Source organism: Streptomyces sulfonofaciens, assembly GCF_014656295.1.
In the GTDB taxonomy this organism is placed as follows: domain Bacteria; phylum Actinomycetota; class Actinomycetes; order Streptomycetales; family Streptomycetaceae; genus Streptomyces; species Streptomyces sulfonofaciens.
The window spans coordinates 173,015-229,635 of record NZ_BNCD01000011.1 but is presented as its reverse complement, the minus strand read 5'-3'; the positions used below and the strand labels follow the sequence as shown (position 1 = coordinate 229,635).

Annotated in this window: 51 protein-coding genes, 1 tRNA gene and 1 pseudogene (1 of these 53 cut by a window edge); 25 read left to right on the top strand and 28 right to left on the bottom strand. The window is 72.3% G+C overall.

Annotation, left to right across the window (positions count from 1 at the left end):
- Positions 1-338 precede the first annotated feature (338 nt).
- Genes IE313_RS19505 through IE313_RS19495 form a run of 3 tightly spaced genes read left to right on the top strand, consistent with a single transcriptional unit; the run spans position 339 to position 3,160 of the window.
- Positions 339-1,337, top strand: a complete 999-nt coding sequence (locus IE313_RS19505) for an ABC transporter substrate-binding protein (RefSeq protein WP_373317024.1) — start codon at positions 339-341, stop codon at positions 1,335-1,337.
- 54 nt (positions 1,338-1,391) lie between these two features.
- Positions 1,392-2,363: an amino acid ABC transporter permease gene (locus IE313_RS19500; protein ID WP_189933904.1), complete on the top strand. Its 972-nt coding sequence runs from the start codon at positions 1,392-1,394 to the stop codon at positions 2,361-2,363.
- On the top strand, positions 2,360-3,160 hold the full coding sequence (locus IE313_RS19495) for an amino acid ABC transporter ATP-binding protein (RefSeq protein WP_308439193.1): 801 nt from the start codon (positions 2,360-2,362) through the stop codon (positions 3,158-3,160). Before IE313_RS19500 ends, IE313_RS19495 begins: the two co-directional genes overlap by 4 nt.
- A gap of 313 nt (positions 3,161-3,473) precedes the next feature.
- Here the strand turns inward: IE313_RS19495 and IE313_RS19490 are convergent, their stop codons facing one another.
- Positions 3,474-4,235 (bottom strand): class I SAM-dependent methyltransferase, encoded by a 762-nt coding sequence (locus tag IE313_RS19490; RefSeq protein ID WP_189933903.1) that lies wholly within the window; start codon positions 4,233-4,235, stop codon positions 3,474-3,476.
- Between the two features lie 95 nt (positions 4,236-4,330).
- Between IE313_RS19490 and IE313_RS19485 the strand changes: the two genes are divergently transcribed.
- A complete protein-coding gene (locus tag IE313_RS19485; RefSeq protein ID WP_189933901.1) occupies positions 4,331-4,969 on the top strand; it encodes a CGNR zinc finger domain-containing protein in 639 nt (212 codons plus the stop codon).
- Here the strand turns inward: IE313_RS19485 and sodX are convergent.
- Positions 4,864-5,304 carry a nickel-type superoxide dismutase maturation protease gene (gene sodX, locus IE313_RS19480; RefSeq protein ID WP_189933899.1) on the bottom strand — a complete coding sequence of 147 codons (441 nt, stop codon included), beginning with the start codon at positions 5,302-5,304 and terminating at the stop codon, positions 4,864-4,866. The genes IE313_RS19485 and sodX overlap by 106 nt on opposite strands.
- 153 nt (positions 5,305-5,457) lie before the next feature.
- Here sodX and sodN point away from each other — a divergent pair, with 153 nt between their 5' ends.
- Positions 5,458-5,853: a superoxide dismutase, Ni gene (gene sodN / locus IE313_RS19475; protein ID WP_189933897.1), complete on the top strand. Its 396-nt coding sequence runs from the start codon at positions 5,458-5,460 to the stop codon at positions 5,851-5,853.
- Positions 5,854-6,735: 882 nt separating this feature from the next.
- The gene (locus IE313_RS19470) at positions 6,736-7,983 is read left to right on the top strand and encodes an MFS transporter (RefSeq protein ID WP_189933895.1); all 1,248 of its coding nucleotides are present in this window, start codon (positions 6,736-6,738) and stop codon (positions 7,981-7,983) included.
- A gap of 182 nt (positions 7,984-8,165) precedes the next feature.
- Here IE313_RS19470 and IE313_RS19465 read toward each other — a convergent pair whose 3' ends face one another.
- From IE313_RS19465 to IE313_RS19455, 3 genes are all read right to left on the bottom strand, one after another.
- Positions 8,166-8,498 carry a DUF952 domain-containing protein gene (locus IE313_RS19465; protein ID WP_189933892.1) on the bottom strand — a complete coding sequence of 111 codons (333 nt, stop codon included), beginning with the start codon at positions 8,496-8,498 and terminating at the stop codon, positions 8,166-8,168.
- A 352-nt stretch (positions 8,499-8,850) separates the two neighbouring features.
- Complete coding sequence (locus IE313_RS19460; protein ID WP_189933890.1) at positions 8,851-10,014, bottom strand: polyprenyl synthetase family protein; 1,164 nt, start codon at positions 10,012-10,014, stop codon at positions 8,851-8,853.
- Positions 10,014-11,420: a family 2B encapsulin nanocompartment shell protein gene (locus IE313_RS19455; protein ID WP_189933888.1), complete on the bottom strand. Its 1,407-nt coding sequence runs from the start codon at positions 11,418-11,420 to the stop codon at positions 10,014-10,016. The genes IE313_RS19460 and IE313_RS19455 overlap by 1 nt, the downstream gene beginning before the upstream one ends.
- Before the next feature lie 460 nt (positions 11,421-11,880).
- On the opposite strand from IE313_RS19455, the gene IE313_RS19450 reads away from it, so the two are divergent.
- Entirely contained in the window at positions 11,881-12,111 is a 231-nt protein-coding gene (locus tag IE313_RS19450) for a hypothetical protein (protein ID WP_189933886.1), read from the top strand.
- A complete protein-coding gene (locus tag IE313_RS19445) occupies positions 12,108-13,049 on the top strand; it encodes a 1-aminocyclopropane-1-carboxylate deaminase/D-cysteine desulfhydrase (RefSeq protein ID WP_189933884.1) in 942 nt (313 codons plus the stop codon). The genes IE313_RS19450 and IE313_RS19445 overlap by 4 nt, the downstream gene beginning before the upstream one ends.
- Here IE313_RS19445 and IE313_RS19440 read toward each other — a convergent pair.
- Positions 13,031-14,626, bottom strand: a complete 1,596-nt coding sequence (locus tag IE313_RS19440) for a Na+/H+ antiporter (protein WP_189933882.1) — start codon at positions 14,624-14,626, stop codon at positions 13,031-13,033. The two genes, IE313_RS19445 and IE313_RS19440, sit on opposite strands and share 19 nt — an antisense overlap.
- Before the next feature lie 173 nt (positions 14,627-14,799).
- Between IE313_RS19440 and IE313_RS19435 the strand changes: the two genes are divergently transcribed.
- From IE313_RS19435 to IE313_RS19425, 3 genes are all read left to right on the top strand, one after another.
- Positions 14,800-15,060, top strand: a complete 261-nt coding sequence (locus IE313_RS19435) for a UBP-type zinc finger domain-containing protein (protein ID WP_189933880.1) — start codon at positions 14,800-14,802, stop codon at positions 15,058-15,060.
- Positions 15,061-15,322: 262 nt separating this feature from the next.
- Entirely contained in the window at positions 15,323-15,736 is a 414-nt protein-coding gene (locus tag IE313_RS19430) for an ATP-binding protein (protein ID WP_189933878.1), read from the top strand.
- A gap of 320 nt (positions 15,737-16,056) precedes the next feature.
- Positions 16,057-17,061 carry an RNA polymerase sigma factor SigF gene (locus IE313_RS19425; protein ID WP_444546253.1) on the top strand — a complete coding sequence of 335 codons (1,005 nt, stop codon included), beginning with the start codon at positions 16,057-16,059 and terminating at the stop codon, positions 17,059-17,061.
- A gap of 266 nt (positions 17,062-17,327) precedes the next feature.
- Here the strand turns inward: IE313_RS19425 and IE313_RS19420 are convergent, their stop codons facing one another.
- On the bottom strand, positions 17,328-17,768 hold the full coding sequence (locus IE313_RS19420) for a hypothetical protein (RefSeq protein WP_189933874.1): 441 nt from the start codon (positions 17,766-17,768) through the stop codon (positions 17,328-17,330).
- A gap of 123 nt (positions 17,769-17,891) precedes the next feature.
- Here IE313_RS19420 and IE313_RS19415 point away from each other — a divergent pair, with 123 nt between their 5' ends.
- Positions 17,892-18,860, top strand: a complete 969-nt coding sequence (locus tag IE313_RS19415; RefSeq protein ID WP_189933872.1) for a diacylglycerol/lipid kinase family protein — start codon at positions 17,892-17,894, stop codon at positions 18,858-18,860.
- Between the two features lie 316 nt (positions 18,861-19,176).
- The gene (locus tag IE313_RS19410; RefSeq protein WP_040248489.1) at positions 19,177-19,434 is read left to right on the top strand and encodes a WhiB family transcriptional regulator; all 258 of its coding nucleotides are present in this window, start codon (positions 19,177-19,179) and stop codon (positions 19,432-19,434) included.
- Between the two features lie 306 nt (positions 19,435-19,740).
- Here the strand turns inward: IE313_RS19410 and IE313_RS19405 are convergent, their stop codons facing one another.
- Both IE313_RS19405 and IE313_RS35315 read right to left on the bottom strand, forming a co-directional pair.
- Positions 19,741-21,234, bottom strand: coding sequence for a sensor histidine kinase (locus IE313_RS19405; protein ID WP_189933870.1), 1,494 nt, complete (start codon positions 21,232-21,234; stop codon positions 19,741-19,743).
- A 544-nt stretch (positions 21,235-21,778) separates the two neighbouring features.
- Positions 21,779-21,925 (bottom strand): annotated as a pseudogene (locus IE313_RS35315) (SIS domain-containing protein); the annotation flags it as partial.
- Between the two features lie 101 nt (positions 21,926-22,026).
- Here IE313_RS35315 and nagB point away from each other — a divergent pair.
- Complete coding sequence (gene nagB / locus IE313_RS19400; protein WP_189934040.1) at positions 22,027-22,812, top strand: glucosamine-6-phosphate deaminase; 786 nt, start codon at positions 22,027-22,029, stop codon at positions 22,810-22,812.
- 165 nt (positions 22,813-22,977) lie between these two features.
- Here the strand turns inward: nagB and IE313_RS19395 are convergent, their stop codons facing one another.
- Entirely contained in the window at positions 22,978-24,456 is a 1,479-nt protein-coding gene (locus IE313_RS19395; RefSeq protein WP_229924770.1) for an FAD-dependent oxidoreductase, read from the bottom strand.
- 508 nt (positions 24,457-24,964) lie between these two features.
- Between IE313_RS19395 and IE313_RS19390 the strand changes: the two genes are divergently transcribed.
- Positions 24,965-25,606 (top strand): TetR/AcrR family transcriptional regulator, encoded by a 642-nt coding sequence (locus IE313_RS19390; protein ID WP_189933867.1) that lies wholly within the window; start codon positions 24,965-24,967, stop codon positions 25,604-25,606.
- A gap of 113 nt (positions 25,607-25,719) precedes the next feature.
- Here IE313_RS19390 and IE313_RS19385 read toward each other — a convergent pair whose 3' ends face one another.
- From IE313_RS19385 to IE313_RS19370, 4 genes are all read right to left on the bottom strand, one after another.
- A complete protein-coding gene (locus IE313_RS19385) occupies positions 25,720-27,228 on the bottom strand; it encodes a glycoside hydrolase family 3 protein (RefSeq protein WP_189933866.1) in 1,509 nt (502 codons plus the stop codon).
- A gap of 151 nt (positions 27,229-27,379) precedes the next feature.
- On the bottom strand, positions 27,380-28,261 hold the full coding sequence (locus tag IE313_RS19380; RefSeq protein ID WP_189934038.1) for a carbohydrate ABC transporter permease: 882 nt from the start codon (positions 28,259-28,261) through the stop codon (positions 27,380-27,382).
- Between the two features lie 32 nt (positions 28,262-28,293).
- On the bottom strand, positions 28,294-29,316 hold the full coding sequence (locus IE313_RS19375; RefSeq protein WP_189933865.1) for a carbohydrate ABC transporter permease: 1,023 nt from the start codon (positions 29,314-29,316) through the stop codon (positions 28,294-28,296).
- A gap of 145 nt (positions 29,317-29,461) precedes the next feature.
- Complete coding sequence (locus IE313_RS19370) at positions 29,462-30,736, bottom strand: extracellular solute-binding protein (protein ID WP_189933864.1); 1,275 nt, start codon at positions 30,734-30,736, stop codon at positions 29,462-29,464.
- Between the two features lie 363 nt (positions 30,737-31,099).
- On the opposite strand from IE313_RS19370, the gene IE313_RS19365 reads away from it, so the two are divergent.
- The 3 genes from IE313_RS19365 to mctP all read left to right on the top strand — a co-directional run bounded on the left by IE313_RS19365 (position 31,100) and on the right by mctP (position 34,070).
- A complete protein-coding gene (locus IE313_RS19365) occupies positions 31,100-31,864 on the top strand; it encodes a GntR family transcriptional regulator (protein WP_189933863.1) in 765 nt (254 codons plus the stop codon).
- Positions 31,865-32,130: 266 nt separating this feature from the next.
- Entirely contained in the window at positions 32,131-32,430 is a 300-nt protein-coding gene (locus IE313_RS19360; protein ID WP_189933862.1) for a DUF3311 domain-containing protein, read from the top strand.
- Positions 32,430-34,070 (top strand): monocarboxylate uptake permease MctP, encoded by a 1,641-nt coding sequence (gene mctP / locus IE313_RS19355; RefSeq protein WP_189933861.1) that lies wholly within the window; start codon positions 32,430-32,432, stop codon positions 34,068-34,070. Before IE313_RS19360 ends, mctP begins: the two co-directional genes overlap by 1 nt.
- 232 nt (positions 34,071-34,302) lie before the next feature.
- On the opposite strand, the gene IE313_RS19350 is transcribed toward mctP, so the two are convergent.
- The 10 genes from IE313_RS19350 to IE313_RS19305 all read right to left on the bottom strand — a co-directional run bounded on the left by IE313_RS19350 (position 34,303) and on the right by IE313_RS19305 (position 46,066).
- On the bottom strand, positions 34,303-35,667 hold the full coding sequence (locus tag IE313_RS19350; RefSeq protein WP_189933859.1) for a bifunctional albaflavenone monooxygenase/terpene synthase: 1,365 nt from the start codon (positions 35,665-35,667) through the stop codon (positions 34,303-34,305).
- Positions 35,664-36,767: a terpene synthase family protein gene (locus tag IE313_RS19345; RefSeq protein WP_189933857.1), complete on the bottom strand. Its 1,104-nt coding sequence runs from the start codon at positions 36,765-36,767 to the stop codon at positions 35,664-35,666. Before IE313_RS19345 ends, IE313_RS19350 begins: the two co-directional genes overlap by 4 nt.
- A 508-nt stretch (positions 36,768-37,275) precedes the next feature.
- Entirely contained in the window at positions 37,276-37,944 is a 669-nt protein-coding gene (def, locus tag IE313_RS19340; protein WP_189933854.1) for a peptide deformylase, read from the bottom strand.
- Positions 37,945-38,062: 118 nt separating this feature from the next.
- Positions 38,063-39,043, bottom strand: a complete 981-nt coding sequence (locus IE313_RS19335; RefSeq protein ID WP_189933853.1) for a tetratricopeptide repeat protein — start codon at positions 39,041-39,043, stop codon at positions 38,063-38,065.
- A gap of 277 nt (positions 39,044-39,320) precedes the next feature.
- Positions 39,321-40,718, bottom strand: coding sequence for an HD domain-containing protein (locus IE313_RS19330; protein WP_189934036.1), 1,398 nt, complete (start codon positions 40,716-40,718; stop codon positions 39,321-39,323).
- A gap of 235 nt (positions 40,719-40,953) precedes the next feature.
- On the bottom strand, positions 40,954-42,501 hold the full coding sequence (locus IE313_RS19325) for an HD-GYP domain-containing protein (RefSeq protein ID WP_189933851.1): 1,548 nt from the start codon (positions 42,499-42,501) through the stop codon (positions 40,954-40,956).
- Positions 42,502-43,026: 525 nt separating this feature from the next.
- Positions 43,027-43,329: a mycothiol system anti-sigma-R factor gene (gene rsrA, locus IE313_RS19320; protein ID WP_189933849.1), complete on the bottom strand. Its 303-nt coding sequence runs from the start codon at positions 43,327-43,329 to the stop codon at positions 43,027-43,029.
- Positions 43,326-43,991 (bottom strand): sigma-70 family RNA polymerase sigma factor, encoded by a 666-nt coding sequence (locus tag IE313_RS19315; protein ID WP_189934034.1) that lies wholly within the window; start codon positions 43,989-43,991, stop codon positions 43,326-43,328. Before IE313_RS19315 ends, rsrA begins: the two co-directional genes overlap by 4 nt.
- Before the next feature lie 367 nt (positions 43,992-44,358).
- Positions 44,359-44,994, bottom strand: a complete 636-nt coding sequence (locus IE313_RS19310; RefSeq protein ID WP_189933847.1) for an alpha/beta hydrolase family protein — start codon at positions 44,992-44,994, stop codon at positions 44,359-44,361.
- 268 nt (positions 44,995-45,262) lie between these two features.
- Entirely contained in the window at positions 45,263-46,066 is an 804-nt protein-coding gene (locus IE313_RS19305) for a M50 family metallopeptidase (RefSeq protein WP_189933845.1), read from the bottom strand.
- A gap of 92 nt (positions 46,067-46,158) precedes the next feature.
- Between IE313_RS19305 and IE313_RS19300 the strand changes: the two genes are divergently transcribed.
- The 4 genes from IE313_RS19300 (at position 46,159) to IE313_RS19285 (ending at position 50,488) form a co-directional block, all read left to right on the top strand.
- On the top strand, positions 46,159-46,974 hold the full coding sequence (locus IE313_RS19300; RefSeq protein ID WP_189933844.1) for an SOS response-associated peptidase: 816 nt from the start codon (positions 46,159-46,161) through the stop codon (positions 46,972-46,974).
- 486 nt (positions 46,975-47,460) lie between these two features.
- Positions 47,461-48,837: a 3-phosphoshikimate 1-carboxyvinyltransferase gene (gene aroA, locus IE313_RS19295; protein ID WP_189933842.1), complete on the top strand. Its 1,377-nt coding sequence runs from the start codon at positions 47,461-47,463 to the stop codon at positions 48,835-48,837.
- Between the two features lie 16 nt (positions 48,838-48,853).
- On the top strand, positions 48,854-49,882 hold the full coding sequence (rsgA, locus tag IE313_RS19290; RefSeq protein WP_189933840.1) for a ribosome small subunit-dependent GTPase A: 1,029 nt from the start codon (positions 48,854-48,856) through the stop codon (positions 49,880-49,882).
- 282 nt (positions 49,883-50,164) lie between these two features.
- Complete coding sequence (locus tag IE313_RS19285; protein WP_189933838.1) at positions 50,165-50,488, top strand: DMT family transporter; 324 nt, start codon at positions 50,165-50,167, stop codon at positions 50,486-50,488.
- Between the two features lie 200 nt (positions 50,489-50,688).
- Here the strand turns inward: IE313_RS19285 and IE313_RS19280 are convergent, their stop codons facing one another.
- Complete coding sequence (locus IE313_RS19280; RefSeq protein ID WP_189933836.1) at positions 50,689-51,309, bottom strand: TetR/AcrR family transcriptional regulator; 621 nt, start codon at positions 51,307-51,309, stop codon at positions 50,689-50,691.
- Between the two features lie 153 nt (positions 51,310-51,462).
- Between IE313_RS19280 and hisN the strand changes: the two genes are divergently transcribed.
- Both hisN and IE313_RS19270 read left to right on the top strand, forming a co-directional pair.
- On the top strand, positions 51,463-52,263 hold the full coding sequence (gene hisN / locus IE313_RS19275) for a histidinol-phosphatase (RefSeq protein ID WP_189933834.1): 801 nt from the start codon (positions 51,463-51,465) through the stop codon (positions 52,261-52,263).
- Between the two features lie 291 nt (positions 52,264-52,554).
- Positions 52,555-52,956 carry a CBS domain-containing protein gene (locus IE313_RS19270; RefSeq protein ID WP_189933832.1) on the top strand — a complete coding sequence of 134 codons (402 nt, stop codon included), beginning with the start codon at positions 52,555-52,557 and terminating at the stop codon, positions 52,954-52,956.
- A 98-nt stretch (positions 52,957-53,054) separates the two neighbouring features.
- Here IE313_RS19270 and IE313_RS19265 read toward each other — a convergent pair whose 3' ends face one another.
- On the bottom strand, positions 53,055-54,509 hold the full coding sequence (locus tag IE313_RS19265) for a catalase (RefSeq protein WP_189933830.1): 1,455 nt from the start codon (positions 54,507-54,509) through the stop codon (positions 53,055-53,057).
- A gap of 144 nt (positions 54,510-54,653) precedes the next feature.
- Here IE313_RS19265 and IE313_RS19260 point away from each other — a divergent pair, with 144 nt between their 5' ends.
- Entirely contained in the window at positions 54,654-55,070 is a 417-nt protein-coding gene (locus IE313_RS19260; RefSeq protein WP_189933828.1) for a Fur family transcriptional regulator, read from the top strand.
- Between the two features lie 223 nt (positions 55,071-55,293).
- On the opposite strand, the gene IE313_RS19255 is transcribed toward IE313_RS19260, so the two are convergent.
- A tRNA-Met gene (locus IE313_RS19255) sits at positions 55,294-55,367 on the bottom strand.
- Between the two features lie 142 nt (positions 55,368-55,509).
- Positions 55,510-56,621, bottom strand: partial view of a tetratricopeptide repeat protein gene (locus tag IE313_RS19250; protein WP_189933826.1) — the 3' portion only. The gene runs 826 nt beyond the window's last position; 1,112 of the gene's 1,938 nt are visible here — the last part of the coding sequence; its start codon lies beyond the right edge, outside the window; it ends in the stop codon at positions 55,510-55,512.

The window sequence follows — 56,621 nt, the reverse complement described above, 5'->3', positions numbered from 1 at the left end:
GACGGGGCCCGTCGGCGACGAGTCCCCACCAGAGGGGTGAGATGGCTCATAGCCGATTTATACAGAAAGGCTCGATCGGTACCCCGGACCGTCCGCCCGCGACCCGTGCTGCGGCGGAGATTCTCCGGCTCGAAGGTGTCGGCCCCGTAAAAGGTCAGGCCCTGGTGGGCCACCTGCCGGGGGTTCTGGGGATCACCCGTTATGCGATTTTGACATGGTCGGCCCACAGAACGCTCCCGTCCGAATGGCAAGATGCCGTAATCACACGTGGTCGCGACACTCGATGGTGTGTGCAGTCGACCATCGGTAGTACCCATGACACGCCGGAGGACACCACCATGACCGCCAGCACCACCCGTCGTACGGCCTGCGCGGACGCCGCAAGGTCCGGCATGTCCCTGGGCCGCGCGAAGTCCAGGCTGGTAGCGGTCGGCGCACTCGCGGTCGCCGGCGCCCTGCTGGTCACCGGCTGCGGCGACCAGACGAAGGACAAGGACAAGAGCGCCGGCGGCGGCACCAGCGCGGCGGGCGCACCGCTCGCGGACAAGCTGCCGAAGGAGATCCGCGACAAGGGCGTCATCAAGGTGGGTTCCGACATCGCCTACGCCCCGGTCGAGTTCAAGGACAAGGACGGCAACACCGCCGGCATCGACCCGGACCTGGCGGCGGCCCTCGGCAGCGTCCTCGGAGTGAAGTTCGAGTTCGAGAACGGCACCTTCGACACCCTGCTCACGGGCCTGCGCTCCAAGCGGTACGACATCGCGATGTCGGCCATGACCGACACCAAGGACCGTCAGGACGGTGTCGACGCCGACACCGGCAAGAAGGTCGGCGAGGGTGTCGACTTCGTGGACTACTTCAGCGCGGGTGTGTCGATATACACCCCGAAGGGCAAGACCCAGGGCATCAGGACCTGGACCGACCTGTGCGGCAAGAAGGTCACGGTGGAGCGCGGCACGGTCTCCGACGACCTGGCCAAGGCCCAGGCGAAGAAGTGCCCGGCCGGCAAGAAGCTCACCATCGAGGCCTTCGACAACGACCAGCAGGCCCAGACCCGGCTGCGCTCCGGCGGCGCGGACGCCGGCTCGTCGGACTTCCCGGTCGCCGCGTACGCGGTCAAGACCTCCGGCGGCGGCAAGGACTTCGAAATGGTCGGCGAGCAGGTGCAGGCCGCCCCGTACGGTATCGCCGTGGCCAAGTCGAACACGCAACTGCGCGACGCGCTGAAGGCCGCTCTGGACCGGCTCATCAAGGACGGCACCTACAGCAAGATCATCTCCCGTTGGGGCGTGAAGGCCGGCGCCATCGAGCAGGCCACGATCAACGGCGGCAAGTGACCATCCGGCGTCCAGCGCCGCGCAGCCTCCGGTCAGGAGTGAAAGGCAACCCCCGTGTCAGATGACATCGACAGGACGGGCGGCGCCCCCGAGGACGCGTCGCCCGCCAAGGCGCCCGCGGCACCGGCGGGCCAGGCCGGGCCCCAGGCCATCAGAGCCGTCCCGGTCCGCCACTACGGACGTTACGTCGCGGCCGTCGTCGCCATCGCCGTGCTGGTGGCGATCGTCTACGCGTTCGCCCAGGGGAAGATCAACTGGGGGGCGGTGCCGGACTACTTCTTCGACCACCGCATCCTCAAGGGCGCCGGCCAGACGCTGCTGCTGACCCTGCTGTCGATGCTGATCGGCGTGGTGGGCGGAGTCGTCCTCGCGATCATGCGGCTCTCGCGCAACCCGGTGACCTCGTCCATCGCGTGGTTCTACATCTGGTTCTTCCGGGGCACGCCGGTCCTCGTCCAGTTGTTCGTCTGGTTCAACCTGGGGCTGGTCTTCGAGTACATCAACCTCGGGCCGATCTACAAGAACTACTGGTCCGACTTCATGACGCCGTTCCTGACGGCGCTGCTGGGCCTCGGTCTCAACGAGGCCGCGTACATGGCCGAGATCTGCCGGGCCGGGCTGCTCTCCGTCGACGAGGGCCAGACGGAGGCCGCGCACGCGCTGGGCATGAGCCACGGCAAGACCCTGCGCCGCATCGTGATCCCGCAGGCCATGCGGGTGATCGTGCCGCCCACGGGCAACGAGGTCATCAACATGCTCAAGACGACCTCACTGGTCTCCGCGGTGCAGTACTACGAACTGCTGCGGTATGCGCAGGACATCGGCCAGACCTCCGGCGCCCCGGTCGAGATGCTCTTCCTCGCCGCCGCCTGGTACCTGGTGATGACGTCGGTCCTCAGCATCGGCCAGTACTACATCGAGCGCTACTACGCACGCGGTTCCAGCCGGAGCCTGCCGCCCACACCCTGGCAGCGGCTGCGCGCGAACCTGCTGTCGCTGGGCCGGCCGAAGGGAGCCCTGGGATGACCACCCCGACGAAGCAGGACGGTGGGCGGGCCACGGCCAGCGCGATGGTCAAGGCGGAGGACGTCCACAAGTCCTTCGGCAGCCTTCAGGTGCTCAAGGGCATCGACCTGGAGGTGGCCTCCGGTGAGGTGTTCTGCCTGATCGGTCCCTCGGGCTCCGGCAAGTCGACCTTCCTGCGCTGCATCAACCACCTGGAGAAGATCAACGCCGGACGGCTCTACGTCGACGGCGACCTGGTCGGCTACCGGCAGCAGGGCGACCGGCTCCACGAGCTGCGGGACCACGAGGTGGCCCGTAAGCGCCGCGACATCGGCATGGTCTTCCAGCGCTTCAACCTCTTCCCGCACATGACCGCCGTCGAGAACATCATGGAGGCGCCGGTCCAGGTCAAGGGCATGAACAAGGGCGCGGCGCGGGAACGTGCCGCACAACTGCTGGAGCGCGTGGGCCTCGCCGACAAGGCCGGCAGCTACCCCTCCCAGCTCTCCGGAGGACAGCAGCAGCGGGTGGCGATCGCCCGGGCCCTGGCCATGGACCCCAAGCTGATGCTCTTCGACGAGCCGACCTCGGCCCTCGACCCCGAGCTGGTCGGCGATGTGCTCGACGTGATGCGGGACCTCGCCGAGACCGGGATGACGATGATCGTCGTCACCCATGAGATGGGGTTCGCCCGGGAGGTCGGCGACTCGCTGGTGTTCATGGACGGCGGTGTCGTCGTCGAGTCCGGTCGCCCCCGGGATGTGCTGACCGATCCCCAGCACGAGCGGACCCAGTCGTTCCTGTCGAAGGTGCTGTAGAGGGGCGGGCCGGCCGTCCGGGCCGGCCGGCGTCCTCTTCGACGGGCTCCCGGCTCCCCGCCGCGGTCGGCCGTCCGGCTCGTCGTGGGCCGCACGCGGTTCTCCGCGCGCCTTGCGGGTGCGGGTGGGCGCCGTCCGGTCGGCGGCGTCCGGCAGAGGGCGTCTTCTGCCGGCACCGCCCGGCAGGGGGCGTCCCGGTCGGCACCGACCGGCCGGGGCCCGCGCCCGCGGGCCCCACCGCAGCCCGCGCGCGGAGGCGACCGGACCATGGCGTGCGGTGCCCGCTGCTGGTGGCGGGGCCCGCGCGACCGTCCTACCGCAGCGCCAGCACCAGCGCGTCGGACGGCGAGCTCCAGACCGTACGCGCCTCCGCGAAGCCGCTCTCGCGCAGGACGCGTTGGTGCCACTCGGCGGGCATGGTCTCGCCGTCCGCGTGCTCGCCGTAGATCTCGAAGCGCCGGGCCGTCGGCTCCGCCAGTACCGGGTCCTCGGCGGCGAGGTCCCACCAGTCGGCCCAGTCGAGCGCGCCCGCCTCCTTGGCCCTGTCCATGGCGGCATGGCGGTGGGCACGCTCCGCCGCGTTGATCCGGGGCGTGGTGGGATCGGGCATGTGGTCGGCGTTCATGAAGACGCCGCCCTCGCGGACCAGGCCGCCGAGCCGGCCGTAGAGCGCGGCGAGGGGGCCGCTGTGCATCCAGTGCAGGGCGGTGGCGGTGAGGACGGCGTCGTAGGAGGCAGCCGGCAACCGGTCGGCCCAGGCGGGGTCCTTGAGGTCGGCGGTGACGAAGGAGACCCGCTCGTCACCCGCGAAGGTGCCCCGGGCGATCGTCAGCAGCGCGGGGTCGAGGTCGACGCCCACACTGGTGGCCGCCGGAAGCCGGTCGAGCAGCCGGGTCGTGATGCTGCCGGTGCCGCACGCCAGGTCGAGCACCCGGGGCGCGGGGCCCACCAGGGCCTCGACCATGTCGAGCATCACCCGGAACCGCTCCTCGCGGTCCGGCATGTACCACTCCTGCTGCCTGTCCCAGCTCCGCTGCCATGCCTGCCAGTCGGGCCGGGTCGTCATATCCGCCATGGGGTGCCCTCCACCTGCCGTGTAATACCCTCGAAGGATCGGCAGCCGTTACTCGTACCCTGTGGACCATAATCGGCACTCGGTAAGGATTACAAGTGGAACTGGCCTATTACTCGGATTATGCCGTGCGGCTGGTCAACAGCGAGGAGCCGAAGCGCGGCAAGGACAGGCTGACCTCGGTCGACGCGGTACGGGAGCTGTTCGGCGAGAACCAGTCGGCGGCCCGGCGCGCCACCGACGCCGATGTGACGCGCTTCCGCTCGGTACGGGCCCGGCTGCGCGGCGTCTTCGAGGCGGCGGACGACGGTGACGCCCGGCTCGCCGTCGACCTGCTGAACTCGCTGCTGATGGAGTTCCCGGTCAGCCCGCAGATCTCCGGCCACGACCTCCTCGACGAGGAGGGGCATCCGCGCTGGCACATGCACCTGGCCGACCATCCGTCGAACGCGACCGCGGGCTACGCCGCGATCGCCGCCATGGGGCTCGCCTTCCACCTCACCGAGCACGGCGCCGACCGGCTCGGCCTCTGCCAGGCCGCACCGTGCCGCAACGCCTACCTGGACACCTCGACGAACCGGTCGCGGCGGTACTGCTCGGACCGCTGCGCGACACGTGCGAACGTCGCGGCCTACCGTGCGCGCAAGCGCCAGGAGGCCAGCCGGGCGGGCCGCCCGGAGAGCACGGGACGCACCGCGGACAGCGCCCAGGTGACCGTTCCGACCAGGGGCCACTGACCGCGGTTCCTGATGCGCGGCCGGTAGCGTGCGAGCACCCGGCCGAGGATCAGCTCGTCGGGGACCGCGCCGTACACCGTGCTGTCCGCACCGGCCCCGGGATTGTCCGCGAGCACCCACCAGCCACTCCCGCGGCGCTGCACGGCACGCTTGACGATCAGCAGGTTCTGCTGGAGCGGATGCCGCAGCACCACGACGTGGCCGGGCCCCACCCGTGCGCCGTACCGGACGAGCACCTGGTCCCCCTGGTACAGCGTCGGCACCATCGAAGGCCCCTCCACCTCGGCGAGCCCGAACAGCGCCCGGACCTCTCGCCCCTCCGCTGTCTCCGGCATCAGCAAACCTCCCGGTCCGATCCACGGCCATGCTCCACCTGCCCCAGTTTCGCCCCGGACTTTTGTCCTAAGCCCCTGGGGGCACTCGCGAAAACAGGTCTCCTACGGAGTAATGTCCCACCTGAGAAGACGATCACGAGGAAGGACAGCTATATGCTCTCCCGCCTGTTTGCGCCCAAGGTCAGGGTCAGCGCCCACTGTGACCTGCCCTGCGGCGTCTACGACCCTGCCCAGGCCCGCATCGAGGCGGAGTCGGTGAAGGCCATCCAGGAGAAGATGGCCGGCAACGACGACCCGCACTTCCAGGCGCGCGCCACCGTCATCAAGGAGCAGCGCGCGGAGCTGGCCAAGCACCACGTCTCGGTGCTGTGGAGCGACTACTTCAAGCCGCCGCACTTCGAGAAGTACCCGGAGCTGCACCAGCTCGTCAACGACACCCTGAAGGCCCTTTCCACCGCCAAGGGCTCCACCGACCCGGCGACGGGTCAGAAGGCCCTCGACCACATCGCCCAGATCGACAAGATCTTCTGGGAGACCAAGAAGGCCTGATCCTGAATCATGCCCTCTGACCTGCGATTGACTTGGTTGCAGCGTCTCCCTGGTCCGCACCCGGCCCGCAGGCCGCCGAACACGGCGTCCGCAGCGGACCGGGTGCGGTCCGCTGTACGGGCCCCTCTCTCACGGGCCCCTCTCCACGGGCCCCCGGCCTGAGGGCCCCCGCCCCATGGGCCCCATCCGCTCCGCATGCGCTGTACGCGGGCCGAGGACCGTGCCCCCGCCCGTCTCAGGAGCGCGTCCGGCGGGCGTCGGGCGAACGCGTCCGCGGCTCATCCGCTGAGCGCCGATGGCCCGTCCGGCCAGGAGCACGCGCAGGGTGCCCGCGGACCCGCCCTCCCCGGACACCCGCGGCCCCTCTGCCCTCCCCTCGCCTATCCGGCCGTCAGGCGGCTGCACGCAGATGCGCTCCCCTCTGGAATATCTCAGTCCGGTTCATGCTTTTTTCCGGTTTGCCGAGAAAGTCGATTTCCGACGCATCTGACGCCCCTTTTCAGCCAATGCTCGCGTGTGGCATGAAATTCTTCGATTGAGATGGCAGCCATTGCCGTGCTACTTGTAGACGTCATGCACGCGTGCGTGGATTTCGTCCACAAGTGAGCGCCGTCCCGGGGCACCGGCGAGGGCGGCCGGACAGGAAGTCCATGCAGCACGTCTCGTGAATCATCGGGCCTCAACCCCTCGGGAAGGTGCCGGAATGACCGAAGTGCGGGCCGGATCCAGGATGTCCACGGCAAACATGCCACATCCGGCGAGGACGGATACCGCGCGGTGTCCGGCGGAATCCCCGGCGAAGCCGCCTCCCGACGCGGGGAATCGTGCGGGCTCGCATTTTCTCGGCGGGCCGCGTCTGCTCCCGCATCCGGGCACGTCGAGATGAAACTGCCGGGCGTTCTGGAAATCTATGCCGCGCCTGCGTACCGGGTGCACGCGGCGATGCTCGTCGCCGCCGGTACGGCGTCGTCGTGCGGTGTGCCGCTGCTGCCCCTCCATGTGACGACGGCGGCGGGCGGCACGCTGTCCGAGGCGGGATACATCACCACGACCTCGTTGCTCGGTTCCCTCGTCGGACTCGTCATGGGCCGTGTGTCGGACCGCCGAAGCTCGAATATCGGGATCATTCGCACCACCGCACTTCTGCTCAGCACCGGGTGGCTGGCGGTGGGCTGGACCCGCAGCGTGACGCAGGTGCTCCTGGTCGCCGCCTGCTTCCTGTCGCTCTCGACCGTCCTCAACTCCCAGGTGTTCGCCGCCATAGCGGCGTCTCCGGAATCGGTGGGGAGGGGGCGCGCCAAGGTGACGAGCGCTCTTCGGTCCTGCTTTTCCGTGGGCTTCATGATCGGCCCTCTGCTGGGGTCGATGCTCGCCGGGATCGGCGGTATCAAGGCGGCTTTCTCTTTCTCCGGATTACTTTATCTGAGCATAGCTTTCATCGCGAAGAGCGCCGCACCTGCGAGTTCCGAGGAGGAGAGCCGGAAAGAGGGTCCGGCCGGTGCCGCGGAGCCGGGCGGGCTTGTTCGGTTGGCCTTCTTCTGCGCCCTCCTGAGCATGGTGCTGATGGGCGATTTCCTGAAGACCTCCTACCTCCCCATCTACATCATCGACAACCTCGGCTGTTCACTGCTCGCCAGTGGATTCCTGTTCGGGCTGTGCGCAGGGCTCGAACTGGTCGCCTTCCCTATGCTGGGGGCGCTGTCCGCGCGGTTCGGCGCCGAGTGGATCATCACGATCGCGGTCGGGGTGGCCGCCGTGTGCTACGGCCTGCTTGCGGGCATCCACCACCTCGCCGCCGTCTACGCGATCCAGCTCTCCCACGTCTGGGTGTTCGCCGCCCTGCACGGGGTCGGTCCCACCTACGGCCAGCGCCTCCTCGGCCCTCGTGTCGGCACCGCCACGGCGAGCTTCTTCGTCGCGGTCGCCGCCGCCAAGGGCCTCAGCGGCGTGGTGGCAGGGGTGTTCGCCGGCTCCCTCGGCCTTCCGGGCCTGTTCTGGGTTCCGGCCGCGACATGCGCCGTCGCGTTCGCCGTGATGGCGTTGACGGTCTCCCGGGGCGGCGGGGGCTCCCGCACGGCCGGGCGACGGGCAACGGCCGCACGGCATCGGCCCGCGTCCCCCGCGCCCTGAAGAGCTGTCGTCCACCGGTCCAGTACGGGCGCGTGCGGCCGGCGGGTGCGCAGTGGCTGCCCGGTCGGCCCCAGGGCCGGCCGCCGGCCTTTCGGTACCGCCCGGGCGCGGAGGCGGAGGGGCGCCGGGGCCGAACGCGGATGCGCCCGGCCCCGGCGTGCCGGGGCCCAGGACGTCCCAGCTCACTCCCCAGGGCGCCAGGGCTCCACCTCGACGACCGCGTCGACCGGCAGCGGACCGTAGATGTGCGGAAACACCTCACCGCCCGGCTCCAGGGCCTCGTGCCGTACCGGAGCCGAGAGCCGGTCCCCGTCTATCACCAGGACCACCAGATCGCCCGGATCCGGGTGGTCGCCGTACACGACCCGGGCCACGCCCGGCAGTTGGTGCCGCAGCGAACAGTGGATGAAACCCTGCTCCTGCAGGGTGCGTCCGCGGGTGGACATCTCGTAGGCACCCCGCTCGCGTGCCGCTTCCCACAAGGACCGCTCGGTGATGTGCAGCAGTTCTGTCATGGCTCCACGCTAGAGCCTGCCTGCCCGGTCGCCCCGGGGCGCACGCCCGCGCGCGGTGGCACCCTCATGCCCACCCGGTCCATGTCCGCCGGGCTCGCCGCGGTGTCCGGTCCGCTCCGTCCGTGGTCGTCTCCGCGCCCGGGCATCCGCAACGCGCGGTGGGCCCCGTGCCGGGGCGGCTCGGCCCTCCGTGCCGAGCGCGGGCCCGGGCCCGCGGGGGGCCCGGCGGCCTCCCGCGCGGCGGCCCCGTCCGGGTGCCGCCGGGCAGGGGGAGCCCACGGCACCGCGGCACGGTCGGCCCGCCCTCGTCACGCCCACGCCCACGCCATGCCGAGCCGCGGTCGCAGTCGCGTCAGGCGCTGCGCCGGGTGACGAACTCGGCCAGGGCCAGCAGCCCGCCCGCCGCCGCGGGTTCGGGAACCGCGCGGGACAGGTGCTGTACGGCGCGTGCCATCCGGTCGGCGGCGTGCGCCTGTGCCCAGTCGCGGCCGCCGGCCCGCTCCACGGCCTGCACCGTGCGCTCCAGGTCCGCCGTCGCATGGATGGCGGGCACCCGGTACAGCTCGGCCAGCTCGGCGGACGCGGGGGTGCCCGAGGTGAGTGCGGCCACCACCGGCAGGGACTTCTTACGGGCCATCAGGTCGGCGCCGGCCGGCTTGCCGGTGCGCCGCGGGTCCCCCCAGATGCCGATCACATCGTCGATGAGCTGGAAAGCCAGCCCGGCCTCGCGCCCGAAGGCGTCGAGGGCGGCCACGTCCTCGTCCGCCGCGCCCGCGTAGAGCCCGCCCAGGGCGCAGGCGCAGCCCAACAGGGCCCCTGTCTTGGCCTCGGCCATGGCAAGGCACTCCTCCAGGGTGACGTCCTCGGGCCCGCGCCGCTCCATGGCGGTGTCCGCCTGCTGGCCCTCGCAGAGTTCCACGACACAGGTGGCGAGCCGGGCGGCGGCGACGGGCGCCGCCGGGTGCGGGTCCTCGGCGAGCAGCCGCTGCGCGAGGGCCTGCAGGGCGTCGCCCGCGAGGATGGCGTCGGGCGTGCCGAAGACGGTCCAGGCCGTGGGGCGGTGCCTGCGGGTGGTGTCGCGGTCCATGACGTCGTCGTGCAGGAGGGTGAAGTTGTGGACCAGCTCCACGGCCGCCGCGGCACGGGCCGCCGCGGCGGTGCGCCCGCCGAGGGCGCGCACCGCGGCGAACACCAGCGCGGGCCTGATGGCCTTGCCCGAGGAGCTGTTGCGCACCGCAGGGCCAAGGGGCCCTGCGGGGTCCGCCGGCTGCGCGGGGGGCGCCGCCGGCGGGCTCACCCCGGGGGCGCTCTGGTCGGGCTCCGGGAAGGAGGTGCCCTCCCATCCGAAGTGGTGGAGGGCGATCCTGCGCATGGCCGCGGGCAGTGACCCGATGGCGCGGTGCAGCTCCGGATCGACCGCCGCCCGGGCGGCCACCAGGAGCTCCTCGGCGTCCTGCGCGTCGGCCGGGGCCCCCGCCCTCGCGGGCGGGGACATGGCACCGGAGGTGTGGGCCATCACTGCCAGCGGCCGATCTCGACGTTCTCCAGGACTCCCAGGGCGTCCGGGACCAGGACCGCGGCCGAGTAGTAGGTGGTCACCAGATAGGAGATGATCGCCTGCTCGCTGATCCCCATGAAGCGGACCGACAGGCTCGGCTCGATCTCGTCGGGCAGGCCGGTCTGGTGCAGGCCGATGACGCCCTGCTCCTTCTCCCCGGTACGCATGCAGATGATGGAGGTGGTCCTGGCGTCGCTGACGGGGATCTTGTTGCACGGGAAGAGCGGGACCCCGCGCCAGGTGGGGATGCGGTGGCCGCCCATGTCGATGGTCTCGGGGACGAGGCCGCGCTTGTTGCACTCGCGGCCGAAGGCGGCGATGGCGCGGGGGTGCGCGAGGAAGAGCTTGGAGCCGCGCCTGCGGCTGAGGAGTTCGTCCATGTCGTCGGGGGTGGGCGCCCCGTCGTGCGGCTGGATGCGCTGCGCGTACTCGCAGTTGTGGAGGAGGCCGAACTCCTTGTTGTTGATGAGTTCGTGCTCCTGGCGCTCCTTCAGGGCCTCGACCGTGAGGCGCAACTGCTGCTCGGTCTGGTTCATCGGCTGGTTGTAGAGATCGGCCACGCGGGTGTGGACGCGCAGTACGGTCTGGGCGACGCTCAGCTCGTACTCGCGGGGTGCGGCCTCGTAGTCGACGAAGGTGGCGGGCAGCTCCGCCTCGCCCACATGGCCCGCGGAGAGGTCGATGGCCTTCTCGCCGTACTTGTTGGCGGACCGCGGGGGCGCGGCGTGGAGCTGCTCCAGGTGCGCCGCCAGCGAGGGGGCGCGCTCGGCCACCTGGTCGAGATCGGTGCGGGGCAGTTCGAGGACCGTGCAGGCGGTGACCGCGCGCGCCGTGTACTCCCAGATGGCGTCCGGATCGGTCAGGGTCTGGTCGCCGAAGTAGGCGCCGTCGGCGAGGACGCCGAGGACGGCGTCGGTCCCGTACGGACCCGGGCCGACCTTCTCGATCCTGCCGTGCGCGAGCAGGAAGACCGTGTCGACACGGCTGCCGAAGGAGGCCAGCACGTCGCCTGCGGCCACCTCGCGCTGCCGGCAGCGCCGGGCCAGCTCGCCGAGCACGTCCTCGTCCGTGAAACTCCGGAGCGCGGGCAGCTCGCCCAGCTCGGCGGGGATGACCTGGACCTGGTCGCCCGTCTTTACAAAGGTGACCCGGCCGTCCCCCACCGCGTACGTGAGCCGGCGGTTCACCCGGTACGTGCCGCCCTGCACGTTCACCCACGGCAGCGCCTGGAGGAGCCAGCGCGAGCTGATCTCCTGCATCTGAGGCGCCGACTTGGTGGTGGTGGCCAGATTCCGCGCCGCGGAGGTGCCGAGGCTCTGCTGCGGCTGCGGCTCCTGGGCACGGGTCTCTTCGCCTACCGACATAAAAATGTCCTCCTGATCATGCATTGATCTGCACGGGCCAGCCTGGCAGCGCGAAGTGGCCGGGACCATTACACAAACGAGCGGGATTGAATCACCGTAAACGGGGCAACGGACGCCGGTTTCCGGCAGTTACCCGGCGCGCGCACCTATTCCATGCGCCGTACAGGGCACTCATGCCACCGGGGCACGCGACCCGAGCGCACCACCTGACCAGCGACAATCCATCCGGTCACGCTCCGGGTACACAACGGCCTCACCCGGTCGGGCGCACGACAGGAACCAAGGAAATCGTTCGATCGTTTCTCTTTATGACAGTCGTACGACCCGCCGACCTGGAATTCCCGGATTCCCTGCACCGTCCGACGCCCACCCTCACCCGGTCCCGGAGCCGCGTGCCGCGCAGGGCTTCGCAGGTCTCCCGGTTTTCCGCACGCTCCTCACCCACCGACAGGAGAACCCCATGGCAGGCTTCCTGGACCGCGCGAGGGAACAGGCCCAGCGCGGCATCAGTCAGGGCAAGCAGCGCCTCGACGAGGTGCAGGCGCAGCGCGCCGGAAACGACCTCCTGAAGAAGCTCGGCGCCGCCTACTACGCGGAACACCGCGGCACCGGCTCGCACGAGGCCACCCAGCACGCCCTCCAGGCGCTGGAGGCCCACATCGCGGCGAACGGCGACGCCTTCCTTCGGTGACGATCCCCCACCCGAGGCTGCCGTCACCGCTCGTGCCGGTCGACGACGACCGCTTCACCCGCCGCGGCGTCCGCCTCCTCCTCAAGCGCGACGACCTGATCCACCCCGACCTGGTCGGCAACAAATGGCGGAAGCTGGCGCCGAACCTGGCGGCGGCCGCGGGCCGGACCCTGGCCACCTTCGGCGGCGCCTACTCGAACCACCTGCGCGCCACCGCAGCGGCGGGCCGGCTGCTCGGCCTGCCCACCCTCGGGTTCGTACGGGGCCAGGAGCTGGCCGGCCGGCCCCTCAACCCGTCGCTGGCGCGGTGCGCGGCCGACGGCATGCGGCTCCGCTTCGTCGACCGGACGACCTACCGGCACAAGAGGCGGCCCGAAGTGCTGGACGGCCTGCTGGCGGAGGCCGGCGCCCGGGACGCGTACGTCCTGCCCGAGGGCGGCAGCAACGCACACGCCGTGCGCGGCTGCGCGGCACTCGGCCGGGAACTGCGCGGACGCGCCGACGTGGCGGCGGTCGCCTGCGGGACCGGCGGCACCCTCGCGGGCCTCGCCGCTGGCCTGGGCGGGCGCCAGCGCGCCCTCGGGGTGCCGATACTCAAGGGCGGGTTCCTGGGCGAGGAGATACGGGCCCTCCAGGAGGCCGCCTTCGGCGGGCCGCGCGGCACCTGGTGGCTCGACGAGCGGTTCCACTTCGGCGGCTACGCCCGTACGGACCCGGAACTCGACGCGTTCGCCGAGGACTTCGAGGCCCGGCACGCCCGGCATGGCCTGGGCATAGAGCGCCTCTACGTCGCCAAGATGCTCTACGCGCTCACGACCCTCGCGCAGGAGGGCGCCTTCGCTCCCGGCACCACCGTCGCCGCCGTCGTCACAGGCGCCCCCTTCCCGGCACCGGCCGACGGCACCACGGGTGCGGACGCTCAGGTGGTCTCGCGGTAGGCCGCCGCCTCCTCCAGGTCCAGCCTGCGCAGCAGGGTCCGCAGCATCTCGTCGTCGATGTAGCGGCCGTCCCGCAACCGGACGAAGACCGATCGCTCGGTCTCGATCATCTTCCGGGCCAGCCGCCGGTAGGTGTCGTCGGCGTTCTCCCCGGTGACCGGGTTGACCGCGCCGAGCCGCTCCCACACGGCGTTGCGCCGCCGCTCCATCACCGCGCGCAACCGGTCGGCCAGCGGCCCGGGAAGGGCGTTGCGCTCGTCGGAGAGCAGCTCGTCGAGCCGCTGCTCGGCCGCCCGGGACGCCTGCGCCTGGGCCTGCGCCTCCGCGAGCGTCTGCTCGTGCTCGTCCCGGCCGGGCATCCGCAGCAGCCGGATCAGCTTCGGAAGCGAAAGCCCTTGGAGGACGAGCGTGCCGATGACCGTCGTGAAGGTCAGGAACAGCACGAGGTTGCGGGCCGGGAAGGGCCGTCCGTCGTGCAGGGCCTCGGGGATGGAGAAGGCGATCGCCATGGAGACCACCCCGCGCATCCCGGCCCAGCCGATCACGGCGGGCCCGCGCCAGGTCGGGTTCGACTCCCGTGCCCTGATGTGCGGGAACAGCAGGCGCGGCAGGAAGGTGGCCGGGTATACCCAGGCGAACCGCGCCGCGACGACCACCAGGAACACGCCGACCGCGTACCAGGCGGCGCGCTCGCCCGAGTACGGGCCGAGGCCGCGCAGCACCACGGGGAGCTGGAGCCCGATGAGCGCGAAGACGGCGGTCTCCAGGATGAACGCGACCATCCGCCAGACCGCCTCCTCCTGGAGCCTGGTCGCGAAGTCGACCTGCCAGGCGCGGTGCCCCAGGTACAGCGCGACGACCACCACCGCGAGCACACCGGAGGCGCCCAGTTGCTCGGCGACGCCGTAGGCGACGAACGGGATGAGCAGGGAGAGGGTGTTCTGCAGCAGGGCCTCCCGCAGATGGGTGCGCAGCCAGTGCAGCGGCACCATCAGCAGCAGGCCGATGCCGATGCCGCCCACCGCGGCCAGTACGAACTCGCGCAGCCCGCCGGACCAGCTCGCACCCTCGCCGACGGCCGCGGCGACGGCCACCTTGTAGGCGGTGATCGCGGTCGCGTCGTTCACCAGGGACTCGCCCTGGAGGATGGTGATGATCCTGGACGGCAGCCCGATGCGCCGGGCGACCGCGGTGGCGGCCACCGCGTCCGGTGGCGCCACCACGGCGCCCAGCACCAGGGCGGACGTCAGCGGCAGGTCGGGCACCACCAGATAGGCGACCCAGCCGACGGCGAGCGTCGCGAACAGCACGTACCCGACCGACAGCAGCATGATGGGCCGGAGCTGGGCCCGCAGGTCCAGGTACGAGCTGTCGGTCGCGGCGGTGTAGAGCAGCGGCGGCAGGAGCAGCGGCAGCACGATGTGCGGATCGAGGGTGTAGGTGGGCACGCCCGGCACGTAGGAGACGGCGAGGCCGACGGCGACGAGCAGCAGCGGCGCGGGCACCGGCAGCCGGCGGGCCGCACCGGCGACCGCCGCACCGCCCGCGACCAGCAACAGCAGAGGCAGTGCGTCCATCGGCTCCGCCGTCTCCTTCCGCGCGGCACGCGTCGGCGCCCCTACGAACCGTAACGACCCGTGCGCCGCCGGGTGCGTGTCCGGCGCCGGTTTCCGATCTACGCGGCAGGCCCAGGTCAGGCATCGTAACCTGGCTATTCTGAGGACCATCGGGTGCAACGGAGAGATAACCGATGAAAGAGTGCTCGCACCTCGCGGCGCTGCCGGTGTCCGAGCCGGCGCCGCAGAGCGAAACCTGCCTGGAGTGCCAGGCCGCCGGTACCCACCCGGTGCAACTGAGGCTGTGCCTGGAGTGCGGTCACGTCGGATGCTGCGACTCGTCACCCCTGCAGCACGGCACCGAGCACTTCAAGGAGAGCGGCCATCCCCTGATGCGCAGCTACGAACCGGGCGAGGCCTGGCGCTGGTGCTTCGTGGACAACGTCCTTGTATGACCACGTCTCAGAGGGGGCGCGGCGTGACGATTCGACCGCCCGGCGCATGGGTACGTCAACCCGGCGCGCGCTCTTCTCAATTGGGCCCCGCACACCCCTAGCCACAGAGCGTACCCGTAGGTTTACTATGAGTGACAGAGAGGGGCTGGGGTCCCGGGACATGGAACCCAGGCGCGCGATAGCGTCACCGCTGAACCACGTATCGCGTTGCCCGGGGAGCAGTCCCCGGGCCGAAAGAGCTTGTACCACCTTGGAGGTGAGGGTGTCCGAGATCGCAGGCGAGCCCGGGACCCAGGACTTCGTCGAAGTCCGGCTCCCCGCTGCGGGTGCCTACCTGTCGGTGCTGCGGACGGCCACGGCCGGTCTCGCGGCGCGTTTGGACTTCACCCTCGACGAGATCGAGGATCTGCGCATCGCCGTGGACGAGGCCTGCGCGATCCTGCTGCAGCAGGCCGTGCCCGGTTCCGTGCTCAGCTGCGTCTTCCGGCTCATCGACGACTCCCTGGAGGTGACGGTGTCGGCCCCGACCACCGACGGTCGCGCTCCGGAGCGCGACACCTTCGCCTGGACGGTGCTCTCGGCCCTCGCCGGAAAGGTCGACTCCTCGGTCGCCAAGGACAACACCGTGTCGATCAGCCTCTACAAACAGCGCGGCGCGGGACCCGGGCCGGCGTGAGGGACGGGAACGGGCCGGTGCGGGACGAAGGGCGAGGCAAGAACATCACACGGAATCCCTCCGTCGAGGGCACGGACGGCACCGGCGGAAGGACCGCCGCCGGGCACGGCGGTGCCGCCGGACGGCGCGGCCCGGCCCGTGCGGGCGGCGCCGCCCGGGCCGGCGGCCACGAGGCGGAGGGCACACCGGGCGGTATCCCGGAGCAGCAGGCGCGGCCGCACCCCCAGGACGTCCCCGTGGCCGTCCGCGGGCAGAGTGAACCGAGCGGCAGGGACGAGCGCGATGCACCGGCCGGACGAGGCGGCGACCTCGGGGCACCTCTGGGGGCTCCCCCAGAGGTGGCCGGGGGAGGCAGCCGAGGGAGGGCGGGACGGATGAGCGAGCACGGGCGAGGCACCCGGCAGGACACAGGCGCCACGCGGGACACGGAGCGGACCCACCAGGTGCGCGAAGCCGAGGAGCAACAGACGGCCGAACAGCCGGGCCGGGCCCAGCCCGCGCCCGGCCCGGCCGGGCCTGACGGTGCCCACGAGGCGCCACCCGCGCACACCCGTCCCACGCCGCACCACCCGCAGGACCGCAGCGGCGCCCGGGCGATGTTCGTCGAGCTGCGCTCCCTTCCCGCCGGGACCCCCGAGTACGCGGAGCTGCGCAACCAACTGGTGCGGATGCACCTTCCGCTGGTCGAGCACCTGGCCCGGCGCTTCCGCAACCGCGGCGAGCCTCTGGACGACCTCACCCAGGTCGCCACCATCGGCCTGATCAAGTCCGTGGACCGCTTCGACCCGGACCGCGGCGTGGAGTTCTCCACGTACGCCACGCCCACGGTCGTCGGCGAGATCAAGCGCCACTTCCGGGACAAGGGCTGGGCGGTACGGGTGCCGCGCCGCCTCCAGGAGCTGCGGCTCGCGCTGACCACGGCCACGGCGGAGCTCTCGCAGTTGCACGGCCGCTCCCCCACCGTGCACGAACTCGCCGAGAAGCTGAGCATCTCCGAGGAGGAGGTCCTGGAGGGCCTGGAGTCGGCGAACGCCTACTCCACACTCTCGCTGGACGTCCCCGACACCGACGACGAGTCGCCGGCCGTGGCCGACACCCTGGGCGCCGAGGACGAGGCGCTGGAGGGCGTCGAGTACCGCGAGTCCCTCAAGCCGCTGCTGGAGGACCTGCCGCCCCGGGAGAAGCGCATCCTGCTCCTGCGGTTCTTCGGCAACATGACCCAGTCCCAGATCGCCCAGGAGGTCGGCATCTCCCAGATGCACGTCTCCCGGCTGCTCGCCAGGACCCTCGCCCAGCTCCGCGAGAAACTGCTGGTGGAGGAGTAGGCCGGACCTTCGGGTCCGGCTCCCCCCACCGCGGTGCGGTGGTCCGCCCGCTCCCCGGCCCGCGCGGCCGCCACCGGTCCCCGACCTCCTCGACCTCACGGACCGGACACGTCGCGGCTGCCGGCGGGCTTCCCCGGGCGCCTGATCCGGTGCGGGGCCCGTCCCGCTAGGGTGCGGGGAACCGCGCCGAGGCCCCACCGGCCGGTACCGGGTGCGGCCCGCGGGGTCGGGGCCTGCCGCCCGGAGCAGGCTTTGGACGAAAGACCCTAGGAGGCGTCCCCCGGCCCCCGGATGCCCAGGGCCCTGGTCGTCGCCGGATTCACCAGCAGCGCGAGTGCCACCACCGCGACCACCCCGAGCACGATCCCGCCCGGGATCAGCAGGCTGTCGGCCTTGAGGAGGTTCCAGGCCACCGGCAGCGCCAGGATCTGGGTGATGACGGCGGGCCCGCGGCTCCACCGGCGGCGCTTCAGCAGCCCCCGTGCGGCGAACAGCGGCAGCAGCGCGAGCACGGCCAGGGTGATGCCGGCGGTCACCGCCTGCTGGCGGCCGTCCGGCTCGCCCGCCACGCCCATCACCAGCAGGTACACGCCCGCCGCCACCAGCGCGAGGCCTTCAAGGCCGGCCAGCGCGGCGGCCGCGGTCAGCCGCCCGGGACGGGGCTCTTCCTCGGGTGCCTGCGGGGCGGGGCTCTGCTCAGGGGTCACTCCAGCAGGGTAGCGCCGGCCGCCGCGCGCACCCTTGGGGGGCGGTGGCGCGCCCCCCGTACCGGCCGCGCCGCCGCCGCCTCGGACTGGGCCGGGTTCGGCACGGTGGGTACCCTGCTGCGCATGCGTGCTCTTCTCGTGGTCAATCCGGCGGCAACCACCACGAGTGCGCGCACACGTGACGTGCTCACGCACGCACTGGCGAGCGAGATGAAACTCGAAGCCATCACCACCGAGTACCGCGGACACGCCAGGGACCTCGCGCGACGGGCCGCGGAACGGAGGGACGTCGAGCTGGTGGTCGCCCTCGGCGGCGACGGCACCGTCAACGAGGTCGTCAACGGGCTGCTGCGGCACGGCCCCGATCCGGACCGGCTGCCGCGCCTCGCGGTGGTGCCCGGCGGCTCCACCAACGTCTTCGCCCGCGCCCTCGGCCTGCCCAACGACGCAGTGGAAGCGACCGGCGCCCTGCTGGACGCGCTGCGCCGGGGCAGCGAGCGCACCGTGGGCCTGGGCCTCGCGGCCGGTACCCCGGGCACCGCGGACGAGGCCGCCCCGTCCCGCTGGTTCACCTTCTGCGCGGGCCTCGGCTTCGACGCGGGAGTGGTCGGCCGGGTCGAACAGCAGCGGGAGCGCGGCAAGCGCTCGACACACGCCCTGTACATCCGCCAGCTACTGCGGCACTTCGTGGAGGACCCCAACCGCAGACACGGCACGATCACGCTGCGGCGGCCCGATGCCGAGCCCGTGCGCGACCTCGTGCTGTCCATAGTCTGCAACACCGCACCCTGGACCTACCTGGGCAATCGCCCGGTGTACGCGTCCCCGCGCGCTTCCTTCGACACCGGTCTCGACGTGCTCGGACTGAGCCGTCTGACACCCGCCGCGGTCACCCGGTACGGCACCCAGCTACTCACCTCGTCGCCCGAACGGGGGCCCCACGGCAAGCACGCGGTGTCGCTGCACGACCTGACGGACTTCACCTTGCATTCGAAGGCGCCACTCCCCCTTCAGATGGACGGAGACCACCTGGGACTGCGTACGAGCGTGACGTTCACAGGCGTACGCCGTGCACTGCGTGTGATTGTGTGAGTCGAAGGGCTCAAAGTCCTTTCACTCGAACGTTTAGCCCATCTTCCACCCCATGGAAGTACGGCTGTGACCGAGTCGACACCGAGGAATCAAAAAAAACTTTCCGGAAGGGGTTGTATCCGAAGCCGAGGTTTGCGAATCTCTACATGGCGCTCGGGAGGCCCGCACCAACGGCCCCGGAGAGCGCCGGATCCCTCCTCACATCTCAGGACCACGCCGGGGAACCGGGAGGTGGCCCTTCCTTTGGCGAGGGATTCGTGAAAGCGTTCACATTCACAAGCCCCGCACGTTATGAAGACCAAGAGAGGTAGCAGCCATGGACTGGCGTCACAACGCCGTTTGCCGCGAGGAAGACCCCGAGCTGTTCTTCCCCATCGGCAACACCGGTCCTGCGCTGCTGCAGATCGAGGAAGCCAAGGCCGTCTGCCGTCGCTGCCCTGTTGTCGAGCAGTGTCTGCAGTGGGCGCTTGAGTCCGGACAGGACTCGGGCGTCTGGGGTGGCCTCAGCGAGGACGAGCGCCGCGCAATGAAGCGCCGCGCCGCTCGCAACCGGGCACGTCAGGCCAGCGCCTGACCGCCCACACCCCCGCACGAGCCTGAGCCCGGCGGCGCATGTGCCCCCCGCGGCACAACTTGCCACGAGCGAGTACGCATCCCCCGCCCCCGAGCAGCAGCGCGCAGTACCACCGAAGACATGATCAGGAAAGCCCCGGACCCACAGGTCCGGGGCTTTCCTGTCGTCACCGGCCTCGTCGTCACCCGCCTCTCACCCCTCGCCCCCGCGGTCGATCTTCGCAAGCATGTTCGACATGGTGTCCGTGCGGAGCCATCTGCCGGCGGAGGGTGGTGCGCCCCCGCCGGGGCCCGCGGCGCCACCCGCTCAACGGGACGGCAGCGGCGGCTTCTCTGCCCGTACCGGGATGTCCAACAGCACCTGTGTACCGCGCTCCGGTGCCGGAACCATGTCGAAGGTGCCGTTCAACTCGCCCTCCACCAGGGTGCGGACGATCTGCAGGCCGAGGTTGCCCGCCCGCTTGGGATCGAAGCCGTCCGGGAGCCCGACGCCGTCGTCCTGCACCGTGACCAGCAGCCGGGCCTCCTTCGGCGAGCCCCCGCGGACGGCGGAGACCTCGACGGTGCCGTGCTCGCCGGTGCGGAACCCGTGCTCCAGGGCGTTCTGGAGGAGCTCGGTGAGGACCATGGACAGCGGCGTGGCGATCTCCGCTTCGAGCACGCCGAAGCGTCCGGCCCGCCGTCCGGTGACCTTGCCGGGCGCTATCTCGGCGACCATGGCCAGCACCCGGTCGGCGATCTCGTCGAACTCCACGCGTTCGTCCAGGGTCTGAGACAGCGTCTCGTGCACGATGGCGATGGAGCCGACTCGCCGTACGGCCTCCTCCAGGGCCTCGCGCCCGGTGTGCGAGTCGATCCGGCGGGCCTGGAGCCGCAGGAGCGCCGCCACGGTCTGGAGGTTGTTCTTCACCCGGTGGTGGATCTCCCGGATGGTGGCGTCCTTGGTGATCAGCTCGCGCTCGCGGCGGCGCAGCTCCGTCACGTCGCGCAGCAGCACCAGGGAGCCGATCCGGGGGCCCTTGGGCTTCAGCGGGATGGCGCGGCCCTGGATCACGCACTCCTCCCCCTCCACCTCGAACTCCCGCGGTGCCCATCCGCTGGCGACCTTGGCCAGCGCCTCGTCGACCGGGCCGTGCGACGGGGCGAGTTCGGCGGTGGTCCTGCCGAGGTGGTGGCCGACGAGATCGACGGCGAGGCCGAGGCGGTGGTAGGCGGAGAGGGCGTTCGGCGAGGCGTACTGCACGAAGCCGTCGGCGTCCAGCCGGATCAGGCCGTCGCCGACCCGCGGCGAGGCGTCCATGTCGACCTGCTGGTCGGGGAACGGGAAGGCACCCGCCGCGATCATCTGGGCAAGGTCGGACGCGCTCTGCAGATAGGTGAGTTCCAGGCGGGAGGGGGTGCGCACGGTCAGCAGGTTGGTGTTGCGGGCGATCACGCCGAGCACCCTCCCCTCCCTGCTGACCGGGATCGACTCGACCCTGACCGGCACCTCCTCGCGCCATTCGGGATCTCCCTCGCGCACGATGCGGGCCTCGTCGTGGGCGACGTCCAGCATGGGCCGGCGGCCGCGCGGCACCAGGTGGCCGACCATGTCGTCCTGGTAGGAGGTGGGGCCGGTGTTGGGCCGCATCTGCGCGACGGACACGTAGCGCGTGCCGTCCCGGGTGGGCACCCACAGCACGAGGTCGGCGAAGGAGAGGTCGGAGAGCAACTGCCATTCCGAGACCAGCAGGTGCAGCCACTCCAGGTCCTTCTCGGACAGGGCGGTGTGCTGGCGTACGAGGTCGTTCATGGAAGGCACGTCTGCGAGCGTACCCGGCGGCCTGCGGGCGCCGACGGCCTCCTTGGGCCCGCCGTCCGGCCGCGGTCACGGCACCCGCGGGCCGCGGCGCCTGAGAGGGACCCTCAACCCTCCCGGCACCGCAGCCGGATCGGCTGCCGGGTGTGCGGTCCCGGCTGCCGAAGGGGAGGAGCCGGCGCAGTCAGGGCAGAGAGCGCCGGTTCCTCGGTCCGTCCTTCCGTGCGGGAGGGACGGGGGCTTCAGCAGCATTGTGGACTAGACCATTCTCCCGTGTCTATGCGTTCGGAGATGTTTGTTGTTGTTGCTTTGGGACACCGGCGTCCGCGCCGGACGGCGGTGTCCGCGCCGGCCCGCCGGGGCTGCCCCGTGGGCTGCCGGTAGCGGCCCGCGGCGGCCAGGACGGCGGCCCTCTGCCCTCCCGCTCCCGGCAGCACCCCCGGCCCTCCCCTGCCCGGCCGCCGACCGCCCCGCCGGGGGCGGCATACAGGCCCCGGCCCCCGGCGAGCCCGGCCCGTCGGAACGGGGGCGGAAGCCGAGCCCGCGGTCAGCGCCTCTCCGCCGCCTTCGCCAGGGCGCGTGGCGCGTCCGGGTCCCGGCCGCGGGCGAGGGCGACCTCGTGGGCGAGCCGCTGGAGCGGGATGGTCTCCAGGATCGGCTGGACCTCCTCCGCCGATCGGACTCCCGCGGGCGGGGCGGCGCGGCACGGGAACGCTCTGCTAGATTGGTCTAGTCCACATGCGTGTCCATGCGCACACGCCCCGAGTCGAGACCCACCAGATCGGCAGGACCAGCGTGGAAGTTGTCATCGTCCCGGACGCCAGGGCGGGCGGCGAGCTCATCGCCGAGGCCATGGCACAACTGCTGCGACGCAAGCCCGACGCCGTCCTCGGCGTCGCCACCGGCTCGACCCCGCTGCCCGTCTACGAGGCGCTGGCGGCCAAGGTCCGCTCCGGTGGCGTGGACGCCTCCCGGGCGCGGATCGCCCAGCTCGACGAGTACGTGGGCCTGCCCGCGGACCACCCCGAGTCCTACCGCTCGGTGCTCGGCCGCCAGGTGCTCCAGCCGCTGGGGCTCGGTCCCGGTGCCTTCATGGGCCCCGACGGCCGTGCCGCCGACATCCCCGCCGCGTGCGCGGCCTACGAGGAGACGCTGGAGAAGGCGGGCGGGGTCGACCTCCAGTTGCTCGGCATCGGCACGGACGGGCACATCGGCTTCAACGAGCCGTGCTCGTCGCTCGCCTCGCGGACCCGGATCAAGACGCTGACCGAGCAGACCCGCGTCGACAACGCCCGGTTCTTCGACGGCGACATCGAGCAGGTGCCGCACCACGTGATCACCCAGGGCATCGGCACGATCCTGGCGGCGCGGCACGTGGTGCTGCTGGCCACGGGTGCCGGGAAGGCGGACGCCGTGGCGGCCAGCGTGGAGGGTCCGGTGGCCGCGGTGTGCCCGGCCTCGGCGCTCCAGTTGCATCCGCACGCCACCGTGGTGGTGGACGAGGCGGCCGCGGCCGAGCTGAAGCTCGCGGACTACTTCCGGCACACGTTCGCCGCGAAGCCCGACTGGCAGGGGATCTGACCGCTCCGGCGAACGCCGTGCACGCTCCGGACCACCGCCCCGGTCGGTGATCCGGAGCAGTGATCCGGATCAGCGATCCGAGTCGGTGATCCGAGTCGGTGATCCGAGTCGGTATCCCCGGGCGCGCACGGTCGCAGACGGTTGCTCGGGACGGCGTCCGCACGCTCAGGGGGCCGTCGTCAGGTGCTCGCGGATCGCGGGGAGCAGCGTCCGGCGGCAGCCCCCGGCGTCGTCCGCCGCCCAGCAGACATAGCCGTCGGGCCTGATCAGCAGGGCCGCGGCGGCCGGGCCTTCCGCACAGGACGCACGCACCAGGTCGATCGCGGCCGGGGTCCCGAAGCCGGCCGGGACCACGCCGGCCAGGTCCAGCAGGACGGCGCGTCCCGCCGTGCTCAGCGCGGACAGCCGGGTGGGCCCGGAGCGCGTGACCAGGTCGAGGTCCGGCACCCGGTGCCCGGTGAGCGGATGCTCACCGGAGAGTTCGTAGCGCAGCGACAGGCCGGACATCAGGCCTGCCAGGTGCCGGTTGGCGTCCGGCAGGCGCAGCAGGTCCGTGACGATGTCGCGCAGCGCGGCCACGTCCTCGGTCGGCTCCGGGTCGGCGAGGACGCGCTGCGCCGAGGTGTGGTGCAGCACCTGGGCCGCGACCGGGTGCCGCTCGGTGTGGTAGCTGTCCAGGAGGCCGGCCGGCGCCCGGCCCCGGACGGCCGCGGCCAGCTTCCAGCCGAGGTTGAACGCGTCCTGCACGCCCAGGTTGAGACCCTGGCCGCCGAGCGGCGGGTGGATGTGCGCAGCGTCCCCCGCGAACAGCACGCACCCTTCCCGGTACCGCTTGAGCTGCCGGGTGGCGTCGCTGAACCGCGAGGCGCTGTCCACCCGGTCCAGGACGGTCTCCTCGCCGTAGACCGCCCGCAGTGCGGCGGCGACCTCCTCGTGCGTGACCGGGGCGTCCCGGGCGGCGTCGGCGCCGTCCGAGCGCCCGAAGGTGAGCCGGTGGCGCTCGTCGCCGACCGGGACCAGCATCGCCCAGTAACCGCCGGCACGGCGCGTGAGGCCGCTGGCGTGCCCGATGCTCCGCGGCACCAGCGGCGAGGCGCCGGCCAGCCGGACGTCCGCCAGCGTCGCCACGTAGCTGCCGTCCCTGCCCGGGAACGGCAGACCCAGCAGTTTGCGCACCGTGCTGTGCCCGCCGTCGCACGCCACCAGGTAGCGCGCGCGCACCCGGTGGCCGTCCGCGGTCACCGTCACACCGCCGTCCGGCCCCGCGGTGTCGACCGCGGTGACCGCGGCGCCGCGCAGGATGCGCGCCCCGAGGGCCAGGGCGCGCTCCGCGAGCACCTCCTCTACCCGCCACTGCGCAATCGCGATCGGGAACGGGTGGCGGGTCCGCCAGGGCGTGCAGTCCAGTGGCACGGGCAGCATCCCGAAGTGGCCGCCGACCGGCTCGCGCGGCACGGACCGGCGCAGGACCGGTGCCAGCAGGCCGCGCGCCTCCAGGAGCTCCGCGGTACGGGACTGGATCCCGCCGCCCTTCACCTGCTCGACGGGCCGCTCCAGGCGCTCCAGGACCAGGGTCCGCACTCCGGCCAGGGCCAGTTCGCAGGCCAGAGTGAGCCCGGTCGGCCCAGCGCCCGCGATGACCACCTCGACCGTCTCGGCCTCCGCCGGTGCCGGCGGCCGCGCCGCGTCCCGGGCGCTCCGGGTGGCCTCGGGACCGGCCCCGCCGCCCCCCGGGCCGGTACCGGCCCTCCCCGGGCCCCCGCGACCGGCCCCGGGTCCGGAACCGTCACCGGCCCGGGAATCGGCCCCGGCCCCGGCCACGACACCGGCGCCGCCTCCGGTCCCAGACCCCCCACGGGCCCCGCCTCCGGCACCGGCACCGGCACCGGCACCGGCCTCCGCGCCGGTACCCGGCACCGCGTCCGTGCCGGCTCTCCGACCGGCTCCCGGGCCGGCTCCCTGTCCGGCTCCCGGGCCGCCCGGGCCGGCTCCCTGTCCGGCGCCGCTCCCCGCGCCGGCCCCGTCGGTGATCGTCGTGTCCCTCATGTTCCGCTCCCCACGCCCCTCGCACCCACTCGGACTTACTCGCCCTGGTGCGTATGTATACCAGGTGCAGAGTTCGCCCGAGACTACTACCTGGTAGGGTGGCCCCGTGAACGGCGAGCCTGGACTGCGGGAGCGGAAGAAGCGGCGCACGCATGCGGCGATCTCCGAGGCGGCGATCGCGCTCTTCCTCGAACACGGCTACACCCGGGTGCCGGTGACCCGGGTCGCCGAGGCGGCGGAGGTCTCCAAGCGCACGCTCTTCGCCTACTTCCCCACCAAGGAGGACCTGGTCGTGCACCGCTTCGCCGACCACGAGGAGGAGCCGGCCCGGGTGGTGCGGGACCGGCCCGCGGACAGCACCCCGTTGGCCGCGCTGCGGACGCACTTCCTCGCGGGCCTGCGCGAACGCGACCCGATCACCGGGCTCAACGACAGGGTCGAGGTGCGTGCCCTCTACCAGATGATCCTCGACAACCCGCCCCTGGTCGCGCGTCTGGAACACTTCAGGGCGGGGGCGGAACGCGCTCTCGCGCAGGCGCTGTGCGACACCGCGGACACCACCGCGCTCACCGCGCGCCTGGCGGCCGTCCAGCTCGTCGGGGTGCAGTGGGCCCTGGCGCACGACAACGCGCAGCGGCTGGCGTACGGAGAGCCGGCGGACGAGCGCTATGCCGGTGCGGTACGGGACGCCGAGCATGCGTTCGCGCTGCTGGCGAACGGACTGGGCGTGCTGCCGGCGCGGGGCTGAGCCCGGCGCGCCGCCAGGTCCGCGGCGTGGGCCGGCCGCTGGGGGCGGTCCCCGCGCGGCCCTGGGGGCCGGCCGGAGAGGGCGGCGCCGTGCGCCTCCCCGGCCGGCGGGCCTCAGCGGCCGCTGATCACTTCCGCCGCCGCCATCCCGCAGACGCGGGCCGCGCCGTGCGTGGCGATGTGCAGCGGACCGCGTGGGGCGGCCTGGGGAACACCCATCTCGACGACGACGGTGTCGGGGCGGGCGGCCAGCAGGGTGTCCAGGGCGGCCGACATCCACGGGTGGCGGTGCGCGTCGCGGACCACGGCGACGACACGGTCCCCGCCCGCTGCCGCGAGCGCCCGCGCCCCGGCGTCCTCGCCGCTGAAGCTGCCCGTCCTGGTGCCGGGGAACAGCCGCTGGAGCTCGGCGGCGACGCCCCAGGGCGTCTCGTCGCCGACCGCGATGTTCGCCACCGGGGTGAAGGAGGCGACGAACGGCGGCTCGGTGACCGGCCGGCCCGCGTCCGGCGCCGATGCGTCCCTGGTCACCCTGAGCGCCCGGCGGGCCGCCTCGACGCCCACTTCCAGGGCGCGCCCGCTCCCGTCGTACACGGCTCCCCTGGGGGTGGTCGCGGCCGCCCAGCCCGCCAGGTCCCTGACCCGTTCCGCGGCCTCGGCGAGGCGGTCCTCCGGCAGGTCGCCGGCGCGCACCGCCGTGACGAGCGCGTCCCGCAGCCGGCGCACGGTCGCGTCGTCCGCGAGCCCGCCGCCCACGCAGATCGCGTCGGCTCCGGCCGCGATGGCGAGCACACTGCCGCGTTCGATGCCGTAGGCGGCCGTGATGGCCTGCATCTCCATGCCGTCCGTGACGATCAGCCCGTCATGGCCGAGTTCCTCGCGCAGCAGGCCGGTGAGGATGCGCCGGGAGAGGGTGGCGGGCAGCCGCGGATCGAGTGCGGGCACGAGGATGTGCGCCGTCATCACCGCGCGCGAACCCGCCGCGATGGCCGCGCGGAACGGCACGAGCTCGCGGTCGTACAGGGTCTTAAGGTCCGCGTCGATGCGCGGCAGGGCGTGGTGGGAGTCGACCGCGGTGTCGCCGTGTCCGGGGAAGTGCTTGGTGCAGGCGGCGACGCCCGCGGCCTGCAGGCCCTCCACGTAGGCGGCGGTGTGCCGGGCGACCAGGGCGGTGTCGGCCCCGAAGGACCGTACGCCGATGACGGGGTTGTCGGGGTTGGAGTTGACGTCGGCGGACGGTGCCCAGTTGAGGTTGACGCCGCACGCGGCGAGCCGGCGGCCCAGCTCGAAGGCGACCTCGCGGGTGAGCGCGGTGTCGTCGACGGCGCCGAGCGCGTGGTTGCCCGGGAAGGTCGAGCCGGTGCGCGCCTCCAGGCGGGTGACGTCACCGCCCTCCTCGTCGATGGTGACGAGGACGTCGTCCCGCTCCCCGCGCAACTGCGCGGTCAGGGCCGCGAGCTGCTCGTGCGAGGCGATGTTGCGCCCGAAGAGGGCCACGGAGGCCAGGCCCTCGTTCAGCCTGCGCAGCAGCCAGTCGGGTGCGCTGGTGCCGGTGAAACCGGGCTGGAGGACCGTGAGGGCGTCGCGGGTCAGGGTGTCCGTGTGGCCGGCGAGTGTGGTCATCGAGAGCTCCTTGGACGGGTGACCGCGGCGGATGGCGGCAGCCTGCGGCCGACCGGTGCGCGGGCGGCGAGCGGCGGTACCGGCAGCGGCGGCGGTGCCGGTGACGACGGCAGCGGCGGCGGCGGCGCGGCAGCGGATGCGGATGCGGCCATCAGCCCTTCACCGCGCCCGCCGTCAGGCCCGCCGCCATCTTGCGCTGGACGAGCAGGAAGAGGACCACCATCGGTACGGCCATCATCGTGGCGCCCGCCATCATCGGCGCGTACTCGGTGCCGTGCTTGGTGGTGAAGTTGCCGAGCCAGACCGTGGCCGTCTGGTGCTGCTGGCTCATCAGCATCAGCGCGTAGAGGTACTCGTTCCATGCCTGGATGAAGCCGTAGACGGAGGTGGCGACCATGCCGGGGGCGAGCAGCGGGAAGACCACCCGCAGGAAGGCGCCGGTGCGGGTGCAGCCGTCGACCATGGCCGCCTCCTCCAGCTCCTTCGGGATGTTGACGACGAAGCCGCGCAGGGTCCAGACGGTGAACGGCAGCACGAAGGTCAGGTAGGTGATCATCAGACCGCTGAGCTTGTCGTACTGCCCGAGGTCGTTCAGCAGCAGGAAGATCGGGATGATCATCGCGACCAGGGGCACCATCTGCACGGCGAGGATGCCGACGATCACGATCTTGCGGCCGCGGAAGGCGAACCGCGAGATGGCGAGCGCCGCCAGCAGGCCGATCGCCATGCCGATGACCACGACCGTGAGCGACACGGTCAGGCTGCGCCCGACCGGCCCCCAGAAGTCCGCGATCTGCAGCGCGCGGCGGAAGTTGTCCAGGGTGAGGCTGGTGGGCAGCAGGTGGGGGGTGGGGTCGATGGCGTCGCGGGCCGGTTTGAAGGCGGTGTCGAGCATCCAGTAGACGGGGAAGCCCGCCCCGACGAACACACAGAGCCCGAGCAGGTTCCACCCGAGGCGGCTGCGCCGCACACCCCCGCCCCTGCGGCGTGCCGCACCCGCTGCCGCGGTACCCGCTCCGCCCACGGCACCCATGCCGCTCAGGCCGTCCACACCGCTCACGCCGCTCACTCAACGTCTCCGATCTTCAGCATCTGCCGCATGTAGACCGCCACCACACCGAGCAGCAGGACGACGGTGAGCAGGGCGATGGCGGAGCCGCCGCCGTAGTCGTTGACCACGAACGCCCTGTCGTACGAGTAGGTCGTCAGCAACTGGAACTCCGCCTCGGGGTGGCCGCCGCGCATCACGAAGACCTGGGGGAAGACGCCCATGTCCCAGATGACGGAGAGGGTCGTCAGCATCACCAGGACGGGCTTGAGCACGGGCACGGTGACGTGCCGGAAGACGCCCCACGAGCTCGCGCCGTCCAGCCGGGCCGCCTCCTCCAGTTCCCGCGGCACCTGGGTGAGGCCGGCGGTGAGCGTGATCACCACGAACGGCACGGCGCCCCACACCACCAGCAGCATGATCACGGCAAGGCCCTGGGGCCCGCTGGCGAACCAGTTGTGGCCGATCACGTCGACCCCGGGGAGCTTGCTGAGCAGATAGTTGAGGACGCCGTAGTCGGAGTCGAACATCCACTTGTAGATGGTGGTGGCGACGATGACGGGCATCCCCCAGCTCGCCACCAGCGCGATGTTGACCAGCGTCTTCACCCAGCCGGAGACCCGCTGGAGAAGCAGGGCGACAAGCATGCCCAGCACCATGGTGACGATGACCGAGCCTGCCGCGAAGACGACGGTGCGCAGCACCACGGCCCAGAACTCGCCGTCGCCCAGCACCTTGGAGAAGTTGTCGAAGCCGACGGCCTGCGCGGGCTTGAAGCCCCACAACTGGGACTGCCCGAACTCCTGGAACGACAACGTGACCAGCCGGACCAGCGGATAGCCGAGGACCAGCACCAGGACCAGCAGACAGGGCGCGAGCAGCGCCCAGGGCACGGCCGCCGCACCACGGGTGCCGCCGGGTCTGCCGCCGTCCCGCCGCGGGTGCCGGCGGTCGGCCCCGCCGCCCTTCGCTGCGGACCGGGGCGGTGGCGAGGGCCGCGCCGGCGGCACCTCGGCGGTGGTTGTCTCTGCGGCACTCATGGCGCGCTCCTCAGCGGTCCTTACCTGGTGGCACCCGTGTGCGGGCGGCGGTCGCGGCCGGCCCGGGCGAGGCACGGAACCGACCCGTGCGGACGACGGGATTCCGCTCCCTGTGCGGAGGCCCCGCCACCCGCCCCGGTCCGGGTCACTTGTTGTTGATGACCTTGTCGATCGCGGCGTCGGCCGTCTTCGCGGCGGCCTCGACGGACTGCTTGCCGGTGCCGATGTTCTGCAGCATCGTCTGGAGGACCTGGGCCTTCTCGACCTGGCCCCAGCCGGGTGCCATCGGCACGAACCAGTTGCGCTCCGCGGCGATGGCGGGCACCGCGGTGGCCGGGTCCTTCTTCTGGATGTCGAGGTCGCTCTTGTTGTTGGGCAGGTTGCCCTTGGCCATCAGGCCCTTCTGGCCCTTGGCGCCCGCGAAGTCGTTGATCCACTCGGCTGCCAGCTCCTGGGCGCCGGACTTCACCGGGATGGCGAGGTCGCTGCCGCCGAGGAAGACCGGCATGTTCTTCCCCGAGGGCCCCGGCATCACGAAGTTGACGGCGTTGTCCTTGAGCTTGCCGGTCTTGTCGTTCTTCGGGTCGGCGGAGGTGGCGCCCTCCCACGCGGCGGCGAAGATCATGGCCGACTTGCCCTGGCCGTAGACGATGTAGCGGTCCGACTCGTCCTTGGTCTTGTCGCCGTGCATGTAGGCGTCGATGACGTGCTTGAAGTCCTTCAGGCCCTTGATGGAGGCGGGCGAGGACAGCGCGCCCTTCCAAGTGCCGCCCTGTTCCTCGGCAATGGCGCCGCCGGCGTCGTAGACGAAGGACATGCCCGCGTACCAGTCGCGCGTGGGCTGGTACCAGGCGCTGAACTTGCCCCCCTGCTTCTGCTGGATCCTGTCCAGATCGGAGAGCAGTTCGTCGTAGGTCTTGGGAGTCTTCTTGATGCCGGACTCCGCGGCGACGTCCTTGCGCCAGTTGGCCACCCGCCCGCCCGCGTAGTAGGGCACGCCGTAGGTCTTGCCGTCATAGGTGACCGAGGCCTTGAGGCCGTCGAGCCAGCCGTCCGAGTGGTCGAACTTCGACGGGTCGATCTCGGCGAAGGCGCCCTTGACCATGTAGCCGAGCATCTCCGTGTTGCCCATCTCGACCACGTCGGGGACCTTGTCCGTGGCGAGGACGGCGTCCAGCTTGGTGTTCTTGTCCGGCCAGCCGTAGTACTCGTGGTTGATCCTGACGCCCGGGTGCTTCTTCTTCAGGGCGGCGTCCGCGTCCTTGACCAACTGCGGCCAGTTGTTCTGGGCGTCGACGGTGAGCCAGACCGTGAGTTCGTCCGCCCCCGAGCCGCCGGCCTTGTCGCTGCTGCCCCCGCAGGCCGCAATGGAGACCATCAGACCCGCGATGCCGATCGCCGCTGTCAGCTTGCGCTTCACGTCACCCTCCTCAAGGGCTGCCGCATCCCCCCACCGACAGCGAGGAATCAGGCGTGAACTGCCCGCGCGGCTGGGTCCTGGGCATTGGTGTAGACCAGTATGTGTGGGAGCTTGGCCTAGACCTATATGAGTGTCAAGCATGGCAGGAACGTCCGTCTCTTCCTTTACCGGACCGACATCTGTGCGCAGATGCGCCGGACGCGCCCGCACGAGCGCCACATGGCGGGTGGACTAGACCAGGCAGGGTGCCCACGGTGTATAAGGAAGGGCACGGCTCCCGCGGCACGCGGACCTGCCCGTGCCACGATGTGAGCCGCGGCCGGCATAGCGCCGGACCTCTGCAGCAAGCCCGGAAGGCGGAGCATGAGCACCGACGCCACCAGCGCGGAGACCGAGGGCGCCAGCGCCGTCCGCACCGCGCGCGTGCCCAAGTACTACCGCCTCAAGCGGCACTTGCTCGACATGACCGAGACGCTCGCGCCCGGCTCCGCGGTGCCGCCGGAGCGGACGCTCGCCGCCGAGTTCGACACCTCACGCACCACCGTGCGGCAGGCCCTCCAGGAACTCGTCGTCGAAGGCCGGCTCGAACGCATCCAGGGCAAGGGCACCTTCGTCGCCAAGCCCAAGGTCTCCCAGGCACTGCAACTCACCTCGTACACCGAGGACATGCGGGCCCAGGGCCTCGAACCCACCTCGCAACTGCTGGACATCGGATACGTCACCGCCGACGGCACCCTCGCCGAGCTGCTCGACATCGGCACGGGCGGGCGGGTGCTGCGCATCGAGCGGCTGCGGCTCGCCAGCGGCGAACCGATGGCCATCGAGACCACCCACCTGTCCGCCAAGCGCTTTCCCGCGCTGCGCCGCAGCCTCGTGAAGTACACCTCCCTGTACACGGCACTGGACGAGGTCTACGGGGTCCACCTCGCCCAGGCCGAGGAGACCATCGAGACCTCGCTGGCCACTCCGCGCGAGGCGGGGCTGCTCGGCACCGACGTGGGACTGCCGATGCTGCTGCTCTCCCGGCACTCGTTGGACGGCGAGGGCCGTCCGGTGGAGTGGGTGCGCTCGGTCTACCGCGGCGACCGCTACAAGTTCGTGGCCCGTCTGCGGCGTCCGGCGGACTGAGGGCGCGTCCGCCCGGGCCCCGGCAAGGGCCGCACGGGCCCAGGCGGGGGCGGTACGGGCCCCAGCAGGGGCGGTAACGGCTCCGCCGGGGCGATGCGGGTTCCGGCCGGTGAGCCGCCGGCTCCGACAGGGGCGATGACATGCACAGAACGCAATACGCCCGTTATCGGGACGGGGTTCCCTCGTGCGGACGCGTCGCCTAGATTTCCAGCGCATCACGATGCGATCAGTGGTGTCACGGTGATCGACGAGGCGACGGAGCCCCCATGTCAGAGTCAGAGGTACCCCAAGTCCGCAGACCGGTGGTGACACCGGTCCGTGTGGTGATTGCGCTGTGTCTGCTCGCACCGTTCGTGGGGACGCTCTGGGTGAGCTCCTACGCGAAGGTCGACCCGGCGTTCATCGGCATCCCGTTCTTCTACTGGTACCAGATGCTGTGGGTGCTCATCTCGGCCGCGCTCACCATGCTCGCGTACAAGCTGTGGCAGCACGACCAGCGCTCGCGCCACGGGTCCGGGGCCTCGGGTGCCGGGACGGCCGGACGCGGCGACGGGGGTGAGGCGTGATGAAGGACGGTGTGAACGGCGTCGCGCTCGGCGTCTTCGTCTTCTTCTTCCTCGCCGTGACGGTGATGGGCTTCTGGGCGGCGCGCTGGCGCCGCGCCGAGAACGCGCACTCGCTGGACGAGTGGGGTCTCGGCGGCCGGTCCTTCGGCACCTGGATCACGTGGTTCCTGCTGGGCGGCGACCTCTACACGGCCTACACCTTCGTGGCCGTGCCGGCCGCGATCTACGCGTCGGGCGCCGCGGGCTTCTTCGCGGTGCCGTACACGATCATCGTCTATCCGATGATCTTCACCTTCCTGCCCCGGCTCTGGTCGGTCTCGCACAAGCACGGCTACGTCACCACCTCCGACTTCGTGCGCGGCCGGTTCGGCTCCAAGGGGCTGTCGCTGGCGGTGGCGCTCACCGGCATCCTGGCCACGATGCCCTACATCGCGTTGCAGCTTGTCGGCATCCAGGCGCTGCTCGACGTACTGGGCATCGGCGGCGGCGACGGCACCAACTGGTTCGTCAAGGACCTGCCGCTGTTCATCGCCTTCGCGGTGCTTGCGGCTTACACCTACTCGTCCGGGCTGCGCGCACCCGCGCTGATCGCCTTCGTCAAGGACGCGCTGATCTACCTGGTCATCATCGTGGCGATCATCTACATCCCGATCAAGCTGGGCGGTTTCGACGACATCTTCGCCAAGTCGGCCGACGCCTTCTCGAAGGTCAATCCGGCGACCGGGGCGCCGCGCGGCGCGCTGGCGCCGGGCGCGGCCGGGACGTGGGGCTACGCCACGCTGGCCCTCGGTTCGGCGATGGCGCTGTTCATGTACCCCCACTCGATCACGGCGACGCTCTCCTCGCGCAGCCGCAACGTGATCCGCCGCAACACGGCGATCCTGCCGCTGTACTCGCTGATGCTGGGCCTGCTCGCACTGCTCGGCTTCATGGCGATCGCGGACGGCATCAAGGTCGACAACGGCCAGTTGGCCATCCCGCAGCTCTTCGAGAACCTCTTCCCCGACTGGTTCGCGGGCGTCGCCTTCGCCGCCATCGGCATCGGCGCGCTGGTGCCGGCGGCCATCATGTCCATCGCGGCCGCGAACCTGTTCACGCGCAACATCTACAAGGACTTCCTCAAGCCGGACGCGACCCCCGCCCAGGAGGCAACGGTCTCCAAGGTGGTCTCGCTGCTGGTGAAGGTGGGCGCGCTGGTCTTCGTGCTGGCCATGGACAAGACCGTCGCGATCAACTTCCAGCTACTGGGCGGCATCTGGATCCTGCAGACCTTCCCCGCGCTGGTCGGCGGCCTGTTCACCCGGTGGTTCCACCGCTGGGCGCTGCTGGCCGGCTGGGCGGCCGGAATGATCTACGGGACGCTGGCGGCCTACGGGGTCGCGAGCCCCACCCAGAAGCACTTCGGCGGCAGCAGCGACGAGATCCCGGGCCTCGGCGAGGTCGGCTACATCGGCCTGACGGCCTTCGTGCTGAACCTCGTGGTGACCGTGGTCCTCACGTTCGTCCTGAACGCCCTGAAGGCCCCCAGGGGCACGGACGAGACCTCTCCCGGGGACTACACCGCGGACGCCGGCGACCCGGGCGTGCAGAGCGAACTGCCGCCCGCCGCGACCGCCCCGTCCGCCCCGTCCGGCACCTGACGGACCGTCCACCGGCCGGTGGGACCGCGGCCCGGGGCGGTGACCGTACACCGGAAGGGGTGCGGGAACCGCGCGAGCCGTCCCGCCGGCCGGCAGCCGCGCCAGGACCTGCCGGCAGCCGGGCCGAGACCTGAAAGAGCTCGGCCCGGTGGCGCGGTGGCCCGGTGACGCGGTGGCCCAGGCGCGGGCACGTCGCGGCCGGTCGCGCGGTTCCCGGGCCCGGAAGGCGCGTTCAGCGGGGATCGGCCCGCAGCAGCAGCCGCTTGGGGTGCAGGGTGATGCCGATCTTCGACGAGGTGTCCGTGCCCGCTACCGGCGTCAGCCGCCACTTGGGCACCACGGTGGCGAGGACAATGGCGAATTCGGCCATACTGAAATGATCACCCGGGCATTTCCGATTGCCGGTGCCGAACGGAATCATCGCGGCCTGCTCCACGTCCCCCGCGCGTTCCGGCAGCCAGCGATCCGGATCGAACTCCAGATGCCGTGTGAACGAGCGGGGATCGCGCTGCATCGCATAGGTGGAGTAGACGATGTCAGCATTGGCTGGAATGGTGTATCCGCCGAGTGCGGTTTCGGTCACGGTACGCCGGGTGAGAATCCACGGGGCCGGCCGTATGCGCATGGCCTCCGTGATGACATTGCGGGTGAAGGAGAGCCTGCCGATGTCCGCGAAGCCCACGGGCTCCCCGCCCGTCACGCCATTCACCTCATCGGCCAACCGGTTTTCGTGCGTGCGGTGTTCGGTGAGCAGACTGAGGGTCCAGGCCAGCGTCGAGGCGACGTTCTCCGCGCCCGCCACCACCAGTGACACCACATGGTCGTGGATCTCCCGGTCGCCGAGCGGCGCTCCGGTCTCGTCCGTGGCCTCCAGCAGGACGGTGATCAGGTCCGCGGGCCGGGTACCGGAGGCGTGCCGCTCCGCGAGGATCTCGTCGACGAGGCCGTGCAGGTCCGCCAGGGCCCGTGCGAATCGCCGGTTGGCCGGGGTCGGCACCCGGTAGAGCGGCCCGACGGACAGCACCATCCGGCGGTACAGGCCCTCGAAGACCGTGCCCAGTGCCTCGCTGATGTGCTCCGCCTTCTGCGCGATCGAGTCGACCTCCAGCAGCGAACGGGACACGATGCGCACCGAGGTGCGGAACATCTCGGCACCGATGTCGATCGTGCTGCCGGGCTGCCAGCGCGCCACCATGGCGCGCGCCTCCTCCTCCATCACGGCCGCGTAGTCGGCGATGCGCTCGGGCCGGAAGGCGGGCTGCATCATCCGGCGCTGACGGCGGTGCACCGCCCCGTTGCTGGTCGCCACGCCCTTGCCGAGCAGCACCTCCATGGTGTCCCACAGCGGCCCGCCGACCTCGTAGTCGGGGCTCTTGAGGAGCTGCCCGACCAGTTCGGGCGCGCACACCGCGTAGACGGTCCTCGGGCCGAGGCGCAGCCGGACCAGGTCGCCGTGGTCGCGCAGCCCGGCCAGGAACGCCAGCGGGTCGCGCACGAGCTTCCACGCGTGCCCGAGCAGCGGGACCGCGCCGCCGGCCAGCGGGGGCTGCCGCCGCTCGGCCTCGACCGGTTCGCGCAGGGTGGGTTCGACCGTCATGCGTCACCTGCCGGATCGCTGATGTAGGGCGGGGTGGACCTGTCGTCCCAGGTGTCCACGCGGTAGCGGCCCGACTCGTGGTGGAACCAGTAGACCGACGAGAACCAGTTGCGCATATTGAAAAGACACATTCTCAAACCGGCACCGAGTGCATCGCCCTCGTGTGTGCCGTCCTCCGCTTCTTCCGCCATTCGCAGCACCTCGCGTTCCGCCTCCAGGAATTCGGTGATACGACTGGCCGCCCGCAGCCGCACTTCTGCGACCGCGCCTTCCAGGGATATTTTCTCGTGCTGAATGAGACTGATCCCAAGATTGTGGACCTCGTCCCCCGCTATTTCCTTGGGAAGCGAGCAGAGGTCGTTGTACCACGCCGAGAAATCCTGGGACGCAAGACCGGCCCTGCGGTATTCGGGATGGTTGCGCACGGCGTCCGGGAGTTCATGGTCGGCGGCGAGTTCCAGAAGGTCGAGCCAGACATGGTGGGCGAATGTGTGACGGCGCAGTTCTATGTAGGCCCCGACCGTCGGCACCGTTCCCGTGCGGCGGTTGGTGAATTCCTGGTCGTATGCCTCGATCACCGCGTGGAAGTGCCGGGCGAAGCGGGCGTTCCAGGCCGGGCCGAGGTGCGAGAAGAGCCGCTGCACGCACTCGGCGAACGCCGCGACCAGCGGGTCGTGGTGGTCGCCGTGCGACTCGGGGTCGTCGAGCGCGGCGTGCAGGTGCTCGCGCAGCGTCCGCCAGGCGTCGGCACGGCCGTGCACGGCGTCGCGGTCGTGTCTGTCGTCCCACACGAAGAACCACGTGCTGAAGTCGGCTATCGCCGAGACCACTTCGTCAGGGGCGTCGACGTAGTAGCCCGCCACAAGATCCGTGTAGCAGAGCGCGTCCGCGTACTCCGCGACCTTGTCCGCGGGCATGAGCCGCTTTTCGAGCAGCCAGGACCTTGCGCTCCGTTGAAGCTCTGGCCAAAACATATGGCGATGACGTGGAAAAAGTGACTCCACCTTCGGCATGCGGAGTGCCGCTGGTACCGAAATGTCCGTCGCCAAGAGCGTCGGCGCCGGTGTTGTCCGTGAAGTGCTGTATGAGAAAGCAGGCATGAAAACCCCTCTCAGCCGTCCGTCTGGCACACGCCACCCCGTCGCCGGGCGTGCGCCGGTCTGTATCCCCGCGCATTCCATTCAGCACCACAACGGAGGGTCAGGGGAATAGATTCACAGCACCTGCCAGGATGAGATGCCGAGAACATGTCCCCGTTGCCGCATTTTGGGTGACCGCGGCATCTGGCATATGCCAAAAGAATACGCCCAACCGAGGAGTTCCCGGCCAGGCGCAGGGGGACGTGCGACGGTGCCCGGGGGCGCGCGATGGCGCCCGGGACGCGGATGCGCCCCGGGGCGCCTGGCTGGTCCGCCGGCACGACCGGCTGGTTGGCCGGGCACGGCGGGTCGTTGGCCGGGCACGGCCGTGCCGGTCACCGGACACGAACAGGTCAGTCGCCGAACGCGACCGTGCCGGTCACCGGACAGGAGCAGATCAGTCGTCCGAGGGAGACCGGGTCAACCGTCCGTCGGACGCGACCGGGTCCGCCGTCGGACGCGACAGGGGTCAGTCGTTGGGCACGGTCGGATAGCGCGGGGTGCCCTCCGCCATCTGGCGCAGTGCCTCCTTGCGTTCCCGCTTGGAGAGGCGGTCGATGTAGAGCGAGCCGTAGAGGTGGTCCGTCTCGTGCTGGAGGCAGCGCGCGAAGTAGCCGGTGCCGCGCACCCTGATGGGGTTGCCCTTCTCGTCCTGCCCGGTCACGACCGCGTAGTCGGGACGGGCCAGCGCGGCGTAGGCGGTGGGCACGGACAGGCAGCCCTCGTTCGAGTCGTCGAGGCGGCGCAGTTCGGCGGGCAGTTCCTGGATGACGGGGTTGCAGACGACGCCGACGTGGCGGTTGTTGTCGTCGTCGGGGCAGTCGTAGACGAAGACCTTCAGGTCGACGCCGATCTGGTTGGCCGCCAGGCCCACGCCCTCGGCGGTCCGCTGGCTGGCGAACATGTCGTCGACGAGCCGGGCCAGGTCGTCGTCGAACTCGGTGACGTCCCTGCACTCCCGGTGCAGCACCGGATTGCCGACGACGGTGATCGGGCGGGACGTGCCGCGCTCGCGGTAGGCGGCCTCACGCCCCTCGCAGTCCTCGGTGTCGATGACGAAGCCCTCGTCGTCGACGGGGAGCACCGCCGAGTCCGCCGAGGCCCGGGCCCGCTGCTGCTCAGTGTCCTGCTGCGCCATCTCTTAGCCGTACGCCTTCCTGGAAACCGTGGTGTGTGCTGCCGGTACAGCCTACGGCGCCCGCCGGGGCGGCCAGAGGCGGATACGGCGAACGACCGCGCGCGACCGGTGGCGGAGGTCAGCAGACCTCTTCGAGGTCGCGCCAGGCGCGGGAGTCGGGGCTGTCCGCGACCCAGCTCTCCAGCAGCCCGCTGACCAGCGAAGCGGGGGCGGCGATCCCGCACTCGCGCTCCGGTACCCACAACTGCCCGTCGGTCCGGTGGCCGAGCGGCCCGGGGTGGCCGGGCTCGCTGTGGTCGTGCGGGTCCAGGTGGTCCCCGTCGCCCTCGTCGCTCGGCATCCGGCTCTCGGAGCACATCCGGCACAGCAGCCGCACCGACGACGACCAGTCCTCCGCGGCGAAACCCGCGTCGGCGGCCAGCCGTTCCAGGGCGTCGCGGTCCTCCTCGGTGGCCGCTTCGAGCAGCACCACCCAGGTGGGCACCGGCGACGGCGCCCACAGCTCGATCTCGTCGAAGACGGGGTACGCGTGCCCGGCGGCGGTGGTCCGCTCGCCGTGCGGCACTCCGTCGTGCAGGACCACCTCGCCCCAGCGGCGCCCCGAGGACGGCAGCGGGATGGAGAGCACCTCGATGCGGGCCGGATCGAGCCGTCGGCCCCACACGACCTCGGCCTCGCCCTCCGGGGAGAGCCGGACGGCCGCGCTGCCCAGCTCCATGCCCAGCGGCTCACCGGCCGCCGCGGGGCCGCCGGGCACCTTCAGGCCGTACGCCTGCCAGGCGCGCCGGGCCAGCGGCCAGTCCTGCAGGGCGGTGGCCGCGATGCCGACGTTCCACCAGTCCGGAGCGCCCGCCTCGCGGTCGAGCAGCGCGACGGCGCGCAGGCCCGCGGCGCGCGCCTGTTCCCAGTCGTGCCGGAACTTGTGCAGCAGGGCGAGGTTGAACCAGGACTCCGAGAGCCACGGCTCCAGGTCCGCCGCACGCGTGAGCAACGCGCCCGCGTCCTCGTACCGGCCGTCGCCGATCAGCGTGAACGCCCGGTCGGTGGCCTGCCGCCACGAGGCGGAGGGCCGCTGCCGTCCCTTGCCGAAGATCCTCACGATTCCCGCCTGCCGTCTGGACCGGAGCCCGGGGGCCGCCCCCGGAGAGGGCACCACTGCGGCCTACGCGCCCCCGGACACCCTCTCCTTCGCATCCAACCACGTACGGTCGGACAGTCGCTCATTACCCATGGGTTACCCACCTTCCGCCCGGTCAGACCGCACCGGCGCAGACGGCGCGAGGTGCTCGTGGAGCGCTCGCGGGGCGCCTTGGAAAGGAGGCCCGGGCCCACCGGGCGGACCGTCCGCGAGGACTCGCCCGCCGCGCCACCGGGCCCTACCCGTCCCGGGCCGGTGCACCGTCCCGGGCCGCCGCCCCCTCCCCCACCGGTGCCGCGTCCGCCGTCGGCACCCCGTCCCTCGCCAGCACCCGCGCCAGCGCCTCCACGATCTCCGGCTGGTAGTCGCCGCCGGCGAGGCGGAGCCGTTCCAGGGCGGCGAGCGGTCCCGCAGGTCCGCCTTCCCGGGCCATCTCGTCGTACGCGTTCGCCACCCGGACGACACGGGCGGCGAGCGGCTGCTCGCGGTACGGAGCCGCCTGCTGCTCCACGGCCTCGGCAACCGCCGCGTCCACGCCGGTCCTGCGCACCACGGCGCCGCCGAGGCGGGCGATGCGCCGCTGCTCGTCCGCGGGCAGCGAGGCGGTGGCGCCCGCGGGCACCGGATCGAGCAGGGACAACTGCCCGGTGTCGTGCATCAGCGCCGCGTACTCCAGAACCGTGAGGTCGTGCCTGCCGAGGCCGAGGTCGCGGCCGATCGCACGGCTGAGGGCGGCCACCCGCCGGGCGTGGCCCCGCGGTGTGCAGCCGGCGATCTCCGTGGCCCTGGCCAGGGAGGCCACGGTCTGCAGGTAGAGGGCGCGGACGGCCGCGTGCCGCCGGTAGGAGAGCTGGGTGAGCATCAGCGGCAGCGAGAACAGCGGCAGCGCCCACAGCCCTGCGACGGCCACTCCCAGGGACATCGCGGCGCCGGTGGCAGCCAGTGCCGAGCCGAGGCCGCGCCGCGCGCGCACCTCGTCGCGGAGCAGGCGCTCGAACGGCCGTCCGCCGCGGACGCATGCCAGCGCGGCGGCGAGCACGGCGTCGCACAGCACCGTCGCCGCCAGGAGCAGCGCGATCAGCAACACCTGCGTCGCGCCCTGCTCGGGGTCTTCCCCGGTGGGCCCCGCCGAGCGCAGCGGGTGTGCGCACACGGCCGCGAAGGCCACGGTGAGCACGCGCCGCACGACATGGTCCGGGTGCGGCCCGCGACCCGCCGCGATGTGCGGCACGCTGCCCGCGAGGACGGCCGCGAGGACGACGGTGACCACCTGGGCGGGGTCCTGGTGCGTGGCCCGGCCGGCCTCGTGGCCGAGCAGCGCGTAGGCCAGGGCGCCCGCGACGGCCAGCGGTGCGGGCTCGCGGTCGCCCGCCCGCCCGCACCGCGCCGCCTCCCCCGCCGCGATGAGCACGCCGAAGGCGAGGGCGGTGCCGCGTTCCTGGGCCCCGTGCAACGCGGTGCCCACGGCCGCCGCTGCGGCCACCAGCGCAGCGGCCCCGTACAGGCCCGCGAGCACCGGTGCCGCGGCCCCTCCCGTGGCCCTGTTCACCGCGCCCGCCACCGCGGCGCCGGGCACGCGCGCCCGACGCCGCCCACCCGCCGGTACACGCCTTCGCCCGCCGTGCGCCGACACCATGGGCAACCGTTCGCCGTGCGCCGACACCATGGGCAACCGTTCGCCGTGCGCCGGCGCCATGGGCACCAGGTGGTGCGCCGGCGCCGCCCGCGGCCGGTGGTCCGCAGCCGGGGCGCACACCCGGGCGCGCCCGGGCGACGGCCCCGGTGGCCGGCGGCGCTCCCCGGTCGGCCACCGCGGACGCCGCCCCTCCCCCGCCGGCACCCGGGAACCGTCCGCCGTGTGCGGGGCGCCGTCATGCGCCGTCCCCCGTGCGCCGCCCGTGCCCGCCCGCCGGCTGCCGGCCCGCGGCGGCTCCCGCCGGCTGCCGCCCGGATGCCGGCGGCGCCGCCGGCTCTTCTGCCAGGACCGCGGCAGGCGCCGTGGACGGCGCGTCCGCGCGCGGGCCGGGGCCGTCCGGGGCCGCGGCGCAGGGGCGCCACCCGTGGCGTGCGAGGGCGCTCACCAGGGCCCGGACCATCCGGGGGTCGAACTGCACGCCCGCGCACCTCCTCAGCTCGTCCACGGCAGCCCGGACCGGGCGTGCCCTGCGGTACGAGCGGGTCGAGGTCATGGCGTCGAAGGCGTCGGCAACGGCGACGATCCGCGCGCACTCGGGGATCTGGGTGCCGCGCAGGCCGTAGGGGTAGCCGGTGCCGTCGATGCGCTCGTGGTGGTGCAGGATCGCCCCGCGCGCCTCGCCGAGGGCGCCGATGCCGCGCACCATCTCGTCGCCGTACTCCGGATGGAGCTCCATGAGGCGCCGTTCCTGGGGGGTCAGCGGACCTTCCTTGCGCAGCAGCCGGGTCGGCACCCCGAGCTTGCCGACGTCGTGCAGGAGGCCGGCGAGGCGCAGCGCCTCCACCCGCTGGCGGTCCATGCCCAGCTCCTGCGCGATCATCACGGACGCCAGTCCGACGCGCTCGCTGTGCCCGCGGGTGTAGCCGTCCTTGATGTCCACGGCCTGGACGAGCGCCCGGACGGTCGCCTGGTGGGCGGCGCGCTCCCGGTGGTACTGGGCGAACATCCAGTACGAGATCGACATCGGCAGCAGCACGAGCAGCGCCGCGGGCCAGCCGTACGGGCTTCGCCACAGCACCGCCATCAGCAGCCCGGCCAGCCCGTGCACCGCCACCGGTGCCAGCGAGCGCAGGAAGAGTCCGCCCCAGGCGATCCGCGGCGAGGCCCTGCGCCAGGGGCTGGGCGGCACGGGGAAGGTCCCGGTGACCGCGGCGAGGGCACCGCCGTCGAGCACGGTGAGCACCGCGCAGAAGGCGAGCGCCATGGCCGCGGCGGTCACCAGCAGCCAGGGGACGTCGGGTGGCACCGGGGGCAGGACGTGGCCCTGCACCGGGGCCGGCGCCCCGAGGCGTGCGTCGGACGGCACACCGCCGCCCGTTCCCCCGAGTGCCGCAGGACCGTCCAGCGCGCCGTACACGGACGCGGCGGCCCAGCACGCGAGCGAGAGCTGCGCGGTGCGCCAGCCGCGCCGCGGCCAGCCCGGACGCTGCGCGACGGGCGCGAGCAGCGCGCCGGGCACCGCCGCCAGCGCGGCCGCCGCGGGCGGCAGCAGGCAGGCCCCGGCGAGCAGCACGGGGAAGAAGGCCCCCATACCGGCGGGGGCGCGGTCGCGCAGCGGGCGGCAGCGCGGCAGTTGCTCACAGGCCGCGTAGAGCGCGGCGAGCAGGGCGACGGTGCCCCAGGGGGTGCGCGCGCCGGGCAGCAGGGCCGGGGCGGCGGGGCAGGCGGCGGCCAGCACGGCACCGGACACGGCCCCGCTGCGCCATCCCGGCACCGGCCGCATCGCGCCCTCCTCCCCCTGACCGGACGCCCGGGCGGTCCGGTACGGAGCCGGCCAGCCCGATCAGGTTCCGGAGAATAGGGCGGCAGCCGCGGCGCGGGGGCCACAACGGGCGATTCGCCACGCGCAGCGGGACCGGATTAGCGCATTCGAGTGAAAGGAGGAGAAGGCGGGCGCATCAGGCTGACGCCTCGCACCGGGGCGACGCCCCGCGTCCCCGCATGCCCGCGTCCGCCCCGCCGGTCTCCCGACGCGCTCCGCGCCCGCCGCGGCGGCACACCGGGCACCCGCGATCGGCGTGCGACGTGAGGGGTCCGGTGAGGGGCGCCCGCGTCCGGTGGCGGCAGTCCGGTGAGTGGTGGCAGGCGCCCCGCGGCTGGTGACAGGTGGCAGGTGCCCCGCGGCCGTGAAAGACGTCCGCCGAGAGGCACCCGCGGCCGTCGGAAGGCGTCCGGCGGCAACCGGCACGCGGTGCCCAGGCGCCCGTGCTCCGCGGCGACGCCGGCACCGGCGCCCGCGCGGCGGCGCTCAGCTACCGTCCGCCGCGGCGGTCACATCGCCGTCCGGAACGGACTGGCCGGAGCGGATCAGATCGATCCGCCCCATGACCTTGTCCCGCAGGTCGCTGGGCACGTCGTCATGCCCGCAGCACCGCTTGACCAGCTTCTTCACGGCCTGCTCCAGGCCGTACTTCTCCAGGCACGGCGAGCACTCCTCGAAGTGGTGCTCGAACTTGGTGCAGTCGGCATCGGGCATCTCGCGGTCCAGGAACTCATAGAGATGATCCAGTACTTCACTGCAGTCCGTCTCGTGCGGCTCTCCGCAGCTCATGAGGCCGAGCCTTTCGTTCCGTTCGACTCTCCGGCGCCGGCCGGGACCAGGCCGCGGTCCCTCGCGTAGTCCTCCAGCATGCCGCGCAACTGCCGGCGGCCGCGGTGCAACCGGGACATCACCGTACCGATGGGTGTCCCCATGATGTCCGCGATCTCCTTGTACGCAAAGCCCTCGACGTCGGCGAGGTAGACCGCGATGCGGAACTCCTCGGGGATCGCCTGGAGCGCGGCCTTCACGTCGGAGTCCGGCAGGTGGTCGAGCGCCTGGGACTCGGCGGAGCGCAGCCCGGTGGACATGTGGGACTCGGCACGCGCGAGCTGCCAGTCCTCGATGTCCTCGGCGGCACTGCGCTGCGGCTCGCGCTGCTTCTTGCGGTACGAGTTGATGAACGTGTTGGTGAGGATGCGGTACAGCCAGGCCTTGAGGTTGGTGCCCTCGCGGAACTGGTGGAACGAGCCGTACGCCTTCGCGTACGTCTCCTGGACCAGGTCCTCCGCGTCGGCCGGGTTGCGCGTCATCCGGAGCGCCGCCGAGTACATCTGGTCGAGGAACGTGAGCGCATCCCGCTCGAAACGGGCACTGCGCTCGGCGGCCGACTCCTCGGGCTGCCCAGCCCGGCCGTGATCGGTCCCTGCGTCGGTCCCAGTGACCGGACCCACCTCCTCCGATACCGTGGCAGGGCCGAATGCGGCCCCACTCGAATCGGAGAATAGTCGACGGCCCGCCGACGGCGTCGGCCTGCTGGTCGCGCCCGGGTCCTTGACAGGGGAGTCGTACGCCGCGTGCAGGACCGACCACTCCAGCCTGGTGGCGTCCGAGCGGCTGGGGCAGATGGTGGAACCCATGCGGCGGACTTCCTCTCGTACGCGTCCCGGTACCGCCTCCCGGTACCTTCTGTGCTGCACAACAGTGCCGGGTGGTCCGTCATTCCCGGCGTACGGCGGCCGAGGACGCGCGGTCCCACCGGCTCCCCCACGTCCGCCGCCGGCCGCCGCCCCACCGCCCCCCGACCCGCCGCCGGCCCCGTCAGACGACCGCGACGGCCCAGCCCGCCACGGACTGCGTGATGATCCGCAGGACGTCGTGCTCCTCCACGGGCGCCTTCTTCGGCACGGCGAAGCCGTGGTCGGCGAAGGGCACCTCGACCTTCAGATAGGGGCCGGGCGGGAACTCCACCGGTCTTCCGAAGGGGTCGCGGCCGCCCTGGACGACCAGGGTGGGCAGGTCGGCGCCGAGCAGTTCGTCGGCCCGGGACTTCTCCGGTCTGCCGGGCGGGTGCAGCGGGAAGCTGAGTGCGAGCACGGCCGCGGCACCCAGCTCGCGGCCGGTGCGGCAGGCCACCCGGGCGCCGGCGCTGCGGCCGCCAGCGATCACCGGGCGGCCGGGCTCGGTGAGTGCGGGCCACACTCCCCGCCATCCCGTGTCCAGGGTCTTCGGCGCGGGAGCGAGCTTCTTGCCCGCCACCCGCCAGGGCTGCTCGACGAGGGCGACGCCGACCCCGTGCTCGGGGAGCCGGGCCGCCAGTGCCTGCAGGTCACGCGTCTCGATGCCGCCGCCGGCGCCGTGGCCGAGGGCCAGGACGAAGGACATGTCCCCGGCCGGCCGGTGCCAGGTGATCCTGGCCACACCCGCGGCGGTCTCGATGCTCTGGGTATCGCTCACGCCCTCATCCTGCCGTGCCACCGCCCCGGACGCGCCCGGGAGGGCCCGGCGAGCCGGGCGGGGTCTGGCGGGCCAGGGGCCTTCACCTGGACCGCCGGGCCCCGGTGGACCCGGCGGGCCGCCGCGCCTGACCGCACCTCGCCGCACCACAACGCACCGCACGCACCACCGCACCGCACCGCACCATCGCACCGCATCACAAGGACCGCACCGCACCGCCGACCCGCAGCGCCTCCGCGGGCGCCCAGGGGGCACCGCCCGACGGGCCTCAGAGTCCGAGCAGCCAGCTCCCGCCGCCCAGGAGCGAGCACACCGAGACCGCGTGGAAGAGGAACAGCCACAGGGCCGCCGGGACGTTCGTCAGACGGGACAACTGGTCCGCGTCGGAGTCACCGGCCGTCGTCCCGCGCCCGCCCCCGCGGGGCAGGGCGCGCCGCGACCGCCGCCGCTTGGCCTGGAGCTCGAAGGCCGGGCGCACCCCGCCGAGCAGCAGGAACCACACCACCGCGTAGGCGAACGCCGCCTGCACCTGGGGACCGGCCAGCCAGGACACCAGCAGGAAGCCGCCGCCCGTGACCACCACGGTGAGCACTCCGTAGGCGTTGCGGATCATGACCAGCATGGCGATGAGCAACGCGGTCGCCAGCCAGAGGAACGCGGTGATGTGCTGGGCGGCGAGCAGCGCGGCGCCGCCGAGGCCGAGCAGCGGAGGGGCGGTGTAGCCGGCGGCGGCGGTGAGGATCATGCCGGGCCCGGACGGCCTGCCCCGGCTGACCGTGAGTCCCGAGGTGTCCGAGTGCAGCCGTATCCCCTCCAGGCGGCGGCCGGTCAGCAGGGCGACCAGGCCGTGGCCGCCCTCGTGCGCGATGGTGATGGTGTTGCGGGCCAGCCGCCAGGGCCTGTGCGGGACGACCACCGCCAGCGCGAGCACCCCGGTGGCCAGCACCACCCAGGTGTCGGGGTGCGGCTGGGACCCGAAGACGCGTCCCCAGAGGGAGGCGGCGGAGTCGCTCGCCGTGGCCGCCCAGGAGGGGCTGCCGCCCGGGGCGGCGGGGCTGGCCTGGCTGATCATGGTGGGGCTCCTCATCGGAACGGCGGTGCGGCGGTCGGAACGGGGCGGTGCGGGGCCGTGGCCCGGGCGGGGGTCGTGGCAGGGTGGCGGTCATGTGCGGACGGTATGCAGCGAGTCGTAGCCCAGAGGATCTCGCAGGAGTCTTCGAGATCGAGAAGTGGGACCCGGAGGAGACCCTCGCACCGGACTGGAACGTGGCCCCCACCAAGGAGGTGCACGCCGTACTCGACCGCCCTCTGAAGGACGCCGGCGACCCGCGTCCGGTTCGCCAGCTCCGCCGGCTCAGGTGGGGGCTGGTGCCGTCGTGGTCGAAGACCCCGGAGGGCGGCGCCCGGATGATCAACGCCAGGGCCGAGACGGTGCACGAGAAGCCGTCGTACCGCCGCGCCTTCGCCTCCCGGCGCTGCATCCTGCCCGCGGACGGTTACTTCGAGTGGGTCACGGGCAGTGCCGAGCGCGACCTGGAGGTGGAGGGGAAGCGGAAGCGCCCGCGCAAGCAGCCGTACTTCGTGACGCCCGCCGACGGCTCGGTCTTCGCGATGGCGGGCCTGTACGAGTTCTGGCGGGACCGCACGCTGCCCGACGAGCACCCCGCCGCGTGGTGGGTGACCTGCTCGGTGATCACCACGGAGGCCGAGACCGCACCCCTCGGCACCGCTCCCGAGGAGGGCCCGCGGGCACTGGCGGACATCCACCCGCGGATGCCGCTGATGCTCACTCCCGACCGCTGGGACGCCTGGCTCGACCCGTCCCGCACGAACGCCGAGGAACTGCGTCCGCTGCTGGAGCCGCCGCCCACGGGCCTGATGCGGGCCTATCCGGTGAGCACGGCGGTCAGCAACGTACGCAACAACGGTCCCGAACTCCTCAAGGAGCTTCCGGCGCCGGAGGAGGGCACCCTCTTCTGAGCGCGTCGGCGCTGCCGCGCCACTCCGTGGGCTCCCGGGTCCCCGGGGCCCCGGCTCCCGGGCTCCCGCGTCCTTTGGTTCCCGGGTTCCCGGGTTCCCGGGCGAGCCGGCCGGCTCGCCGACTGGTTCCCGGGTTCCGGGTCCCGGGCGAGCCGGCCGGCTCGTCGACCGTGCGCCTGTGGCGTCCTCCGGCGGAAGGTAGGGCATGCTCTCCCCGGAAGGCATGCCCTACCCGTGGGCCATGCCCTCCTCGGGGCTACGCCCGCCCAGGGGCCCGGGTTCCGAACCGCCCCGGGGTCTCCGCCTGCCGGGCGCACGCCGTCCGGACGGCCGTCGGCCGGTACTCCGGTGCCCCGCACGACTCCGGGTGAGGACCACCGTGCCGCAGTTTGGCCGGGTGACGCCCTTATCAGTCCTGGGTTTCACCCACATTTCGCCATATTTGGTCAGGATTGATGATCCGCCGCAACCACTAAAGTGAGAGCCATGACCGCCACCCCAGCGCCTACCGTTCTCTGGCCCGCCCCGCACGCGAGCGGAGCCGTCGACGCGACGGTCCACGTGCCAGGATCCAAGTCGGTCACGAACCGCGCCCTGGTGCTGGCCGCACTCGCCGCGGAGCCGGGCTGGCTGCGCCGCCCGCTGCGCTCCCGCGACACCCTCCTCATGGCCTCCGCGCTGCGCGCGATGGGCGTCGGCATCGAGGAGACGGTGTCGTCGGCGTCGATGATGTCCTCGCTCTCCTCGCTGTCGCCCCGCTCCGGCGGCCCGGTGCCGCCGGAGGAGTCCGGTGAGGCCTGGCGCGTCATCCCGTCCGGCCTGCACGGTCCGGCCACGGTGGACGTCGGCAACGCGGGCACGGTGATGCGCTTCCTCCCGCCGGTCGCCGCCCTCGTCGACGGACCCGTGCGGTTCGACGGCGACCCGCGCTCGTACGAGCGTCCGCTGGGCGCCGTGATCGGGGCGCTGCGGACGCTGGGCGCCAGGATCGACGACGACGGCCGCAGTGCGCTGCCGCTGACCGTGCACGGCAGCGGTGCCCTGGTGGGCGGCCCGGTCGAGATCGACGCCTCGGCGTCCTCGCAGTTCGTCTCGGCGCTGCTGCTCTCCGCGCCGCGGTTCAACCACGGCGTCCGGGTGCGGCACATCGGGCCGTCGCTGCCCTCGATGCCGCACATCCGTATGACCGTCGACATGCTGCGCCGCGCGGGCGCCCAGGTGGACACCCCGGAGTCGGGCGGCGAACCGAACGTCTGGCGGGTGACGCCCGGTGCGCTGCTCGGCACCGACCTGACCATCGAGCCCGACCTGTCCAACGCCCAGCCGTTCCTGGCCGCCGCGCTGGTCACCGGCGGCCGGATGGTGATCCCGGACTGGCCGTCGCACACCACCCAGCCCGGTGACCGGCTGCGCGAGATCTTCACCGAGATGGGCGGCTCCTGCGAACTCACCGACCAGGGACTGGTGTTCAGCGGCAGCGGCCGCATCCACGGCATCGACGTCGACCTGGGCGAGGTGGGCGAGCTGACCCCCGGTATCGCCGCGGTCGCCGCCCTGGCCGACTCCCCCTCCACCCTGCGCGGCGTGGCGCACCTGCGGCTGCACGAGACCGACCGGCTCGCGGCCCTGACGAAGGAGATCAACGAGCTGGGCGGCGACGTCACCGAGACCGCCGACGGCCTGCACATCCGCCCCCGGCCCCTGCACGGCGGCACCTTCCACACCTACGACGACCACCGCATGGCCACCGCCGCCGCGGTGCTCGGCCTCGCCGTGGCGGACGTGAGGATCGAGAACGTGTCGACGACCGCGAAGACCCTGCCCGACTTCCCCGACCTGTGGACCGGGATGCTCGGGATGTGACGGGCGGATTCCGATCATGCGCCGCTACGGCAAGCACACCGATGAGGACGACGTCAGGGTCCGCCCCCAGCGCGGGGGCACCCGCCCGCGCACCAGCATCAGGCCCAAGCACGAGGACGCCGCGGAGGGCATGGTGCTCACCGTCGACCGGGGCCGGCTGACCTGCCTGGTCGAGGACCGGGTCGTGGTCGCGATGAAGGCCAGGGAGCTGGGCCGCAAGGCCGCCGTGGTGGGCGACCGGGTCGCCCTCGTCGGTGACCTGTCCGGTGCCAGGGACACCCTGGCTCGCATCGTGCGGATCGCCGAGCGCACCTCGGTGCTGCGCCGCACCGCCGACGACGACGATCCCTACGAGCGGGTCGTGGTCGCCAACGCCGACCAGCTCGCCATCGTCACCGCGCTCGCGGACCCCGAGCCGCGGCCGCGGTTGATCGACCGGTGCCTGGTCGCTGCCTACGACGGCGGGCTCGACCCGCTGCTGGTGCTCACCAAGTCCGACCTCGCCGGGCCCGAGAAGCTGCTGGAGACCTACGCACCGCTCGGCGTGCCCTACGTCGTCACCTCCCGCGAGGAGCTGGAGAGGGGCGACGCCGCCGAACGGGTGCACGCACTGCTCGACGGCCAGGTCACCGCGTTCGTCGGGCACTCCGGCGTCGGAAAGACCACCCTCGTCAACTCCCTCGTGCCCAAGGACCGGCGGCGCACCACCGGCCACGTCAACGCCGTCACCGGGCGCGGCAGGCACACCACCACATCGGCGCTCGCCCTGCCCCTGACAGGCCCCGGCGACGACACGGGACGGCACGGCTGGGTGGTCGACACGCCGGGCGTGCGGTCCTTCGGACTCGCCCACGTCGACCCCTCCCGGGTCATCCACGCCTTCCCCGACCTGGAGCCCGGCACGGCGGACTGCCCGCGCGCCTGCAGCCACGACGAGCCGGACTGCGCCCTGGACGCCTGGGTGGCCGAGGGCCACGCCGACCCCGCGCGGCTCTACTCGCTGCGCCGGCTGCTCGCCACCCGCGAGCGGCACGAGGACGACTGACGGTCCCGCGGCCCGCGCGGCCGCGCGGGCCGCGGCCGGTCGGCGGCGGGACCCCGCCTCAGGGCGCGCGGCGGGACCCGGCGGCCGGGCCGCGGCACGTCCGTCCGAGGTTTGCGCCGGCACCGCGAAGGTAAGGGCATAATCGCACCGAGCGGGAACGCGCGATCGAGCTGGTGGGAGCGTCCCCGACGGGCGTTCCGGGCGGGCAGGCCCCGCGCGAGTCGGCACGGCGGCGGCGCGGGCCGGACGGCTACGGTAGGCGGAGAGTCGGGAGGCACGGACATGGCGTGGCTGCTGGTCATTGTGGCCGGGCTGCTGGAGACGGGCTTCGCGGTCGGCCTGAAGCTGTCGCACGGCTTCACCCGGCTGTGGCCCACTGTCGCCTTCTGCGCCTTCGCCCTGGGCAGCTTCGGCCTCCTCACGCTCTCGCTCCGCCGCCTGGACGTCGGACCCGCGTACGCGGTGTGGACGGGCATCGGCGCCGCGGGCACCGCGATCTACGGCATGATCTTCCTCGGCGACCTGGTCTCCGTCCTCAAGATCATCTCGATCAGCCTGGTGATCGTGGGCGTGATCGGGCTCCAGCTCTCGGGCTCCACGCGCTGACCCGCGGCCGGGCGCGGTCACCGTCGCCGGGCGGGATCCGGCTCGACACGGGCACACGAGGCACCGGGCGCCGGACGGGGCGCGGCTCGCGGCGCGGGCGGCGGCCTGGGGCGCGGGAGACCGGAGCGGAGTCGCGGGCGACCGGCGGGGGAGGCGGGCGACGCGCGCGCAGTCGTATCACTCCGAGCCGGCGCGCACCGTCAGATGGCGCCCTGCCGGGCCAGGCGGGGCAGCGCGGCCCGTATGAGGTGGCCGGCACCGTCGCTGCCGGGCGGCACCAGCAGGCAGGACAGTGCGAGACGGAGCGTGAGCTCGCAGAGCCTGGCCTGCTCCGCCGACTCCGACCTGCCGGTGCCCGGCCCGCACAGCGCGCTCACCACCCGGTCGCGCACCAGCACGAAGAGCTCGGCCGGGGCGGGCAGCGGCCCGTCCGCACGTCGCTGCGCGGGCACCACGGAGGTGGACGGCACGGCGGACAGCGTCGGGGCGGGCAGCCTGCGGCTCCACAGGCCGGTCAGGAGAGCCCGTACCAGGGCGTTGGAGCCGGCCGAGGCGACCGTCCACTCGGCGACCGCGACCAGCCGCTCCCGCGGGTCCCTGGGGCCCGCGAGGGCACGGTCCACTCCGGCCAGATAGGCGTCGGTCTCCCGGCGCACCAGCGCGCGGGCGAGCCCCTCCTTGCTGCCGAACTCGTTGTAGAGGGTCTGCCGGGAGACACCCGCCTCGACCGCCACGTCGACCATCCGGACTCTGGACCACGGCTTTCGGGTGAGCGCTGTGCGGGCCGCGTCCAGCAGGGACTCCCGCGCTGCAGGCATCATCGCCTCCCCGGCCGAGGGCGGACGGGCCCACCGGTTCAAGCGGGCTCCAGGTCAGAGTTGACGCCTCTCGTGCCACTGTCAAGGGGCCGCGGCGCCCCCTGCCGGCGGCGCCCGTGGTGGCCCCCGCACGAGGGAGATCGATACTGTTCGGTCATGCCCGACTATCACGATGATCTGCGCCTCGGCCACGTTCTCGCGGACGCGGCGGACGCGGTGACCATGGACCGGTTCAAGGCCCTCAACCTCAAGGTGGAGACCAAGCCGGACATGACCCCGGTGAGCGATGCCGACAAGGCCGCCGAGGAGCTGATCCGGGGCCATCTGAAGCGGGCGCGGCCGAGGGACGCCATCCTCGGCGAGGAGTACGGCATCGAGGGCACGGGTCCGCGCCGCTGGGTGGTCGATCCGATCGACGGCACCAAGAACTACGTACGGGGCGTGCCGGTCTGGGCGACCCTGATCTGCCTGATGGAGGCCGGCGAGGGCGGCTTCCAGCCACGGGTCGGCGTGGTGTCGGCCCCGGCGCTCGGCCGCCGCTGGTGGGCCGCCCAGGGGCACGGCGCGTACACCGGCCGCAGCCTGTCGTCCGCGACCCGGCTGCGGGTCTCGGGCGTCGCGGAGCTGGCCGACGCCTCCTTCGCCTACTCCAGCCTGACGGGCTGGGAGGAGCAGGGCAGGCTCGACGGCTTCCTCGACCTCACCCGCGCGGTGTGGCGGACCCGCGGCTACGGCGACTTCTGGCCGTACATGATGGTGGCCGAGGGGTCCGTCGACATGTGCGCGGAGCCCGAGCTGTCCCTGTGGGACATGGCCGCGACGGCGATCATCGTCACGGAGGCCGGCGGCCACTTCACCGGTCTGGACGGCAGGCCGGGCCCGCACAGCGGCAACGCGGCCGCCTCCAACGGCCTGCTCCACGACGAGCTGCTCGGCTACCTGAACCAGCGGTACTGAGGACGTTCAGCCGGTTCGGGGTTTCTGACGCACCGGCAGCGCCGAGGACCGTCCGGGCCGAGCCGGCCACACCGGGACCGCCCGAACGCGCGGGACCGGCGGTGCGCCCGAACGCGCACAGCCGCCACCACCGCCGCGCAGCCACCGCCCCACCGGGAAGGCCGATGGCGTCCCGAAAGATCCCTGAACGCCCCCTTGTTCTGGACCGGAGCTGGTGCAACCCTGAGAGTCCCCCCACTTGTGAATTTGTGAATCGCTTCTCGGGCGGTTCTCCAGGAGGTGGCTCCCACCATGCTCGTCCGTGACGCCATGACCACCGTCGTCCTCACCATCGGCCCCGACCACACCCTGCGCCAGGCCGCCCGGCTGATGGCCGCGCGCCGGGTCGGCGCGGCGGTGGTGCTCGACCCCGACACCTACGGACTCGGCATCCTGACCGAGCGCGACATCCTCAACTCGGTCGGCGCGGGCGAGGATCCCGACCAGGAGACCGCGGGCACGCACACCACGTCCGACGTCGTCTTCGCCGCCCCGGGCTGGACGCTGGTCGACGCGGCGCAGGCCATGTCGCACGGCGGCTTCCGCCACCTGATCGTGCTCGACGCCCACGAACCCGTGGGCGTCGTCTCGGTCCGCGACATCATCCGGTGCTGGGCGCGGAGCCGCAGCGGCGAGCAGACGCTAGTGGGCTGAGCCGGCCGGGCGGCACCCGCGCCCGCCCGGACGCACGGGAGAGGGCCGGATTCCCGCGCGCACGGGAATCCGGCCCTCGTGGTTCGGCAAACGGCCGGTCAGCCGCGGAGGGCCTGGACCGCGGCCTCCAGTCGCTTGCCGAAGTCGCCGTCCGCCTGGCGGAAGTTGGCGATGGCCCGCTCTGCGATGTCGTCACGGGAGACGCCCGAGATGGACCCCGCCAGGTTCTCGACGAGGCGCTGCTTCTCGTCCTCGGACATCAGGCGGTAGAGGTTGCCCGCCTGGACGAAGTCGTTGTCCTCGGGGTGGCTCGGCGCGGCGTACTCACCGGTGGCTCCGGACAACTGGAGCGGCTGCCACAGCGGCCTGCCCGTCTGGGACGGGCCGCCGAAGCTGTTGGGCTCGTAGTTCTTGGCGCCCTTGTGCCGGCCGTCGTACTGGAAGCCGTCGCGGCTGTTGGTACGGGCCTCGGTGGCGTGCGGACGGTTCACCGGGAGGTGGTCGGCGTTGATGCCGACGCGGTAGCGGTGCGCGTCGCCGTAGGCGAACAGCCGACCCTGGAGCATCTTGTCCGGGGAGGGACCGATGCCGGGCACGAAGTGGGCGGGGCTGAAGATGGACTGCTCGACCTCGGCGAAGATGTTCTCCGGGTTGCGGTTGAGCTCCAGCTTGCCGATCTCGATCGGCGGGTAGTCCTCGTGCGGCCAGACCTTGGTGAGGTCGAAGGGGTTGAAGCGGTAGGTCGCCGCCTCGCTCGCCGGCATCACCTGGATCTGCACGGTCCAGCTCGGGTACTCGCCGCGCTCGATGGCCTCGCGGAGGTCCCGCTGGTGCGAGTCGGGGTCCTTGCCCGCCAGGGCCTCGGCCTCCTGGGCGGTGAGGGTCTTGATGCCCTGGTCGGTCTTGAAGTGGTACTTGACCCAGAAGACCTCGCCCGCCTCGTTGTTCCACTGGTAGGTGTGCGAGCCGTAGCCGTTCATGTGGCGGTAGGACGCGGGGATGCCGCGGTCGCCGAACAGCCAGGTCACCTGGTGGGTGGACTCGGGGCTGAGCCCCCAGAAGTCCCATACGTTGTCCGCCTCCTGGGAGCCGGTGTACGGGTCGCGCTTCTGGGTGTGGATGAAGTCGGGGAACTTGATGGCGTCCTTGATGAAGAAGACCGGGGTGTTGTTCCCGACGAGGTCGTAGTTGCCTTCCTCGGTGTAGAACTTCAGGGCGAAGCCGCGCGGGTCGCGCACCGCGTCGGGCGCACCGAGGTTGCCGGCCACCGTGGAGAAGCGCAGGAACGTCTCCGTCTGCTTGCCGACCTCGGACAGGAACTTGGCCCGGGTCCACTGGGACACGTCCCTGGTCAGCGTGAAGGTGCCGTAGGCGCCGGCACCGCGCGCGTGCACGATCCGCTCCGGGATCCGCTCGCGGTTGAAGTGCGCCAGCTTCTCCAGGAGCACCTGGTCCTGGATCAGAACAGGACCGCCGACGCCCGCAGCCTCACTGTTCTGGTTGTCGGCGACCGGCGCACCGGCCTCCGTGGTAAGCGGTCCCTGGGACGTCACGTGCGCCTCCTGCTTCCTTGCTGCAAGTCCTGTCACTCGGCTGATGCCGATGTCGATCCTACGATAGACAATGTCTAAGTCAAGTAGACTTCCAGACTCACACCCGTTCGTGATTTGGTCTTTCCCTACTGCTAGGCTGGTGCTATGAGCGACCTCTTGGAACGACTGCGCGGACGCGGATGGCGGATGACCGCACAGCGGCGTGTCGTGGCCGAGGTGCTCGACGGGGACCACGTCCACCTGACCGCCGACGAGGTGCACGCGCGCGCCGTGGTCAAGCTTCCCGAGATCTCCCGGGCGACGGTCTACAACACGCTGGGCGAGCTGGTGTCACTCGGCGAAGTGCTCGAGGTCTCCACGGACAAACGCGCCAAGCGGTACGACCCCAATGCGCACCGCCCGCACCACCACCTGGTCTGCTCGGGCTGCGGCTCGATCCGCGACGTGCACCCGAGCGGCAATCCGCTCGCCGACCTGCCCGCCTCGGAGCGCTTCGGCTTCGCGGTCTCGGACGTCGAGGTCACCTACCGCGGCCTGTGCCCGAACTGCACCGCCGGCTGACGCTCTCCGTACGGCACCCATCGCCGCGGAATGCCGCCACGGCGGGCACCGCAGGGCGCCAACCGCGCGTCCCGAACGCCCCCGCCGCAAGCCCAGGGGCAGCGCCTGGCGCCCGCGGGGCCACTTCCGCCCGAAGGCCCCCCCGCTTCCCCGACCGGGCACTCGCCCCGGACATGCGCGAGGCCCGGATCCTGATCTTCCAGGACCCGGGCCTCGCGGTTCGTAGCGGGGACAGGATTTGAACCTGCGACCTCTGGGTTATGAGCCCAGCGAGCTACCGAGCTGCTCCACCCCGCGTCGTTGTCGATAACCCTACGCGACCCCGCGCGCCCCCTGCAAATCCGTTCCCTTCCCCGCTGCCCGTCCGGGGTTGCCGGCCCGTCGCCCGGCCCGGGAGCGTCCTTGCGCCCGGGCCGGCCCCGGGGATCCGGCGGGCTCCCTAGGCGGACAGTTCCTGCCGCACGGCGTCCCGCAGCCGGGCGGCGCGCGCGGCGACCTCCTCGGGCCCCAGCTCGGCGGCGCGGGTGCTCCACCGCTGCGCCTCGGCCAGCTCGCCGCGCCGCGCGAAGAGCAGCGCGAGCCGCAGTGCCGCGCGCCCGTGGCCCGCGTCGGCGGCCCGCCGCCACCACAGCGCCGCCTCCGGCTCACTGCCCTCCCTGGCGAGCAGCAGCCCGAGGTTGAACGCGCCGTTCCTGCTGCCCGCCTCCGCCGCCCTGCGGTACCAGCCCGCCGCCTCGACGACGTCGCCGCGCGCCGCCGCGAGCATGCCGATCCGCACCTGGGCCCGCCGGTGACCCTGCTCGGCCGCCCGCTCGTACCACTCCTCGCACTCTGTCTTCTCGGTCACGGGCTCGCCGAGCTCGTGGGCGGGCGGCGGAGGACGCCGGGCGTCCAGCACGGTCGCCAGGCGGTAGGCCGCCTCCGGGCTGCCGCCGCCGGCCGCGCACCGCAGGTGCCGCTCGGCGCCGGCCTCGTCGCCGTCCCGCAGGAGCGCGATGCCGACCTGCAGCGCGGCCTCGGTGTGCCCGGCCGCGGCGGCCCTGCCGTACCACGCAAGCGCACCCGGGTCGTCACCGCGGTTCGCGCAGAGGATGCCCAGGTTGAACGCGGCGTCCACGCTGCCCGCCTCGGCGGCCTTGGAGAACCACGGCTCGGCGCCCTCCGCGTCACCGCTCTGGAGCAGCAGCACGGCAAGCGCGTTGGCGGCCTCGCGGTGTCCGGCGTACGCGGCCCTGCGGTACCACTGCTCGGCCTGCTGGGTGCGGTTCCGCTCGGCGCACAGCAGCGCGAGGTTGTACGCGCCGTTGATGTCGCCCGCGTCCAGCGCGGTGCGGTACCAGCGCTCCGCCGTCTGGGGCTCACCGCGCTCGGCGTGCAGCGCGCCGAGGGCGTTGGCCGCGTTGCCGTCGCCCTCCTGCGCGGCCCTCAGCCACCAGACGGCGGCGCTCTCCACATCGCCCGCGTCACGCAGCAGGAAGCCCAGCGCGCACGCCGCGCGCGCCTCACCGTCATTCGCGGACGTCAGGTACCAGCGTCCGGCCTCCTTCAGCG

Excerpts from the sequence above, each read along its gene's own strand:
- IE313_RS19505 (WP_373317024.1), top strand. The coding sequence starts at position 339 with ATGACCGCCAGCACCACCCGTCGTACGGCCTGCGCGGACGCCGCAAGG.
- IE313_RS19495 (WP_308439193.1), top strand. The coding sequence starts at position 2,360 with ATGACCACCCCGACGAAGCAGGACGGTGGGCGGGCCACGGCCAGCGCG.
- IE313_RS19490 (WP_189933903.1), bottom strand. The coding sequence starts at position 4,235 with ATGGCGGATATGACGACCCGGCCCGACTGGCAGGCATGGCAGCGGAGC.
- sodX (WP_189933899.1), bottom strand. The coding sequence starts at position 5,304 with ATGCCGGAGACAGCGGAGGGGCGAGAGGTCCGGGCGCTGTTCGGGCTC.
- sodN (WP_189933897.1), top strand. The coding sequence starts at position 5,458 with ATGCTCTCCCGCCTGTTTGCGCCCAAGGTCAGGGTCAGCGCCCACTGT.
- IE313_RS19470 (WP_189933895.1), top strand. The coding sequence starts at position 6,736 with ATGAAACTGCCGGGCGTTCTGGAAATCTATGCCGCGCCTGCGTACCGG.
- IE313_RS19465 (WP_189933892.1), bottom strand. The coding sequence starts at position 8,498 with ATGACAGAACTGCTGCACATCACCGAGCGGTCCTTGTGGGAAGCGGCA.
- IE313_RS19460 (WP_189933890.1), bottom strand. The coding sequence starts at position 10,014 with ATGGCCCACACCTCCGGTGCCATGTCCCCGCCCGCGAGGGCGGGGGCC.
- IE313_RS19455 (WP_189933888.1), bottom strand. The coding sequence starts at position 11,420 with ATGTCGGTAGGCGAAGAGACCCGTGCCCAGGAGCCGCAGCCGCAGCAG.
- IE313_RS19450 (WP_189933886.1), top strand. The coding sequence starts at position 11,881 with ATGGCAGGCTTCCTGGACCGCGCGAGGGAACAGGCCCAGCGCGGCATC.
- IE313_RS19440 (WP_189933882.1), bottom strand. The coding sequence starts at position 14,626 with ATGGACGCACTGCCTCTGCTGTTGCTGGTCGCGGGCGGTGCGGCGGTC.
- IE313_RS19435 (WP_189933880.1), top strand. The coding sequence starts at position 14,800 with ATGAAAGAGTGCTCGCACCTCGCGGCGCTGCCGGTGTCCGAGCCGGCG.
- IE313_RS19415 (WP_189933872.1), top strand. The coding sequence starts at position 17,892 with ATGCGTGCTCTTCTCGTGGTCAATCCGGCGGCAACCACCACGAGTGCG.
- IE313_RS19410 (WP_040248489.1), top strand. The coding sequence starts at position 19,177 with ATGGACTGGCGTCACAACGCCGTTTGCCGCGAGGAAGACCCCGAGCTG.
- IE313_RS19385 (WP_189933866.1), bottom strand. The coding sequence starts at position 27,228 with ATGACCACACTCGCCGGCCACACGGACACCCTGACCCGCGACGCCCTC.
- IE313_RS19380 (WP_189934038.1), bottom strand. The coding sequence starts at position 28,261 with ATGGGTGCCGTGGGCGGAGCGGGTACCGCGGCAGCGGGTGCGGCACGC.
- IE313_RS19375 (WP_189933865.1), bottom strand. The coding sequence starts at position 29,316 with ATGAGTGCCGCAGAGACAACCACCGCCGAGGTGCCGCCGGCGCGGCCC.
- IE313_RS19365 (WP_189933863.1), top strand. The coding sequence starts at position 31,100 with ATGAGCACCGACGCCACCAGCGCGGAGACCGAGGGCGCCAGCGCCGTC.
- IE313_RS19360 (WP_189933862.1), top strand. The coding sequence starts at position 32,131 with ATGTCAGAGTCAGAGGTACCCCAAGTCCGCAGACCGGTGGTGACACCG.
- mctP (WP_189933861.1), top strand. The coding sequence starts at position 32,430 with ATGAAGGACGGTGTGAACGGCGTCGCGCTCGGCGTCTTCGTCTTCTTC.
- IE313_RS19350 (WP_189933859.1), bottom strand. The coding sequence starts at position 35,667 with ATGACGGTCGAACCCACCCTGCGCGAACCGGTCGAGGCCGAGCGGCGG.
- IE313_RS19345 (WP_189933857.1), bottom strand. The coding sequence starts at position 36,767 with ATGCCTGCTTTCTCATACAGCACTTCACGGACAACACCGGCGCCGACG.
- def (WP_189933854.1), bottom strand. The coding sequence starts at position 37,944 with ATGGCGCAGCAGGACACTGAGCAGCAGCGGGCCCGGGCCTCGGCGGAC.
- IE313_RS19330 (WP_189934036.1), bottom strand. The coding sequence starts at position 40,718 with ATGGTGTCGGCGCACGGCGGGCGAAGGCGTGTACCGGCGGGTGGGCGG.
- IE313_RS19325 (WP_189933851.1), bottom strand. The coding sequence starts at position 42,501 with ATGCGGCCGGTGCCGGGATGGCGCAGCGGGGCCGTGTCCGGTGCCGTG.
- rsrA (WP_189933849.1), bottom strand. The coding sequence starts at position 43,329 with ATGAGCTGCGGAGAGCCGCACGAGACGGACTGCAGTGAAGTACTGGAT.
- IE313_RS19305 (WP_189933845.1), bottom strand. The coding sequence starts at position 46,066 with ATGATCAGCCAGGCCAGCCCCGCCGCCCCGGGCGGCAGCCCCTCCTGG.
- IE313_RS19300 (WP_189933844.1), top strand. The coding sequence starts at position 46,159 with ATGTGCGGACGGTATGCAGCGAGTCGTAGCCCAGAGGATCTCGCAGGA.
- aroA (WP_189933842.1), top strand. The coding sequence starts at position 47,461 with ATGACCGCCACCCCAGCGCCTACCGTTCTCTGGCCCGCCCCGCACGCG.
- rsgA (WP_189933840.1), top strand. The coding sequence starts at position 48,854 with ATGCGCCGCTACGGCAAGCACACCGATGAGGACGACGTCAGGGTCCGC.
- IE313_RS19285 (WP_189933838.1), top strand. The coding sequence starts at position 50,165 with ATGGCGTGGCTGCTGGTCATTGTGGCCGGGCTGCTGGAGACGGGCTTC.
- IE313_RS19280 (WP_189933836.1), bottom strand. The coding sequence starts at position 51,309 with ATGATGCCTGCAGCGCGGGAGTCCCTGCTGGACGCGGCCCGCACAGCG.
- hisN (WP_189933834.1), top strand. The coding sequence starts at position 51,463 with ATGCCCGACTATCACGATGATCTGCGCCTCGGCCACGTTCTCGCGGAC.
- IE313_RS19270 (WP_189933832.1), top strand. The coding sequence starts at position 52,555 with ATGCTCGTCCGTGACGCCATGACCACCGTCGTCCTCACCATCGGCCCC.
- IE313_RS19260 (WP_189933828.1), top strand. The coding sequence starts at position 54,654 with ATGAGCGACCTCTTGGAACGACTGCGCGGACGCGGATGGCGGATGACC.